Below are 57,671 nucleotides of genomic sequence, written 5' to 3' on the forward strand. Positions count from 1 at the left end.
CGCGTTAACGCTTGACACCTTTACGAATTTACAAGGTTCTCAAACCCTAATGACCGTGGTTTCCATTGGTTCATCGCTTGACACCTTTACGAATTTACAAGGTTCTCAAACCGGAAGGAGATTGTCGCCGCACAGTCTGAGCTTGACACCTTTACGAATTTACAAGGTTCTCAAACAATGCCAGAATCGACATAATCTCTTTATCTGCTTGACACCTTTACGAATTTACAAGGTTCTCAAACGGGTGATGACATGACGGAAGAATGGAAAGGCTTGACACCTTTACGAATTTACAAGGTTCTCAAACGTTGCCACCGCAATACGGAGCGCGTTAACGCTTGACACCTTTACGAATTTACAAGGTTCTCAAACCCTAATGACCGTGGTTTCCATTGGTTCATCGCTTGACACCTTTACGAATTTACAAGGTTCTCAAACGAGGATATCTCTACTAAGATCGAACATTAGCTTGACACCTTTACGAATTTACAAGGTTCTCAAACCATCAGCAGGAACAATGTCCCTTTTCTTTGCTTGACACCTTTACGAATTTACAAGGTTCTCAAACTCAGATGGGACAGAGATCCCATTGATTATCGCTTGACACCTTTACGAATTTACAAGGTTCTCAAACTTAGATGATAGCGAGATCGCTACAATATGCGCTTGACACCTTTACGAATTTACAAGGTTCTCAAACCTCAAATGGTCTTCACCGAACCTCCTCTGCCTGGTTTGCAGCATAAATTCAAAGGTTTTTCTGAATCAAGCACATGTCCTTATCAATAATATAGCGCTTATCACCTGTTCTGTCCATAGGTTCCGTTCCCTCAATAAGAAGCAGATATACCTTATGATTTACACAGCTTTCCACTAATTCACAGTATTCATCATTCGAAAGAAAACTTCCTAAATTCATAAAAACCATTACCGGAAGAAAAAGTAAATCTGAGCAGACCCTCACTTCCATCAAAAGTTTCTCTATGAGAGAAAGTCCCTCTTCCTCTATTCTTAAATCAAACAACTTGTATAAATCTTCGTCTTTAAAGTCAATATCATAGATTAGTCCATCAAACCGTACAGCTCCTAGAATTCTATCAAAATATTGAATTACCGCTGTTAACAACTCGCTCCGTTCTTGAGGTAACTCCATTGCTGCACAGCTTATTGTTTTATATAGTTTCCCGATAATTTTCCGATTATTCAGAATATCCTCGAAAGGATTCAGCTGTAAAAATATATTTTTTTCCAATGACAGCAGTTGATTCCCTTCAGATAAAATCACATCATCTCCTTCCGAATTCATCTGGCTCAGAATCGCCGATATCATTTTTTGAAGATGCTGAGGATTCTCAATAACAAGTGTAACCGGTCGCAATTCATCTAACTGCAAATCCACATTACAGGGCGAATAAATCCATCTCATAGAATTATGAGCCTCCTATCATCAGTAATGATTTCCGATGCCGCCTCACCTACTACATATTCCATCTTCGAATACTCTTTTTCCGTGACTCTCAAGACCTGAACCAAGCCACTCTTCGGCTTATTCTTCTTGATATTGGATAGCATGGTTTCAGCCGCTGTTGAATTTTGTGCAAGTTTGCAATAGATACTCTCCTGTAGCATCAAGTATCCATTCTTAACCAGAAATTTACGAAATGCTCTATATTCTTTTCGGTCTTCTGCAGTATCTATCGGAAGATCGAACATTACCAGAACTCTCATATATCTATAGCTCATTTTGATAAAACCGAATTAATGACTCATCTTTATCCTCTAATGCATCGAATACACTATGTGTATAAATTTTAACAGCATTTCCAATATATTCTTTCCTACCATTGATTGAAACTTCCTGCTCTAAAAGAGCTAACATCTGATGTTTCTCATCTGTTTCAAATTTGTCCGGCTGATGAGTGATGACACATTCATCAACCAAAGGTCGGAATGGTTCCATTAAATCCGATGCCAAATTAAATGGATTAAACATATTATCATGAAAGAGCCCTAATTGCGTAAGATAACCATTGGCGACAATCTCCCGGGTAAAAAGAGACAAGATAAGGCTATATCCATAATTCAAAGCTGCATTAATTGGTGAGTCCTGAGCTCGAGTGAATTTTTTCCCAAACAGTGCATTGAAATACACTTTAGCTGCATGTCCCTCGCGATTTGTAGTATCACCCAAAGTCATCTCAGCCAGATATCCTTGCAATTTATCTCCTTCCGACAATTTATGACGTAGTAAAACTTCAGATTGCTTGCGAATCTTTTCCGAAACAATTTCTGTCCAGACGGCACTCTTAATATCCTCAGACCATTGGATCTGACTACGAACTTTTGCACTGGTATCATGGCTTCCGTAATATGGCATCAACTCCGCACAGGGATTCCTTCTTTGATCGCAGAACACAACTTTCACCTTGTTTCGGACCAGTTCTGCTAAAAGATAGCCTGTCATAGCAACCGCTGTGTTCTCAATCATAAGAAGCTCTATTTCATTAATAAAGATTCTCTTGGTCTCTTCACCCCGGACTACGAGATATCCATTCTCGTAGTCCAGTTTTGCATTGTGTGAGACCACAACAGTCCGCCAACTCATAGCGTAAGCAGATCTGTTTTCTGCTCAAAAAGACCTGTCACGGATTGAGAAATTAATTCACAGCTTTTTAACCCTGTAAGCTTCTTGTTAATCAAAGATTTTCCGGAATGCTTTGATTCACCAATCATAGTTAAATCTGCTTCATTGACTCTACCTGATAATTTCATGATTTCCTGAAGAACGCTTACTTGCTGATCTAACGAAAGGTTTTCAAAAGCAGGCTGACTTTTCTGCAATTTTTCACCAACCGGGTTAGGTCTTTTACAAAAAATTCCGGTCGTATGCTTTTGCTTTAAGAACTCATAGAACCTGATATTATCTTCCCTAGTAATACCAATTTCATCTCCTTCGATCTTTTTAGCAATTCTGGCAGCATCCAATCGAATCTGTTCATCTGTCAGGTTCATATCAGCTACCTTTTTCATTTTCTTTGCGTATCGAGCCAACTTATTCCCAAGTTTCAATTCTTCCGCATTTACCATAACAAGCCGATTCCCTGATTTTCCACTCAGATAACAGTCGAAGCCATTAATCCGTAGTTTGGAGTAGATTTTAATCCTGTTCAAACAGATTCTTGGTTTTACTAAGCCAAGACTATTTTCTGCGTATGTTAATAAGTCCTTATCATCTTTGATTTTCGGAGCAATATAAACCGGCATTGCTTCAATGGTACGAATTCGCTTTTTTCTTGCTTCATGCTCTACAAGGAAAAAGTAGGACGTAGCGATATTCGTGACTCCACCATACCGGTCAACATCTGAAAGCCTCTGATCCCCTGTCTTTATCGGCAGATAGGCTCCATCTGCCTTGCTCTTTTTAGCCATTTCCGCAGAATCAATCGTCTGGTGAGCAATGCCGCCTTTCGCACAATAATTCATATAGGTCACAAGCGGGGTCTGCTTCTCCATCACTGCTTTTACGGTTGCAATAGATTGATTTTTCCCCACATCCCATGCAAGAATTCCATTTCTTTCTACCGTATGCTCGAAGATCTTACCTGCTCCAAGGTTATAGCTGTATTTCTTAGCGTTCTGCCTCCATTCCTTCACAAAACTTGCTGGTGAAGATGTAAATTTCGTGTGATAAACATTTCCTACGACAATATTCAGATAGGCATCACCAGCATGATGAAAGTCATTGACTTCCCGGCACTTATACAAGGAGAACTTATTCCGAAAATCCGATACATTTCCAGCTTTGGAATAGATTACCCTTGTTTCATCAGAAGGCATTAATTCCTCAAGAAGATGCGTAATCGTCTTTACAGCCTGACTGGTTTCTACAATCTGCCTGTTGATAAACTCCGCACGCTCTGCATCTGTAAAGTCCGTAGATCTTGTAAGCCTCTGGAATTTTGTCTGAGTGATCAATCCTTTATCCAAAAGCATTTTCCAGTATGAGATCTGCCTCTCGCGGATACTGTTCTCAATCGGGTAATGATCTTTCTTATGAGTATTCTCTGTTTTCTCCACAAGAACAAGATTATTGTCCAGGCTGTCATCTTTTACAAAATGGCGAGGATAAATATGATCCAGATCGTATTTCGTATTATTCGTCAGAAGCTCATGGAGGTCGATCGGTTTTCCTGTATACATACTCCTTCCCATCTGCGTAAAGTACAGATATAACTTCTTGTTTCTAAAATCAGCCTCCGAGAACTTCTCCAACTCTTCACTCCATTCAAAGTTTTCATCTTGAATTTTCTTGTAAAGATCGGAAAACTTCTTCTTTCTGCTGGTCGTACGTTTCTTCTCACCATCACCTCGTGTCATCTCCACAAATACTCTCGAAGGAGCATGTCCCATGACCTTTATGATTTCTCTAAGGATTAAAATTGTTTGCCAAACCATCCGTTTGACCGGTGCCGAGAGATATCTTCCCTCCAGATCCTCCAGCTCGATTGACATCAGATCTTTTTGAATATCGTTATCAAGAGACTCTAATTCTTTAAGGAAAGTAAAATCCGATGATAGTAACTCCATCAGATTATAGGAATCTTCTTCCATCCAGCGAAGAATGGATTTTACCTCTCCGGTATGAGTATTTGCACCTTCCATATGCAGAAAAGCTGATGATAGCCGTCCCCATCCAGAAAATTTCATTCCAAGCACACGATTCAATGCTTCTTCCGATAACTGCTCTGTTGAATAATACTCACGGATCTTTTCGCGCAGGAAGTTCTTAGAATCAGCATATACCGTAGACCAACGGATAATGTCCTCTGCCATCTGTTCCTGTGAATAAGTCAGCTTATCCGTTTTCAATACCTCGCAAAAATGATGATATGTAGCTAACGAATTTTGAAATTTTTCATCCGCCATGCCAGAGATAACAACATCATCCGCTTTTGTTTTCCCATTTGACAGGTTATGGGACACAAGGAAGCTTTGAAGTCCTTTCTTCGTTACTCTTCTTCCCTTCGCAAATAGTTCATCAAAGATGATCTTCTTTGCCTTTGCATCAGGTTTTCTTCCATCAATTCGTATATTGTTAAACTCATTCAATAATGCAAACCGTGCATACATTAAAGACTGGCGTGGTAACACCTGTTCCCCACGAAGATAGGTGCAATGACCAATCAGATGATTCATAAATTCTTCAGATGACTTCTTCTTGTCAATCTTCTGGTCAAAATTCCATGGATAAACACGACCGGGTTCTTTTCTTACAGACCATGCATGATTCTTTCCATCATTGTAAACAGGGCCAACATAATAAGGTATCCGAAAAGAAAAAGTCATCATTATTTTTTCTTCCGGTGAAAATCCACTTTCATCTTTCACTGACAGAAATGGAAATTTGCTTTCCGCATTTTTCAGTATTGCCTTTAATTCAGCCTCATACACCTGATAAGGAATTACTCCATTATCGTTTGTTCTGATCTTGGGCAGAAAGGTTCCCTTCTCCATATCATCGAAAACCAAGCTGACTTCCGGGATATTTTTTACCGAATCAAGATCATTTTGTATGGTTTTATAAAGTTCTCCAATACTACTCTTCCCCTTTCTTCTTATCGCAGAACCATTCTTCGGTGTCTTATATTTGACAGACCCTACATACGCACTATAGTTTTTCAGCTTATCTTCCATCTTCCGGAACATGGTATGGTATTTTTCCGGTGCGTATTCCTTATAAATCTTTTTCAGCGTTTTCAAATCTTCCTGGTGCTTATTGTAGATATCTACTCTCGCCTCAGAAATGTATCGATAACCTTTCATGATATCGGAAAGCAGTCCAAAATCATGGATTTTCTTTATTGCCAATAAAACCTCATATTCTTCCGGGAACAGAATTTCTTCGGCTTTTTGCATGGATTCTTCCAAATTTCCATCCTGGAAAGAGAAAGAGAGCTTTCCCTCTTCTTCATCATATTCCCTTGGAAATGCAGCGCTTACTTTTCCTTTTCTTCCACACATCCACTTCAAAAATTCTTGCTGAGGTTTTTGCTTTTTGGTAATATCAAGCAGCTCTGAGAGCTTTTCACTCTTTTCCATCATGGAATACGATTTGGATGACAGGATCTCCATCAAGTTCGACGACAGATCCTCTTTCCACTCCGGTATCGAGATGTCGATCTGGCTGTCATCCTGACGAGCGTCTTTAGCCTCTTCGATGGCTTCCCATAAATCACGGTACAAAGGACCGAATTCTTGCATAGAGTCTACATTCAGATTTGGATTCAAAAAATTGCCACGGTATTTATAGATGCTGTGAAGCCCCAGATATAGCAGTCGTATATCGTAAACATCTAATGTTTCGATCAGATATTTTCTTAGATGATATACGGTTGGAAAGTGTGCATAATACTCTCTGTCTGTATAATGATCATCTGCAAATAATGCATATGGCTGATGCTCTGTTTTATCTTCCTCAAAGAATTTACTATCCGCCAGGCGCTGTAAGAAACCCGGATCGACTTTGTTCAGCTCATCAGAAAAGATCTCATTCAAGATCCCGATTCTTAGTTTACGTCTTTGCAAACGTCTCCTGGCAGTTCGATGACTTCTCCGATCTGCTGCCGTCTGCGCTTCCGGAAAGAGACGAACACCCCACAGATCTTTTCCTTTCGCCCGGAGCAAATGATAACTTGGGTCTGTTACTGCAAACCCAACAGAGTTGGTTCCCATATCAAGTCCTACATAGTAATCTCCAGAATACATTTTGTCCCCTTCCTATTCATCTAACCTACTTTTCCCTACAATTGCTTGTTATGGCAGAAAGCAATATGACACCCATACAAAAATCATAATTTGACAATCCATCAGATCCGTGCTATCTTTTAACCGAGTTTACAAGGTGAGTTCAAATAAGGAATCATCCGAAATCACCAATGGTCCGCATCGAGCGGGTGGAAGGGTCGAACTTAAGTTTGACCCTTCTTTTTTTACAGTAAAAAGTGGCAGGCACCAGCACCATATCTTGCCTGACGCCGACATTTGTTAAGGTTTCAAAGCCGTGATGGGGACCACATACACTCCATCTGTTCTCCTGTATGCAGCGTTTGTCAGGTCACAAAGAACGCATAAGATTTTTGCAGGTTTTCCATCTTTTTCAGAAATGATTTCGCTTTGTATTTTCAAAAGGCCTTCCGCCGCTGCATCGATCTGATTTGCACCTAGTAGATCGTAAATTAATTAGCTACACCAACTGACGGCTCAAAATCTTCCATCTTGTACTTCCAATGGTAGACAACGGGTGTCTCGTTGACTTCTTTGAAATATTTGTAGATGCGATCAATCAGTTCCTGCTTTGTTGCAACCCGGATGCCGCGCAACATTTGCCGTGTCATCTTACCGAAAAAGCCCTCAATCATATTCAACCAAGAGCCGTGTTTTGGTGTGAAGATGAAACGGAATCTACCTGGCATAGTTTCAAGATATTGCTTTACCTTTTTGCTGGTATGAACTGTGTGATTATCCAGTATCACCTGGATCGTATCGCCTTGAGGATATTTTTCATCAAGTATCTTTAGGAAATCGATGAAATCTTCACTTTTGTGCGTGTCTCTGACTAAGGGAATTGCTTCCCCTGTAAGAAGGTCTATTGCTGCCAGAAGTGATACTGTCCCTAACCGTTTATACTCGTAATCCCTCTTAACAGTGCCATTCTCCACTGTGGGTGGAAGATCGGGGGCTGTAGTGGCAATGGCCTGAATACCAGGTTTTTCGTGATAAGATACGGTATGGATTTCCTGCTCACCAGCGGGTATATAAAGTTTTCCGTTTTCATCAAAGAGCATCTCTATTTGCTTATATACCAACAACACCTGGTGCATCTTTGCATCGAAATCGGGATCACGGTTTTCGCAATAATACTGAATCCGGAATGGTTTGATATTGGCCGCATCCAGAATGTTTTTTACGCTTGTTTTGGTGAGTGTGGAAAGCCTTGTGTAACCGGCACTTTCAGCAGTCTTATTGATATGTGCCGTCAGTTTTGCATAGGTCCACGTTTCAGCGGAGTAACCAAACTCAGCTGGTCTTTGACAGGCAATATTTATAATCCAGGCTTTTTCGTCGTCCGTGATTTCAGCATTGCGGCCTCTTCCGGGGGCATCATATATGGCATTCTCAATACCGCCTTGTTTGTATTTTCTCAAACATAGCAAAACGCTGTTGCGATTCAGGCCAACTTTATCAGCAATCTTGTCAACGGAATCTCCGCCCTCTTTGAGGAGAAGAATCCTCGCACGGGTAACAACCTGAGCCTGTAGAGTACGTGCCTTGACGATAGACTCCAACCGGTCATGATCTTCAATGGAAAGCGTTAATGGTATTGATTTTGCCATCTCTGAATACCTCCGTAAACTTGGATGTATTCAGTATAACACGGAGCAACTATTTGGTATAGTTATTTTCATTATAATCTAGTAGTTGTGGTTCATTGCCGGAAATTCCGGTAACTAAAAATCGGAAGCACAATTTGCACTGGCTTCCAGCTGGTAATTACTGTTCATTTATTCAGGCACATACAAACTGAAAGTTATCTATGTCTTCCAAGATCATCAAAATTTCTTTTTAATGTTGCTTCAGTAAACGGGATAGCGCAGATCATGACAACCATCTGTGCAATGACGATAATCAATCCAGCAATGCCTGTCATGTCTACACTCTTTCCGTAGACAAATAACATCACCACAATGGAAATCGGCAGTAAAGCCAGTCCACTGCTGAGCCATATTTTACCGCTGTATTGATGAGCAAACCTCCAGGTTTCCTGATTTTTCATAGATCTCGTTGTACGATATCCGAAGGTACCATTAACCTGTTTGGGTCCGCCTTTCATGAAATATTTTTCAAATCCAATCATAATAACTGGTGTCAAAAGACACATGATCAACATAAAAACCCAGAATCCTGTCATAGCTATTCTCCTAACAAGTTCAGATTTACAACCGGTTCAGTATATCCTGTATTGTTTGCTCATCCTGAATCTGTGAGATTCCGAAACACTTTTTCCCAGCATCTTTTAGTGAGGCACCGACATGGTAACCGACTGTATCATCCAGAATCAGGAAGCGATCATGAAAAGCAGTCATGTGCTTTACCGTAAGCTTTGGATATTGCGAATTAAACGTGTTGATATCTCTATTGCTTAGCCGCGTATTATTGAAGGTATAGATTATCACATCAACACTGGGATTCTTCTTTGCCAGAATATTAAGCGTCCCAATATCCACATATCCATCTATCAGAACAATTTTCTTAGCTGCCTTCTGCACCAGCGAGATCAGAAGCTCAAATGCATCATAAATCTGCCCATCAAAGAATATTTTCTGCTCTGATTCAGCATGATCATCAATATAATCAAAGACCTTATCGAACTTCTCATCAGTCTGTTTCTGATACTCAAGTTGTTTTAACTCAACAGCACTGATTCTTTCGAACAGAGCGGCATTACTGGCAATAAAGCGGCGCATCTCGACAAATGCATTGATGATCTGAATACTGACTTGAATGGCGGTATCGCTCCTTAGAACCGCAGACAGCATCGCTACTCCCTGCTCCGTAAAGACATATGGCATATATCGCCTTCCGCCTCTCCCCTTCTTTGAGGTCACAATTTGTGACCTCAAAGAATCATATTCTTCCTGCGTTAATTGGAACCGGAATTCCGCAGGAAATCTTTCTAAATTTCTCTTGACCGCTTGGTTAAAAACTTTCGTATCCACTTTATATAAAGTAGCCAAATCACTATCCAGCAGAACCTGTTGCCCACGGACAATATAGATGAGATCCCTTATTGGCCTTGTATCAGTCTGTATTTCTGCCGATTCAACTGTTTTGATTTCATTATCCATAACGTTCCTCATGCATCTTGAGATGCCAAGTTGGCATCTCAAGTTCTGTCATTAATTGTGTAAGCATGTTTTGCACAAATTCCGATTTATCTTTCTCTTCCATGTCTTTCGATCAGTAAAAGGATAAACATGCCTGACCATATGACCCATGCGATCAATGTTCCCTTTATAGGAAAAATGAAGTCAATAGCAGCTCCAATGAAAAAGGGAATCGACCATAGCATCATATGCTTTCCGTAATCCTTACACATTTTCTTCTCATCATATTTTTTGCGTTCTTCAGCGGACTTCATATTAAAGCCTGTTAAGAAGTTCACTGCTTTCCCGTTTGATCTGTAAAACAAGAACCCAATCAAAAAGAAAATGGCAGCCATTGCCAGGTCCAGGATTATGCATGATTCCTTTAACGACATATTCATTTACCCCCTGATTCTCTATTCACTTACACTGACTATGTATCATGTACCACGCTCGTGATTACTGCTCTTGCAATCTCTCAAAACTTGAGGTCGCAATTTGCGGCCTCAAGTGACTGCGCCTACAAGTCGAACATACCATAAAGTGCCCAGGAGGACAATGAATACTTCTCACTTTGCCTTTTCTCAAAGAGAAGGATCTTCTGCTTTCAAGGCTTTTCCTGCTGTTTGCACGAAAAAAAGCACTCCCTCTCAGATTGATTCTGAAAAGGAGTGCCTTGAAGGTTTTTTGCCTATGATTTTCCCCGGATCAATACAGCTTTGCGCCGGCCGGGATATGATTGTCAACCATCAGAAGATGAAGTTCTTCGTCTTCACTGTCCTTCTTGTTGTTCACAGCGGAGAGAAGCATTCCGCAGGAGTCGATGCCCATCATCTTTCTCGGCGGAAGATTGGTGATGGCGATCAGGGTCTTTCCGACCAGCTCTTCCGGCTCATAATAAGCATGAATTCCAGAAAGAATGATGCGGTCAGTGCCGGTTCCATCGTCCAAGACGAACTTCAGAAGCTTCTTGGACTTCGGAACAGCTGAGCATTCTTTTACCTTTACCGCCCGGAAATCGGACTTGCTGAAGGTGTCGAAATCGACCTGTTCCTCAAAGAGCGGCTCAATCTTCACGTTTGAGAAATCGATGCTGTCGTTCGGTGTGAAGAATCCGCTCCTGTCGTCAGAAGCGGCCTTCTCTCCGGCTGCTTCTCCATCGGCACCTTCTCCGCTCTCTGCCTTCGCAGATGAAGAAGCTCCGTTTTCAGCCGAAGCCGCTGAGGTTCCGCTGCGGAGTGTCGGGAAGAGCAGGACGTCTCGAATGGATGCACTGTTTGTCAGAAGCATGCAGAGACGGTCGATGCCGTATCCGATGCCTCCTGTCGGCGGCATGCCGATCTCCATCGCGTGAAGGAAATCCTCATCTGTGTGCTGTGCTTCCTCATCACCCTGTGCGGAGAGGGCATCCTGAGCAGCAAAACGTTCTCTCTGATCGATCGGGTCGTTCAGCTCGGAGTAAGCGTTGCACATCTCCCATCCGTTGATGTAAAGCTCAAAACGCTCTACTTTTCTCGGATCGGACGGTTTCTTCTTTGTCAGAGGGCTGATCTCGAGCGGGTGATCCATGATGAAGGTCGGCTGGATCATCTTGTCCTCGCAGTACTCATCGAAGAACAGGTTGATGATGTCTCCTCTCTTGTGACGGTCCTCGAACTCGATGTTGTGCTCCTTCGCGAGAGCCTTTGCCTCTTCGTCCGTGTTGATCGTCTCAAAATCGATTCCGGTCTGCTCCTTGATCGCGTCTTCCATCGTCAGACGGCGGAACGGTTTTCCGAGGTCAATGATCTTGCCTGTGCCGTCCTCTTTATTTCCATAATAGATGCTTGTGCTTCCGCAGACTTTTTCCGCAAGATAACGGAACATGCTCTCGGTCAGCTCCATCATGCCGTTGTAATCGGTATATGCCTGATAAAGCTCCATAAGCGTGAATTCCGGGTTATGCTTCTGATCGAGTCCCTCGTTCCGGAATACACGTCCGATCTCATAGACTCTCTCAAGTCCGCCGACGATCAGACGCTTCAGATACAGCTCCAGAGAAATCCGCAGCTTCTTGTACTCGCCGAGCGCATTATAATAGGTGACAAAGGGACGTGCGGAAGCTCCGCCGGCATTGTCTACCAGCATGGGGGTCTCCACCTCCATGAAGTCACGCTCACCGAGGAAATTACGGATCTCGCGGATAATCTGGGATCTTTTAATAAATGTCTTCTTGACATCCTCATTCATGATCAGATCCACATATCTCTGACGATACCGTGTGTCGGTATCCTGAAGTCCGTGGAACTTCTCCGGGAGAGGCTGAAGGGATTTTGACAGAAGAATGACTTCCTTTGCGTGCACACTGATCTCTCCGGTCTGTGTCCGGAATACATAGCCCTTGATGCCGACGATATCGCCGATATCGAGATGCTTGAACTCCTTGTAGGGCTCATCTCCCAGAGAATCGCGCTGCACATAGCACTGAATCTGTCCCAGCTTATCCTGAATATGGCAGAAGGAAGCCTTACCCATGACACGCTTGCTCATGATACGTCCCGCGATGGATACGTCCTTCCCGTCGAGTTCCTCAAAGTGGTCTTTGATTTCCTGGCTGTGATGGGTCTGGTCGTAGGTTGTGATCTTGAACGGATCTTTGCCTGCATCCTGCAGCTCTTTCAGCTTGTCGCGACGTACCTTCAGGATCTGGTTCATATCCTGTACCGGTTTCTGCTTCCCGTTTTTATTCTGGTTCTGCTCTGCCATCTCTTCCTCCTGCTTCCTTATGTTCCAAAAAAAATTCTATCAGATGTTTCTCTCGATTCCGAGGATCTTGTACTGCTCATCGCCGTCCGGCGTCTCGATGGAAACCACTTCGCCTACCTCGTGTCCCAGAAGAGCCTTTCCGACCGGAGACTCATTGGAGATTTTCCCCTTCAGGCTGTTTGCCTCCGTTGAACCGACGATCTGGAACTCAAGCTCCTCGTCGTAGGTCATGTCCTGAACCTTGACCTTGCAGCCGATATTTACCTTGTTTGCGTCCGCCTCGGACTCAACGACTACCTCTACATTCTTCAGCAGAGCCTCGATTTCCTCGATTCTTGCCTCGATCTGGGCCTGCTCGTCCTTTGCGGCATCATACTCCGCGTTCTCGGAGAGGTCGCCCTGCGCCCGGGCTTCTTTCAGCTTCTCTGCAATCTCTTTACGCTTTGTAACCTTAAGATCCTGCAGCTCGTCCTCGAGTGCCTTCAGGCCTGCATATGTAACTACTGTCTTATTTGCCATGATTTCACCTCATGAATAAAAGAAATTACCGTCATTTGCGCGCATATTCGCAATTTCCATATTTTAAACTGTCCACCAGGCGATGTCAAGTAAAGTTCGGCGCGGAAGGCAGGTAAAAATCCGTAAAAATTGCCCCCGGCGAGCGGGTATCTTCCGATGCCGGATCCGGGAATTACATCGCTCCGCAAGGCCATAGTTTCCAGATGCCCAACCCGGTGGATACATCGTCCTGGAAAACAAGTATTCTTCGCCGAAAATCAGATATAGTTCGCTGCAGCACTCAGCCTTAACCGCTTCGTCTGACAGTGCAAAATACGTTCAAAAATTGACATTGATACAAGGCAATGCTAGAATTTTCTTATCTTATCCGGCTTTATCTCCTATATAAATGTAAATAGCGATAAACAGCGCCGTACCTTCACCTGCTTCCAGTGGTTGGTATCCGCTGGACTGGAAATACTCAATGGCTTATATTTCAGATTATTACCAAGGGGGCTCATTCACATGGACAACATTCTACCGTTTCTGATCAAGTGGTCCGGCGTCATCTTAAGTGTGCTGATACTTCTGATATCGATCATCAGCACGGCAACTGCCGGCGTGACCCGATATGAAAAGCAGATGTCGAAGGACAAGGATCCGTCTCATTATATTATGCGTAATCCGCTGAGCGGTGTATTTATCGGCTTCAGTATATTGCTATTGGGCTGTGTCATAGAGATTTTTATCGGATGGCTGGCACTGAAGGGTGATTCTCAGAGACAGATAATTGCCATCGCAGTGGAGCTTGTCTGTGCCTTTGTCACCGGACTGATTTTTTTCCTGATGCAGAGAAAGGCCCTCTGTGAAAGGGTTTTCGTCGAGGGCAATACCATCCGCTACCAGGGATCTTTCGGAAAACCGGAAATCACTGCTTTTGATCAAATCCGCACCGTGAAGAAGGAGAATGCTGAAGACGCGATGCACGCGAAAAGCCTGACCATCCGCCCGAACAATGGCGGCCGTTTCAAGGTGAGAAACACCATGTCCAATTACATGAAGTTTGCCGAGCAGATTGAGCGCGATGTCAAGCTTCCGGATCTGACAAAGAAGAGGCGCCGCGATACACCGGAAGATGCGGACACTGAGGAATAATCTCACAATTCCTCTGCCGGGAATCATCAGAAAGCATACATGGCAGTCCCTCGTTCAGGGAAGCATCCGATAGCGTACGCGGCAGTTCCAAGGATCGAAATGGCTAGGAAATACCCACAGGTACATCTGCGAACAGACATTCTGAGGGAACAGGCAGTGTTTCTGCCTACAACAGCGAAAGGTTTTTATTTTATGAACAACAGAGACGATGAATATCTCAGTGGGGCGACGCGGGAAATCCATGTTCCGGAATATGATACGGCATTCACCGATTCTTCCTCTGATTCTTTTCAGAGCAGTCCCGGACAGTCCGGAGCAGAGCACAATCTGAACTATTATCAGCGCATGCGCAATGCGGGCAGCTTCGATGATATCGGGCGCCAGAACAGCTTCCGTGACAGCTATGAAAGCGGACAGGATGCCGGGAGGTTCAGCGGCTATCGCGGCAACGGCGACCAGGCTGCGAGTTTCAGCGGCTATCGCGGCAACGATTACAACGATGCTCCCTATGATGATGAATACCAGGACGATCCTTCTGATGATACCTATGATATCGGTGATGATTATGATTTCGGATTCAAGCCGAAGAAGCGCAAGCCCCCCCGACCGGACAGATATGACGATAACGATTCCTATGGAAACCATTCCGGCAGAGGCGGCCGTCCGACGAACGATTATGACGATGATTACGGCAGGCGTCCACGGAGGAAGCGCAGACATCCGGTCCGCCGTTTCTTCCTGACGCTTCTGGGTATTATTCTTGTCCTCATTGTCCTTGTGGCTGTTTTTCTCCATATTGCATTCAGCAGGATGAACCGCGTGGAACCCGTAGCGGATACGACCGCGGATAAAGCAACGGAGGCTGCCGGCGTAGATGCCTATGAGGAGCGCGGCGTCATGAATATTCTCCTCGTCGGAGAGGATGCCAGGGAGGGAGAAACCCAGACCCGTTCAGATACCATGATCATCTGCAGCCTTAATGCAAAAACGCGGCAGATCACTCTGGTCTCTCTGATGCGTGACACCTATGTGCCCATTGCCGGCACAGATTATTCCGCAAAGCTGAATGCCGCCTATGCCGCAGGAGGGCTGGAAACTCTCGATGAGACAGTTCAGGAGAACTTCGGCATTGACATCGACGGAAACGCGGTTGTAGATCTCGACGGCTTCCTGGAGGCCATAACCTCTGTGGGAAATCTGGACATAGACCTGACCTACGACGAGGCGACCTACATGAACGCGAATGAGGGCCTAGGCTCCAGTGTGGACAACGCCCAGGTGGACGAACCCTGGGGGCTCGTAGAGGGAGTCAATTCTCTGACCCCGGAGCAGGCACTCTGCTACGCCAGGATGAGATATGTCGGCAATTCCGACTGGGACCGCGTAAATCGTCAGAAGAAAATCATCCAGGCAGCATTTGCGAAGATGAAGTCCAATCCATTCCGTATGCTGAAGGTAATGAATCAGGCTGCACCGAGCATCACAACAGATATGACAGACCTCTATCTGACAAGAGCGTGTATTTTTGCTTTTCTGTGCGGATCTGACATGAATGCGGCTACTCTTCCGGGCGACGGCATGTATTATTCGGATACCATCGATGGTCAGTCTGTTCTTGTCCCGGATCTGAATGCCTGCCATAAAGCTTTGATCAGCTACCTTTACGGTTCTTCCGCGGATGACAGTATCTTCAAATCCACCCCGTCAGCCACACCGACACCCGCGCCGAAGGCCTCATCAGACACCGGAAGTACGGACGCTTCCGATAATTATGACCAGACCTGGACGGAGCCCGTCTATACCGTACCGGACAACTCTGGTCAGCAGGCTGCTCCGGATACCGATATCGCAGATATTCCAGCGAATGGAGATGACGGCAGTTCCGGCACCGGCACTACAGACGGAACATATGATAACGGAACGACCGGCACGGATAATTCCGGATACGATAACTCCGGGACCGGCAATGGTGATTATGACAACTCCGGCTACGATAACACGGGAACCGATAATTCCGGGTACGACGGAACGGGAACGGATAATTCCGGGTACAATGACAGCGGCACCGATAATTCCGGATACGACAGCTCCGGAACCGGAAATGGCGGATATGACAACTCCGGTTACGACAATAGCGGCACGGATACTTCCGGTTATGACAATGCCGGAGGTGCCGCACAGAACGCAAATGCCGGGTAATTACTGGAACGTGTGCCCGCTTGGCGCACCGTAAAAAAAAGGATGCAGCTGATCGGCTGCATCCTTTTTCGTCCACGTTGATCCGGCTCTTAACGGTCTGATTTATCTATGTATGCCCTATAGTGGTTTGGACTTATCATAATATAGTTTGGACTTATAATAGTTTGCCCTTATAATGGTTTTGCCTTATGCATGCTTCCGGAAACGAAGGGTTATGGTCGTGCCCTTGTCCAGCTTGCTGCTCACCTTAATCTGGGCATTGTGCAGCTGCGCCCCGTGCTTTACGATGGACAGGCCGAGTCCCGTTCCGCCGACCGCCTTGGAGTGGCTCTTATCTACCCGGTAGAACCGCTCGAAGATGCGGCTCTGGTCCGCTTCCGGTATACCGATTCCGGTATCCTGCACACTCACGATCACATGGTTGGTGGTCGTCGCGATATTCACATCTATGCTCCCATGTTCCCGGTTATACTTGACCGCATTGTCACAGAGATTGTAGATCATTTCCGATACAATTCGCCGGACACCGGTAATGTTGCCGTGAACGCCGGAAAGCTTGATCTTTACATCCTTCTTGTCCGCGGCTGCCTGTACGTGCCTGATCTCCTCAGACGCAATCTGGTAGAGATCGAGCATCTCCCAGTCGAACTCCATATTTTCGTCGTCCAGCGAACTCAGATTGATGATGTCGTTCACCAGGGAAATCAGACGGCTTGCCTCGTCATAAATTGATTTGGAGAAATCCATGACGGTTTCCTCCGGCATACCTCCTCCCATCATCAGCTCGGCAAAGCCTGAAATGGAGGTAAGCGGTGTCTTCAGCTCGTGTGACACATTTGCAGTGAATTCTCTTCGGAAGTTTTCCCGCTTGATGCTTTCCGTCTCATCGAGGATCACAAAAACCGCACCTATTACTTCCTCCTGATTGTCATCATAGGCAGGGTTTGCGATCAGCTTGTAGGTCCGGTTCTCTCTCTGCAGGGTCAGTTCTTCTTTCTTCCCGCTCAATACCTTGAAGATCGTCTCGCGAAAATCTCTGGTGCGGTTCAGCCGAAGGACGCTTCCTGAGGGCTCATCGGTCATGCCGAGAAGCCGCAGCGCCGAAGGATTCCAGGACAGGATATCCGTATTCTTGTCGATGACCAGAAAGCCCTCGGACATATTCTCTGTGATAAGATTAAATTCTTCCTGTCTCTGCTTTGCCGAATTCAGCTGCTTCCGGATCGTTTCCTGCTGCGTCTGCAGCCGGTTCAGCAGCGGTGCGAGCTCATCGTACACCACATCATTGTTGTCGAGATGATCCAGATCCAGCCGGTTCAGCGGACTTAAAATATTCTTCGTCACCATGTTGGATAAAAACAGGGACAGCAGCACGGTCGCCATGAACAGAATGACGGCGGGCCGGATCAGCTTCGCAAGGATCGCCCAGATGGAGTCCTGCGTGACCGCGACACGAAGAATTGTACCGTCATCCAGCTTCTGCGCAAAATAGATCGTCTCGCGCGTCATCGTCTCGGACTTCCGAATGCTGTGACCGCTTCCGCTCTTCACCGCTTCTTCTACTTCCTCCCGGTTGCTGTGATTTTCCATCGTCGAGGGATCTGCCTCATTGTCGTACAGCACCGTTCCGTCGCGCCGGATCAGCGTGACCCTTCGATCTGTATTTATCCGGTTCAGGTATTCCTGGCCCTGTGCCTCAATTCCATAGGACAGTATATTTGCTTCCTCTCTCAGTTCATCCAGCGTTCTGCTTTCCAGAAAACTGAACAGCAGCGCCGCTGTGACTCCCATGGTCAGAACAAATATCACAATGGAAACCCAGAAGGTTGATTTGAATATTTTATGACTCATATGTATTCACCAAGCGTCAGCACGCTTCAATCTTGTAACCGATTCCTTTCACCGTCTGGATGTATTTACCCGCCTCATCGCCGAGCTTTACTCTCAGCTTACGGATATGTACATCCAGGGTTCTCGATTCTCCGTAAAATTCACCCCAAACCTTTGTAAGGAGTTCTTCTCTATGTACAACATTCCCCTTTGCCTCAAGAAGTGCCATCAGGAGACAATATTCCTTATAGGACAGAGAGATATCCTCATTGTCTACCTGGATGACATGCTTATCCGGATTGACATAGAGTTTCCCGACATGATATTCGTCCTCCGGCTCCTTTTTGGCCCGGCCGGATCTTCGCAGCACAGCTCGCACCCTTGAGGTCAGCTCGACGATGCCAAACGGCTTTGCGATATAGTCGTCCGCGCCGAGATCCAGTCCGTTCGCCTTATCGTACTCACTGCTCTTTGCTGTCAGCATGATGACCGGAACATCCTCGGTACGGATATTCTTTCTGATTTTCTTCAGGATGCTCAGTCCGTCCTCACCGGGAAGCATGATGTCCAGAAGAATCAGTTCCGGCAGCGCTTCGTCCATTCCGTGATAGAATGATTTCGGTTCTGAAAATCCCCTTACCTCATAGCCTTCTCTGGAAAGCGCATAACTGACCAGCTTTCTGATATTGTCGTCATCTTCCAGTATATATATCATGATCGGTCTTCTCCTCGTCCCACGGATGTCTGATACCGGAATAATCACCGGGATCATTCTCTTGTGTTTTTGCCATCTGATATAGTTTACATTGTATAAAAAGTAATGTAAACTCCGCTAGGTTTTTTATGTTAATTGTATCTTAAGTGTTAACCCTTTTATCTCGTAAAAACGCCGGGAGTCGCCTCCCGGCTTTACTTCCGCTCTGATTTTTGTGAAAAAACCCGAAGCTTTGTTAACATTGCCAGCTCAACAGATTTATTCATAGAACTGGAACTGCTGGCTTTCCTTCTGATAACGGTCCGTATATTTCATATGAAGCTTTCCCTTGACAATAAATGATACCCAGGAAGCGATGTTCTCTGAGTGATCTGCCATCCGTTCGATATATTTGGCGATCATCAGATAGTTCACATACTGCTCCGTATTCTCCGGTTTTTCCTTGATCCTCAAAATTATTTTTTCCATAATATCATCGAGCCCTTTATCGACGATATTGTCCTGTGTGGAGATATCCTTCGCCAGTTCAATATTCCCGGTGAAAAAGCTTTCGATTGTATTTCCGACCATCTCCCTCATTGTAAGGAACATCCGGTGAAATTCTTCCGGTGCCTCAACCTCCGGCATCTTTGAAAGCTTCACAATGTAAATGCTGATATCACTGCTGTTGTCCGCGATTCTCTCCAGATCACTGATCATTCGCATGTAGGAGGCAATTTTTCTCCAATCCGATGCAAGCGGCGCCTGTTTCACCACGATGCCGATGCATCTCTCCTCAATGTCCGTCTCCATCTTGTCAATGATATCATCATGCTCCATGACCTCTGCAGCCAGCTTCGCGTCTCTCTCCGAAAAAGCGTGGATGATCCGGTCTATAGATCTCTTTACTTCTTTTCCCATCTCGTGAACCAGTACATTGATTTCACGAAGTTCGTCATCGTATTCTTTTCTATTTGCCATTTTATTCGTATTCCTTTTTCTCCATCCCCTGAACCAGATTGTGCGACCCGCCATCCGCGCCGGAAAAATATCAGGCTCCGGCCGGACTCATCCGGATCATCAGCCGAATCTTCCTGTGATGTACTCCTCTGTCTTCTTGTTCTTCGGATTCAGGAAGATATTCTGGGTCTCTCCGGATTCGATCAGTTCTCCGAGAAGGAAGAACGCCGTAATATCAGAGATACGGTTTGCCTGCTGCATGTTGTGGGTAACCATTACAATTGTGTATTTCTTCTTCAGCTCCAGACAGAGCTCCTCGATTTTACCCGTTGAGATCGGGTCCAGCGCACTGGTGGACTCATCCATCAGAAGAACCTCCGGCTCGACCGCAATCGCTCTGGCGATGCAGAGTCTCTGCTGCTGTCCGCCGCTCATTCCGAGGGCATTTTTCTTGAGCCTGTCTTTGGTCTCATCCCAGATTGCCGCCTGCTTGAGGGAACGCTCAACGATCTCATCGAGTGCCGCCTTGCTGTGTACGCCATGAAGTCTCGGGCCGTAGGCTACGTTGTCATAAATGGACATCGGGAACGGGTTTGCCTTCTGGAATACCATTCCTACCTTTTTCCGGAGGATATTTACGTCCATGTCCTTGTAGATGTCGACACCGTTCAGTCTGACGTCTCCTTCAATCCGGCATCCCTCCACCAGATCGTTCATCCGGTTTAATGTCTTCATGAATGTGGACTTGCCGCATCCGGAGGGGCCAATCAGGGCTGTGATCTTATGTTCCTGAATGTCCATGTTGATATTTTTTAATGCCTGATGATCTCCATACCAGAGATTCAGATTATGTGCTTCGATAATATTCGCCATTTTTTATACCTGCATAGATCTCCTGAAATATCCGAATCCGAAGCCGACTACCCTTTTGCCGGCCTTCCGCGTCTTGACGCACGGTTTCATTCCGTACCTTTTCGGATAAAAATTTACAGTCACATATAGACTTTCCGGAAGAATACGGCTGCTGCCGTGATGCTCTCCGTCAGTCTACCTTAACTTTAAGTTTTTTTGCCACCAGTTTTGCGGAAAGATTGATAATCAGGGTGAGGATCAGCAGAATTGCCGCGATGGCAAAGGCCACGCCGAACTCTCCTCTTTCCTTCGCATACATGTAAAGAGCTACGGTAAGTGTGGAGCCCGCGTTTCCGGGTGTTACCGCGTCCTTGATCGAAAGGATGTTGTTCGCCATTCCGGCAGTGAACAGAAGCGCGGCACTCTCTCCGACGATACGCCCGATGGCCAGAATGCAGCCTGTCACAATACCGTCTATCGAGGACGGCAGGACTACGGTGCGGATCATGTGCCATTTTCCGGAGCCGAGTGCAAGACTGCCTTCGCGGTAGCTGTCCGGAACTGTCTTCAGACTTTCCTGTGTTGTTCTGACAATTGTAGGAAGTGTCATGATTACCAGGGTCAGAGATCCGGCGAGAAGGCTCGTTCCGATGGAGCAGAACTGTACGAAAATCAGCATGCCGGCAAGTCCGTAGATGATTGACGGGATTCCCGCAAGGGTCTCCGATGCAAATTCAATCACACCGACAAGTTTGCGGTTGATCGCGTACTCGTTCAGGTATACCGCCGTTCCGACTCCGAGAGGCAGTACAATGACGAGAGTGATCAGTACAATGTATACCGTATTCAGAATGTTCGGGAGAATTCCAATGACTCCCTTCAGAAGGCTTGGCTTGGAACTCAGAAATTTCCAGCTGATGTTCGGAATGCCGCGGTAGCAGATATATCCGATCAGCCCCGCTACCAGCGCCAGGATCAGGATGAAGGAAATGTACATCAGGATGTTGACAACTTTAATTTTTATTCTTCTGGATAATGATATTTTCTCGTGCATAGCCTTACCTTCTGTCACTCTTTTTTGCTCTTGAATACAAAGTTCAGAAGCAGTGTAATGATCATAATGAATATAAACAGTACCAGTGCGATGGAGAACAGTGCCTGTCTCTGAAGTCCTGAAGAGTAGGACATCTCACTCGCGATTGCCGTTGTCAGGAACCGGACGCTCTTGAACAGTCCCGGCATATTCGCAACATTACCGGATACCATCATAACCGCCATTGCCTCTCCGATCGCACGGCCGACACCGAGAACGACTGCGGAAGCGATTCCACTTGAGGCTGCCGGAACTGATACCTTGAATACGGTTTCTGTCCATGTCGCACCGAGAGCAAGACTTGCTTCCTCATATTCCTTCGGAACAGCCAGGAGTGCGGTTTCCGACACACTGATGACGTTCGGCAGTACCATGACAGACAGAACAATAATTGCCGACAGAAGGTTCGCGCCGTCCGAGAGATGAAACGCGTTACGGATCATCGGCACAATTACGATCATACCTACCAGACCATAGACAACGGATGGAATTCCGGCGAGAAGCTCAACAGCTGCCCGGATCAGCTCCGCGATCTTGCTGCTGGCCATCTTTGCAAGAAAAATGGAACACAGCAGGCCGATCGGAACGGCAATCACTATTGCTCCGAGAGTTCCGTATACGGATGTCAGAATAAAGGGAAGGATTCCGAACTTCGGGTCAGCGGCCGTGGATGCCCATACTGAGCCGAACAGAAAGTCCGTGATTCCGATCTTTCCGATTGCCGGAACACCGGATGTGACCAGAAAGATTGTAATGAACAGAACGAATGCGATGGCAATCATTCCGCATACAAAGAAGATGCCGCTCATCACTCTTTCCGCCGCGTTCTTTTTCTTCTGACGCTTTTCGGACAGTGATGGACCTGTGACGCTGTAAAATGTAGCTTTTCCGTTTCCGGACGCATCTCCGTTTCCGGATTGCTTATTCTTATTGGATTCTTTTGCTGATGATATCTGCATATTGCCTTTCCCTGATCCTTACGACCATTCTGAATTCTGTTAAATCTGTAAAAAATTATCGCTGTGCCGTGCATAAATAATTCGCATTCGGCTGCGGCTCACTGTTCGCGTAAATAAATTCTTACAAGCCCGCGCTTCCCGTGTCGGACCTGTAAGAATTCTGCTTCTGTCACTTCATATTCCGTCGCTGTTCTGTTCTATATTTCCGGGTTTATTCTGATCTTACTTGTTCGCCTTGGAAACCGGAACAGCTCCTGCTTTTTCAATCAAGTCAGCTGCCTGATCACTTGTGATGTAATCGAAGAACGCCTGTGCCTGCGGGCTCAGCTTCTTGCTGTCGTTTGTAATTACATTGAAGTTACGCTGAATCTTGTAGCTTCCATCGAGAATGGTGTCCTCGGTGCACGCAACTCCGCCGACGGTAAGAGTCTTAACGGTATCGTTCAGATCTGCCATTGAAGCATATCCGATTGCATTCGGGTTTCCTGCTACGGTCTGGATGACATCACCTGTGGAAGTCAGCTCCTGAGAAAGCTTGCACTGATCTTTGGTGTCTGTGATGGTTTCGAATCCGTCTCTTGTACCGGAACCTGCCTCACGTCCGATGCAGACGATCTCAGCGTCATCGCCGCCGACATCCTTCCAGTTTGTGATCTGTCCTGTGTAGATCTGCTTGATCTGATCAATCGAAAGATCGGAGACCTTGTTGTCCGGGTTTACGATCAGGGCAATTCCATCAATCGCGATGGTTGTCTGTGTAAGTCCGTCCTTCTCCTCGTCCTTCAGGTCACGGCTTGCAAGTCCGAGATCGGTGCTTCCCTCGGTCGCTGCCTGAATACCGGAGCTGGAACCGGTCGGATTGTAGGTAACCTCAACGTTCGGGTACTCTTCCATGAAGGACTCGCTCAGGTAGCTGATAACCTTCTCCATAGAGGTGGATCCGTCTGTTCCAACTGTTCCGGAAAGATCAGATGATGCTGCAGCAGATGCCTCATCTCCGGAGGATGCTGCAACTGTGCTTTCTGCAGATTCTTCTGAGGATGCTGCCTCCGTGGTCTCGGCTGAGGATGCTGCAGCAGAAGTATCTGCGCTGCTCTGCTCCGATGATGCCGATGTGCTTCCGCAGCCTGCTGCTAACAGAGATGCACCGAGAATTCCGGCAAGAACAAATGTCATTGTTTTACGTTTCATTGTCATTCTCCTTCTTCCTTCATGGATGTTTTCTACTTTCCGGATACGAATCTCTTCTGGATTTCTGGTTTTCTGGTTTTCTAATCCTGTTCCTGGGATCTTCTGCTCCGAAAAATCGTGTTCTTTCTCGTATTGAATGATGGAATCGCATCACTCAATGCAGTTCTAATCATGCCATGTGGTATGTAAACAGCGTAACCGGTCATACGTTAACAATAAATAAATTCATTGTGTGCAATGTTAACACCCTCTGCCCGATAAAGGTAAATATGCGCCGAGAATGGCATATTACGCATAAATATAAGAGCACTTCTGAAACGAGATAAAACACGCTGCGCGAGTTTTATCTCGTTATCGCGACGCTCGCCGCACACGAATACTTCGCATTCGGCTGCGGCTCACTGTTCGCGTAAAAAATAGAAGGGCGGCGAAGCCGCTCCGGACAGTCCCGGAGCAGCTTTGCCGCCCTTCTGGCATGATAACCAGTTGCATAAAAAATGTATTTAATTATCGAATCGCTTTTCTGAGCCGATTCCACATCACGGTTTGTTAACTTTCGTGATGCCTGTTATCCATGCCGGATACCGAGATACATTGAAAGATCCTCACGATTTGTTAACTTTCGTAATGTCTGTTACCTCGAGAACATCTTCCCGAACCTTGAAACCGATCTCATAGCCCGCATATTCCATTCCATATCTTCTCTCCGGATCGGCCTGATAAGACGGACGCGGATCCTGAGCTAGTACCTGGCGCAGCGATCCGGCCTTTTCCAGCGGAAATCCGCTGTCCGCAAGAAGCTCTTCCCCAAGTCTTACCTCCAGACGGTAGTCTCTTGTATCGCCGGTGAAGCCTTCCAATGCGTCTTCGTGAATGTCGGCATATGGAATATATGGCTTGATATCATATATCGGCGTTCCGTCCATCAGATCCGCTCCGCTGACATGAAGAACGGGCCCGATTCCCTCCCGCTCTTCAATCGACTCCAGTTTCACGGACGACAGGCCGAGCGCGTTTGGCCGGAACGGGGAACGGGTGGCAAAAACTCCCACCCTTGTATTTCCTCCCAGCCTTGGCGGACGCACCGTCGCATGCCAGCCGCTGTCTCTGTTCTCCGAGAACTGCCAGATCAGCCACAGGTAATTGAACCTTTCCAGGCCGCGCACCGCTTCCGGCGAGGCATACTCCGGCTCAAAAATAATCTCCGCCTTTGTGTCTGCCAGTCCGCTCTGTCTGGGGATTCCGAACTTACTCGGAAATTCCGAGGATATTGCAGCGATTCTCCGAATCGTGTATTCCTTCATTCCGACTACCGCTTTCTTCCTTCTTCTCTGCCGGCTCGCTTACTTCTTCTCCGCCGGCTCGTTTTCTTCGTCGCCCTTCATTTTCTCAAAGAGGTTGTGTGCCGGCTTCGGAAGCTCGATTCCGATTGCCTCGCGAATCGCCTGACGGACATTTTCCACCGGTACGATGGTCAGATGATCTCTGACCTCCTTCGGTACATCCTCGAGATCTCTCTCATTGTCCTTCGGGATCAGCACCTTTTTCACGCCGGCTCTCTGCGCAGCCATGAGCTTCTCCGGAAGCCCGCCGATCGGAAGTACCTGGCCTCTCAGGGAAATCTCACCGGTCATCGCGAGATCGGAAGGCACCGGTTTGTTATTGACCAGCGATGTCAATGCGGTGAACATGGTAATGCCTGCAGACGGTCCATCCTTCGGAACCGCTCCCTCCGGAACATGGATATGAATATCTCTCTCCCTGAAATTCAGATCGCTGTTGATGTAGTAGGACTTCAGAAGGCTGGCCGCAATGGAGGCCGACTCCTTCATGACATCGCCCAGCTGACCGGTAAGCTTGATCTGTCCGCTACCCCGCATCGCGGTTGTCTCAATAAACAGAATCTCGCCGCCTGCCTGCGTCCACGCAAGTCCGGTCACGATACCGGCCGGATTGTGCTTCTGCACGCGATCGTGAAGAATTCCCTTGTTGCCGAGATATTCCGGCACATCCTTTTCCTTCACAGTGATCTTCTTTGATTTTTCTTTTTTCTCCGTCTTTTCCGTTTCAGCATCCGCCTTTTCAGACGCCGCCGTCTTTTCAGAAGTATTCTCTGCTCCAGCCGCAGTTTCGCATTTTTCCTCTGTTTCAGAGGATGCTCCGGATTCTTCTTCCATCCGCTTCTCTACAAGCTTTGCAGCAACTACTCTGCAGAGCTTGTCCAGCTGCTTTTTCAATCCGCGGACTCCCGCCTCGCTGGTGTATTCCGAGACAATTCTGCGGATTGCGCCGTCCGTTACACTGAGATCCTTCCGTGTAAGACCGGTATCCTCCATCGCTCTCGGCAGGAGATGTTTCTTTGCGATCTGCTCCTTTTCGTAAGGAGTGTAGCCTGAAAGCTGGATTACCTCCATACGATCAAGCAGAGGCTGCGGGATCGTATCCCAGCTGTTTGCCGTGCAGATGAAAAATACATTTGACAAATCATACGGAATATTCATGTAGTGATCGACAAAGGTGTTGTTCTGCTCCGGATCCAGCACCTCCAGCAGTGCGCTCGACGGATCTCCGCTGAATCCTCCTTCGGTCAGCTTATCAACCTCATCCAGAACCACAACCGGATTCATGGCGCCGGAGCGCTTGATTCCCTCCATGATACGTCCGGGCATTGCGCCGACATAGGTTCTCCGATGGCCGCGGATCTCAGCCTCATCTCTTACGCCTCCAAGACTGATCCGGACATACTTTCTGCCCAGCGCCTCGGCAATGCTCTTTCCCATACTGGTCTTACCTGTTCCGGGAGCGCCGACAAGCAGCAGAATCGATCCTTCCTGCTTATTCTTCAGTGCCATGACTGCCAGCTGCTGCAGAATTCTTTCCTTTACTTTATCCAGCCCGTAGTGATCCTTGTCCAGAATCCGTCTGGCCTCCTTCAGATCGACCTTCGGGAGTTCATCCGGTTTCCATTTCAGTGAGGTTACAAAATCCAGATAATTCTCGGAGGATGCACGGTCGGGATCGTTCGGCTGCATCTCCATATAGCGCTTCAGAACCCGGTCAACCTCTTTTCTGGCCTCGGCGGGCATTCCCGATTCCTCGATCTTTCTGCGATAATCGTTTTCTTCCTCCGCCGCATCCGGATCCATGTCATCCAGCTCCTTCTGCAGAAGCCCGATCTGCTTCTCGATGGCGGCCTTCTTGTAAAAATTGCCTTCCGTCGCATTGTATCTGTCGTTCAGGGCCTCCTGCATATCAACGGTACCCTTGAACCGCTTCAGTGCCTCCTCGATCAGAAGCCCTCTCTGTTTCATCGAGTCTGTCTCCAGAAGCGCATATTTTTCATCCGGACTCATATCCAGGAACTGGCAGAACATCGCTCCCAGTTCATTGATGCTCTTGCATCTCTCCACATAGCCGGCCGCCATCTGCCCGCCCTGAAAATGGGTGGTGAGCTCGGTGATGTCTTTCTTCAGGGTGTCGAGAAGGTCCTTCTCACCCTTGAGCGTGATATCCAGGACCTCGTCCTTCGGTTCAAAGGTTGCCTCCAGAATGTCACCATTTCCAGTGAGGCTGGTGATCTCCACCTTCTCCCGGGTTCTGGCGTGCACCCGGTATCCAACCTTTGTTGAATTGATGTCCAGTACATCTGCGAGCACGCCCAGACCATAGACATCGCTCATGGTCAGCTCCATCTTGCCCTTTGCTTCTTTCATCGGTACGATCAGTACCTTGTTGTCATCAATCTTGATGCGGCTCTTCTCATCCTCGTTCAGTTCCTCAACGCCAAGCTGATAATCGACGTCAGGGAGTATTACTGTATCATATGAAGGTATAACCAGATAACTTTTCATACTCGTTCCTCTTTTCTGCAATCTCCAGAGAAATCAAGCTCTCTGTTGCCGTAACTGTCCCTGCCCTCTGCAGGTGTGTTAGCACTCATTAATATTGAGTGCTAATTATATGTAGTATAGCATAATTACCGGCGTTGTCAACGATTGTGAACAATTTAATTTCAAAAAACAGGAAAGAGACCTATGTTCTTCAGGCTCCGATATACCTGCACGCTGCAAGTGCCGCAACCGCTCCGTCCGCCGCAGCGGTTGTCAACTGCCGGACTGTCTTGGTGCGGCAGTCTCCCGCGGTGAAGATGCCGGGAGTTCTTGTAGCGCAGTCTTCTCCGGCTTCGATATAGCCGGCCGGAGCAAGGTCTACTTCATCCGCAAATGCCTTGTTGTCCGGCACCTGACCGATCGCGACAAACAGACCGCTCACCGGAAGCTCTTTCTTTTCTCCGGAAATCTTGTCCGTCACCTCGACCGCGGTGAGCTTATCGCTTCCGATCAGCCCGGTCACATTGCTGTTCAGAACAAATTCTACATTGTTTTTCTGCTTCAGCTTCTCCACATCCGCCGCGTCGCCCCGGAACTGATCTCTTCTGTGAATCAGATAAACCCTGTTGCAGATATCTGCCAGATACAGGGCATCTTCAAGTGCCGTATTGCCTCCGCCATTCACAGCAACATCCTGCCCCTTGAAAAAGGAGCCGTCACAGGTAGCGCAGTAGGAAACTCCCTTTCCGGTCAGTTCCTCTTCTCTGTCAATTCCGAGCGTACGGTTTTTCGCTCCGGTTGCCAGAATCACCGCCTTGCAGTGATATTCTCTCTTTCTGGTCTCGACAATCTTCCCGCCATCATCCTGCCGGATGCCGAGGGCTCTTTCGTAGCGGAATCTCGCCCCGAGATCGATCGCCTGCTGATAAAGTCCTGTTGCAAAATCATACCCGCTGACATGCGCAAGTCCGGGATAGTTCTCGATGTCCGGCGTGTTCACGATCTGTCCGCCGTACGCCTTCGCCTCCAGCACAATTACCTGCTTTCCGGCGCGCACCGCATAGATCGCAGCGGTCAGCCCGGCGGTCCCGCCTCCAATGATTACAATATCTGTTGTGACCTGTTTCTTTTCTTCTGTCATATCAAATAGCCCGCCTTTCTGTATATTTTTCAAATTTCTGTCTTCATCTGCCAAGCTTCTTATATTGTACATGACCCGTTATTGCGTATGACCTGTTATTGCGCATGACCTGTACAGGATTAATATCTGTTCCTTTGTCAGAATTCATGCCGTAATTGCATCCCAGATTTACTTCTTAACCTTGTTCATGAATTCTTGCTGTACTCTCATTAGAAGACAGCAGAAATGAAATTATATTGTGTGCAATTAATTATGAGATCATAATACTAACCCTGCCAGCATTTGTCAAGCACCCGTTTCCCCCTCTGCCATCGATTGTATAAGTCCAGTCGCAATGTTCTTGGACCACGGAGACTTACTGTATAAGCTCTTCGAAAGCGCATACAGGCCGCCTGTCGCGAAGCGTGTGTAAGAAACTGAATGCGATTTTGAAGGCTGCAGATATGAGATGGAGTATTAAAAAAGCGGAAATCCTTCGCTTCTTGTCCGGAGTCCCGCTTCCATTAATATTATTCTGCTTTTATATCTGCTTTTATACAGCCCGCTTTTTACGGCTTGATCACACGTGGACCCCTGAGGCGCAATCGCTTACTCTTTCTGAAAATCACCAATAACGACGATGCGCCGATCACTCCTGCACAGATGATACCCATTATGAGATAGAGCCAGACAGGTATCCCATACACCTGTTGTTCTTCTGACCGATACGAGTTACCCGCCATGTCGGTCAGTACAATCTGCACTTTATGTTTCCGAAGTCCGGTCAGTCTGACGGTTCCCTGATAGTTCGTCACATCCGGAATCTCCGAGATCTCCTGGTGCAGCTTTCCGTCCACAAGAACCCTGATATTCTTCAGGCGAATCGCATCGAATGCCTGATATCGGAGAATATTTTCTGCATGGACCTTCATGGACCGTTCCGCCTGCCGGATAAAATTCACCTCTGGATTTGTGGAATCCACCCGGAAAAAGATCGGTTTCTGATAATAATCCATGCTGTCCGGCTTATTTCCTGCTTCATCTGCGGAAGAAACCGATACCTGATAGATCCCGTCCTTCTCAAAATTCTTTCGGCTGATGATGTAATCATAGCGATACCACCCCTTACGGTCTTCCTGCTTATGTTTTTCCTTCTCACGATCTTCCTGTTTATCATCTTCACCACTGTGCACTTCACATAACACCTGCTCCAGTGGTTCTCCATCCCTGATTATCTCAACTTTCAGTGATTTTGCGACGAGCCTGTCCGGATTATATTCGGAAATAACCAGATCCTCTTCTACACTCCGGACGTAAGAATCCTGAAGATCCTTGCAGCTCTGACTGTAAACATAGACGGAGCCAAAGCGATTCACCTTAAATGGAATATACCGGGAAGCGGTATTTCCCTCTTCATCCTCATAAGTCACAGCTATTCTATAATATCCATCATTATCCGGAATTTCCTGCAGGATCTTGCCTGTATCTTCTCTGGAAAGAATTTCCATCTCCCATGGTTCTTCCGTTGCCCGATTACCTTCCCCCGCAGCTTCCGTTGTTCCCGACACGCGGTTTGGTACAATCTCCCGAGTCACCAGAACCTCATTCTCCTGACCACCCGCATTCCCTGTGGCTGTTCCGTTCTCCCGGATCAATTGTATCTTCACTTTAACCGGCTTTGCCGCCTCCAATGCAGTTCCTTCCAGCCTGAGAACCATCTTGTTTTTTCCATCGCTGTCCTTATTCTCACTGATTCCTATTCTGGCTGAATCCAGCATGTTCTTCAATTTCTCTGTATTCAGAACCTGCTGTACTTTCTTCTGTTCTTCAGCCCCGACCGCTGTTTCTTCCACCTTTACTGCCGTGGTCTGTTCCCCTGTCTCACCTGACTTTTCTTCCTTTTTATCTGTGTTTATCTGTTCATAGGTTTCCGGTACCGTAACTTCCGGCTGTTCCTCAGCTGGTTTCTCCTTCCGTTCTCCTGACGGTTTTTCTTTCTGCTCTGCACCCCGCTCCTTCGTCTGTTCCGCTGCCGGTTGTTCTTTCTGCTCTGTTACCCTTTCCTTCGTCTGTTCCGCTGCCGGCTTCTCTTTCTGCTCAGCTGTCGGCGGCTCCTTCTCCTCTCCTGCAGGCTGCTCCTTCTGCTTCGCTGCCGACTGCTCCTCTGTCGAAGATTCTCTCTCCTTTCGTTTCAGCTCCTCCTGGCTGCGGACACTTTGAATCATATCATCCTTTTCTTTTGATTTTTCCGGATCTGCGCTGTTCATCTCTCCAGTTTCCGGTTTGGTGCTTGTTAACTCACCGATCTTCGTTTCATCACTTTTTGACTCTGTGCTCTGTGGTTCGTTTTTTTCTGATTCTGTGATATTTGATTCCGCTTTGTTTCCAACCGGTCTTTCTTCCTTTGCTTCTTCCGGCTTTTTGTCACTATCTCCTTCTTCCAGACTTTGTGAAGGCAGTTCTGATTTCGTATTTTTTTCTTTCCTATCCGAATCGTTTTTCTCTATCTCTACATCTTCTCCTGCAGCATGATCGATATTCTGATCTGCATCTTCGTCTTTTGTATCCGTATCTTTTTTCTGTTCTTCTACTTCCTCTGCCGCAGCATGATCCATCTCCTGGTCCTCGGTGTCTTCTGTTCCAATGTTTTCTCCAACATCATTTCTGTTCTCCGCTTTCTCTATGCTCACTTTCTTTTCTGAATCTGCAGAAGAAGGTTTTTTCAGGTCCTTCTCCCTCTTTTCGTTTTCCGATGAAAAATCTTCTTCCATCATGGGCGGGGACTCCTGAACCGGATTCTCGCCTGTTTCCGTATCCACGATTTCTTCCTGAACCGGATCCATATTTGTTTCCGTATTTATGATTTTTTCCGGATTCAAGTTTCCCGCTAAACCGGTGCTGTCTGTTTCTTCTTTTACACTATCTTCTGCCGCCTCCACAGTTGTTTCTGTGTCTGTCTGCACCCCCGAACCGTTCATGATCAAAGCGCCTGCCAATAGCAATAACACAAACCTTTGTTTCATCTTCCTTCACCTGCCTTCCGTCTTCCAACTATAGCTGAGCGCCACGGTCTCGCTCTCGCTCTCTGCATCTGCCCCGAGGGCTTCCGTCACATTGTCTCCAGTGCTATCGAAAACCTCAGCCAATATTTTTTCTTCTGTCGCTCTGTCGGATACCAGATCCGCTGTATTTTCTTCATCCCTGCACGGAGATGCTTCTTCCGCATCATCAATGTCCTGATATTTTTCTTTGGCAAAGAGCTTCCATCGTCTTTTCTTTACCGGATTCACCTGTCCCATAACTGCATTTTCCTCGCGGTCTGTCCGGATCTGCTGCCAGATCCGGAAACGGATTCCCAGAAAAACTGTAAATGCAATTCCCGCCCCGGAAAAACCAAACAGGATCTCCGAAATCATGTATAATTGCTGCGTACCTGCCCTCACACTTTCCTCCCCTTTGTATTCCTATATATATAAGATGCGAATCCGTCACTCTTTTCCGTTTTGTTCCTGTTTTTTCTGCTCCGCTTCTCTCGCTCTCCTCTGCTCTTCCTGCTCTGCTTTTCTTCTCTGCTCGGTATTTTCCCAGGTTCTGTCCAGATTCTCATGATATTCAGAAAAACACTCCAGGAGTTTCTCCTGCAGCTGAACGGATTTCTGCTGCGTTACGGGCAGTGCGCGGACTTTTTCCATCAATTGATCCAGGAGATCCAGAACCTCCTCCCTTTTGATTCCGCAGGACGCCATTCCTTTCCGGTAAGCATTGATCAGATTTCCGAATTCCTCATACATGATCATCCGAACATAGTCGGCATCCTCTGTCTGGTAATCCTCAAGCTGAAGAATATTCATTCTGACCGACTCCAGCAGCTTCTGGTAATCTTCCAGAGAAGGTTCCCGAACACTGGTATTGTCAAATGCGAATCGTATACAGAAGGTACAGAAGGATGCATAATATCCGGCTCTGACGGAAACCTCCCCGTTTTCCTTCTCCTCTGCAGCCTCCTGGAAAAACGGCTGTGCCTTCAGCACTCTGTTTCGAAAGGAATCATCCCCGCCGGAGTATAAATACAAATACAGAATTCCTGCCTCTAAGGACAGTTTCTGATAAGCTCCCGACTTGCTGTTCTTTTTCAAAGCCGCCTCGTTGGTACTCCATGCTTCCAGAAAAATCCGGCTTTCCGCCTCTCCGAAGACCCCTTTTTCACGATATACCTCTAACAGCTTCTGATAGGCCCGGACATCTCCTCCATCTATCTCAATCGCATCCAGGTAACTTCTGATCCTGTCCTCCGCAGGCAGAGCCTGTGAGATACTAATCCTTCTCTCATAATTTCTCTCGTTCAGCTGTACAGCAGCTACATTGCAGGCCAGACCGCCCAGGCAGCATCCGGCAGCCATGACCGCTGAAAGATAAAATAAAGCAGTCCGTCTTTTCTGTTTTCTGCGCACACTGGAAATTGTTCGCTCCGGATGCCTGAGATCAAAGATCAGTGCGCGGCAGTCCGGATACCGCTGATCCGGTGCAAACGCCAGACAGCGGTTTAGTATGGTTTCTGTGCTTTCCGAAATCTCCGGACGGATCTTCCGGATCGGATGGTATTGGTATTGATAGGGATCTTTTCCCGGAGATATTCCGGTCAGAAGTTCAAAGATGGTAATTCCAAGAGAATAAATGTCCGAGCGGGGATCTGTCTGCGCATGGCCGTACTGCTCCGGAGCGGCATATCCATTCGTTCCGAGCGCAATTGTATCTGTCTGATTCTTGTATTTGTATTCCCTCGCAATCCCGAAATCGATAAGTTTGAGAAATCCCTCCGGTGTCTGCATGATATTGCCGGGCTTCATATCCCGATAGATAATCGGAGGATTCTGACGATGTAAATATTCCAGCACCTCAGCCAGCTGAAGAAACCAGTTCATGACCTGGTCTTCCGGAAAGGATTTCTGCCGTTTCAGCAGACGGTCCAGAGATTCCCCGGTCACATAGTCCAGAACAATGCAAACCGACTCATCCCTGTCAATAATGTCCACAATTCTCGGCAATGCGGGGTGATCAAGCTTCTTCATCATCTCTGCTTCCGCCAGGAGTGAGCTCACCGCCACCTTGTGTTCACCGTCCTGCCCGTCCTTCCGGATTTCCTTCACAGCCCAGCTCTTATGGAGTCTGACATCCATCGCCAGATACACTCTGGCCATCCCGCCTCGTCCGATTTCCTTCAGGATCTCATAACGTCCGTCCAGAATCTGTCCTGTAAACATTCTGCGCCCCTTCACACATCTCATATACCGCATCAAGCAGCATATGCAGGTTCTCAGCCGCCTCTCCTGCGTAAATCCTGCCATGCTCTCTGCAGAAATCCGCATTGTCTCCCATCCAGCATCCGGCAGAGTTGTCCAGGATCTCGGCCATTCTCTTAATCAGATCCTGCATCTCAAGCGTATAGTGCTCCACCGTCCGGAGACGTCCTGCCCTTTCGTCTGGAAAAAACATTTTTCACACCCCTCCCTGAAAAACTCTTCGCAAAAACTCACGTGATGCCAAGGTCAAAAGAAAGCCGTGTTTATCGCAATTCATCCCTTCACCTATAGTGATGAGGGATTTCTTGCTCACGACATGTTAAACTGCCTGAGACATATGCTGCAGCATTCCGTACAGCAGTACCTTCATGCGCACCGTGTTGCGGCGCAGCTCAGCAAGCTCCTCCTCCATACGAAGAGAACAGGAAGCCACATCTTCTTCGTCAGATGGGTACATTGCTTCCAGAGATCGGATTTCTTCCCTCAGCTTTTTCATACAATTTTCTGTCTGCTCAAATAGCAACAACAACTCTTTCATAACATCCCCCTCTCTTTGCATTCCTGCGCCTGTCTGCCTGTGCAGATACACGCATGCGCAGCGTTTGTCCAAAATCTGATTTACTGCTGTTTATATACGGTTCTGTGCCGATAATATATATAGTCAGGTATTACGAGTTCCACTTCACGTTAGAAATCACGTACTGCCAGTTCCATTTCGTGGGATCACATCCGCCAGAACAGCTGATGTCAAAAAGAATAAGAAAAAAGAATGCTTCCCGTGTACTTCGGGAATTACTTTAAGTATAGCATGCTGCGTCCCGTTGAAAAGTATCTCTGAATGACCAAATCATACAAAAATATCACCGAATCCTTGTGCAAAAAGCCGTCGCAAATTCTAATTTCAAATGTGAAAAAAACGCTATTGATTCCAAATCCAGCAATCGAATAATCGAATAATCGAATTTAAACTCAAACAGACGCATTGGTTGCTATTTTTTTACTGGAAGGATATAATACAAGATCACGGAAATATGTAATAAAGAAAGGCAGAAAATGAGTATACAGACAGTTACTCCCGCAGAACTTGAGACCTGGGCTGCGGAAGATTATATAATCATTGACGTGCGTGACGAAAGTGCATACCAGCTCGGCAATATTCCGGGCTCTGTGCGCATTTCCAGACAGGACCTCCTGAACGGCAGCTTTCAGCTGCCGAAGAACAAAAAACTGGTCCTCTATTGTATGTTCGGCGTACTGAGCAGGGACCCCGCCGAGAAGCTTCTGGCCGAAGGCTATGACGCCTACCATCTGGACGGCGGCTACGGAAACTGGCTTGTGCGCGTCATGAAGTCCGAATCCGGGAATGAACAGCGCCGCACTGAGATTGAGAAAAGTCTCCGTAAGCGCTTCAAGCATGACATTATGGGCCGCTTCGTCAAAGCAATCATCGACTATGACCTCATCCGCCCGAACGACAAGATCGCGGTCTGCATCTCAGGCGGCAAGGACTCCATGCTCATGGCGATGCTTTTCAAGGAGCTGAAGAGGCGGAACAAGATTCCCTTTGAAGTGGTATATCTGTGCATGGACCCGGGCTACAGCGAGACAACGCTCGGCATGATTCAGGGAAACGCCGGTCTTCTCGGAATTCCCCTCACCATGTTCCAGACCCGGATCTTTGACGCGGTTGATAATATCCCGAAATCTCCCTGTTACATCTGCGCCAGAATGCGCCGGGGCTATCTGTACCGACAGGCAAAGGATCTCGGCTGCAATAAGATTGCGCTCGGACATCATTACGACGATGTAATCGAAACAACCCTGATGAGTATTCTCTACAGCGGTCAGACGCAGACCATGATGCCCAAGCTTCACAGCACAAATTTCGAGGGAATGGAGCTGATTCGTCCTCTTTATCTGATCCGTGAAGATGACATCAAGGCATGGAGAGACACGAACGGTCTCCAGTTCATCCGGTGCGCCTGCCATTTCACCGACACCTGCTCTGTTGACGGACACGGCGGCACCGGATCAAAGCGGCTCGAAGCCAAGCGGCTGATTGCCCAGCTCAAGAAAACGACCCCTTCCGTAGAGGGCAATATCTTCCGCAGTATGGAAAACATCTGTATGAACGCGGTGCTGGGCTACAAGGATCACGAGGGAAAACGTCACAGTTTCCTGGATACCTACGATATGACGGAGCTTCCTGAGATGCCCGGCGCAGAGTCATCTTCCGCTGCAGAAGCCGCTCCTCGCGGAAAGCAGAAGAACTCTCCGTTCTGACATTTATCTGTCTCCACGCAGAATTCTTCCACGCCCGGCAAATAAGCGCACATACGCACGGTCGGCTATCTGTCTCCGCACTCCATGCGGAATTGTTCCGCGCCCGGCACTTGATCGAACATGCGCCCACCCCCAACGAGATAAAACACGCTGCGCGAGTTTTATCTCGCTATCGCGACGCTCGCCGCACACGAATACTTCGCATTCGGCTGCGGCTCACTGTTCGCGTAAAAAAACAGCAGCCCCATGGAAATTTACTTTCCATATGGCTGCTGTTTTTTCTCATAGATCTATTTGCCCTGTAAAAACCGTCTCGGCAGGACCGGTCATGTAGACGCGGTTCTCCTTCTGATCCCATTCGATGGTCAGATCTCCGCCCCGGAGCTTCACGGTAACCGGGACATCATCCCTTACCTTTTTGTTCAGGATCGACGCGACCGCCGCTGCGCACGACCCGGTACCGCAGGCCAGCGTCTCACCGGAGCCTCTCTCCCACACGCGCATCTGTATCGTGTCATCGCTGAGAACCCGGATAAATTCAGTGTTCACCTGCTCGGGGAAGATTGCGTTTTTCTCAAACTTCGGACCGATCTCCTCGATTTTCAGATGATCCACGTCATCCATGAACACCACCGCGTGCGGATTTCCCATAGATACCGCCGTAAAGCGATACTCCTTTCCGTCAATCATAATCGGTTCATCAATTGCCCTCTCCTTGTCCGAAAGCACAGGAACCTTCGCCGCTGTCAGTTCCGCCGGTCCCATATTGACGCGCACCGTCTTCGTCTTTCCATTCTCCACTGTCAGATCCAGAATCTTGATGCCGCTCTGGGTATCAATCTTCATTCTCGTCTTCGGTACGATTCCATTGTCGTATACATATTTCGCCACACAGCGGATTCCGTTTCCGCACATCTTTGCCCGGGAGCCGTCCGCATTGTAGATATCCATTTCACAGTCCGCCTTCTCTGAAGGTTTGATCAGAATCAGACCATCTGATCCGATCCCGAAATGGCGGTCACTCACCCGGATGGCAACCTCCGACGGATTGTCCACCTGTTCCTCAAAACAGTTCACATATACATAATCATTGCCGCAGCCATGCATTTTTGTAAATTTCATGCCTTCATCTCCTTCCGCGTCCGCTCACTCTTTATTCTCCGGGCTCCTTACCGCGTCCGCTCACCCTTTATTCTCCGGGCTCTTCCGCGTCCGCTCACCCTTTATTCTCCGGGCTCCTTTCCGCGTCCGCTTACTTTTCATTTTCCTTCCCGTTCTGATTCTCCCGGATCCGGAAGTAAATCTGCTTCTGTCCGTTCACGTCCTTCCGTTCCTCCCATTCATAGGAGCCCAGCGACTTGATAAAAGCCGTGAATTTGTTGTATCCGAAGTTCCGCACATCAAATTCCGGCATCCGTCTGGACAGCTGATCGCCAAGTTTTCCGGAAAAAATCCAGTTGTCCTCGTCCGAGAATTTCTCGATGATCGTATTGAGCGCATTGCGGACACGGCTGAGGTCCTTCTGCCGCTTCTTCTCCAGCTCCCGTTCTTCCTTTGTCTTCGTCTTTCTGACCGTTTTCTTCTTTGCCGCCGCCTTCGCGGACTTTCGCGCTGCCAGAGATTTCTCCGCAGCCGCGGCAGCCTCTGCCTCCGCCTCAGACTCCGCTTCTGCCTCGGCATCCGCCGCCTCCTGCTGCTTCTGCTCGTAGAGCATATCCAGATACTTGAACTGGTTGCAGGCGGTGATGAACGGCATCGGTGTCTTAGTCTCGCCCATCCCGATCACCTGCTTCCCGGCCTCCCGCAGTCTCGCCACCAGCCGGGTAAAATCGCTGTCCGAAGAGACAATCACAAATCCATCGACGGTATTGGAGTACAGGATATCCATGGCATCGATGATCATCGCCGAATCCGTCGAATTTTTTCCTGTCGTGTAGCTGTACTGCTGGATCGGGATGATGGAATTATTCAGCAGGACCTGCTTCCAGGAATTCATCCGCTGACTTGTCCAGTCACCGTAGATTCTCTTATAGGTCGCAATTCCGTTATTAGAAGTCTCCTCCAGAATAATCTTGATGTACTTCTCCGACACATTGTCCGCGTCAATCAGAACAGCGAACTTCAACTCATTATCCATATTTTTTCCTTTTAATATAAAAAAATCACTCTTAAATTTTCATAGAAATCGCATAAAATAAAAAGACAGAATCAGTATAACATTCTGCGCCCGATTCCGCAAACGATCCGAAAAGTCACAGGTTTCGATTGTTCTTGCCCGGTTCTGCTGATCACTTCTTCCGTCCGGCTTTGCGAATACGGGTAACAGAAAAATCACAAGAAAACATAGGAAAAAGCAAAAGAGAAAGCCTTACAAGGAGGTATTTTGAATGAACAGACACGCTATCGCCTTACAAATCAGACCGGAAAAATTTAACGACTTCCGTTCCGGACTCGGAAGAGTCTGGAACCGTCTCACCCGACTAATGGATGACCTGGAAATCAGCAATTTCAGTCTCTGGAACATCGAGGATCTTGTCTTTGGCTACTACGAGACAGATCCCCTTTCTCCGACTCCTTCCGAACATCAGAAAGCGGAATTCCGCTCCCTCGAAGCCGAAGTGGGAGATTCCTACCGGTGGATCTCCGGACCTGATCAGGAGATGCGCCTGATGTACCATGACTTCGGAATCGTCCGTCCGAATAAGGAGCTGATCCGCCACCGGGTATTTGTGACAAAGCTCAAGGGCGATTTTCAGGAGGAGTACAAGAGACGCCACGACGGTCTGATCGCCGCCCGCCAGGGCAAGGTGGATCCCGGTCCGGACAGCAACTTCTCCATCTGGAATGCGGAGGACTACATCTTTGGCTACGATGAAATCGACACCACCATGGAAACCGCAGAAACGGAAGAAGGACGTCAGGCCACTATTCAATGGGAGACAAAGATGCTCGAAATCATGAGCTGGTACACCGACGATGTGGACTGGATCACGGGAGAACATCACCCGCACATCGTACGGATCGGCTGTCACAACTGAACTTTTTCCGGGACTTTCACCCTCCCTCTGACTTGCGCATACGCACATAACAGAAAGGCTTATTGAATACTGGAGAAAAGTCCGCATGCTCTCCCGCTGCCATGTGTCTGCTCACATGACAGAAAGGATTATTGAATACTGGAGAAAAGTCCGCATGCTTTATAAAAAGTACGGTCAGGAATATAAATCCTGAGAATAGCAATCCTGAACATACCGGATAAAGGCACGAACAGAGTTCGATTCATACCGCTGATTATTCAGAAGAATGTAGAATCTTCTGAAAATCAGCGGCGAATTCATTTTATAGCAGCGAAGATGGAGATTCGCATGCTGAATCAGACGGTCGCTGATGAACGTAGCCGCAAATCCCTGATCCGCGAGATGAAACGCAGTGACCATCTGTGATATTTTCAGTTTAACATGAGGCTCGATTCCGCATTCATGAAAGAGACTTTCAGAACGCTCATACAGATTATTCCCCTCCTTCAACAAAATAAACTCTTCCTCCTGGAACTCCCTCAGCGAAACACAGGGGCAGTCCGGATCCAGATGCTTCCTGTTCATGATGTCTTCTGCTGTCAGACTGCAGTCTGAAAATTTACTGTTGATCATATCCTCCTCAGGAACCGCCATCAGCACAATATCCGAAAAAACCGGATAACCCGCAAAATTCACAAGCACCCTGGGGTCACAGTTGAACGTAAGATCAATCTCTCTTTTTTTCAGCAGCTCGACCATCGCGCTGGAACTGCCTTCGACCAGCTCCAGCTCAATTCCCGGATACTTTTCACTGAATCCTTTCAGAATCGGCGCCAGAATATAAGAATTCATATAATGTGTTGCGCCAATGACAATTTTTCCTTTCTTCAGGTCTCTGATGTCTTCAAACTGCTGTTCCAGATCCTGTTCCAGGTTCTTCATTTTCTCAATGGCATCAATATAAATTCTCCCGGCATGTGTAAGCGTCACCGGACGAGTGCTTCGATCAAATAACGGCATGCCGATTGCGGACTCAGCCTTCGCAACGGCAATACTGAGCGCCGGCTGAGTAATGAACAGTCTCTCGGCAGCCTTGGAAAAGCTGCCTGTACGGTAAATCTCATATACATATCTCATCTCGAGCTCCATTTTTCCTCTCCTTTCCGACGAATACGAGACGAAGCCAGACATATGGATCCATCGTATTCCTCACTCGCTGCCAGGAAGCCCGTAACCTTCACGAACCTCCATTTTTCACCATTCGTTGGTTTTCGTCGCTTCTTATTATAAGTTATAACTTATATATATGTAAATATCATTAATTAGATTTAATCTTGTTTCTGTGATATCTTTTCTATCAGAAAACATTCATATGAAATTTTGTATTGCAGCCTATAACAGCGCCGGATTGCTCTGTGCTCCGCACCTCCCGCAATCCTGCCGAAATTTCTGAAAGGAGTCTGAAATGAACGTAAACGCATTGCTGATGGATGAGAATGACAACGTGGTTACATTGGTGAAAAAGGTTTCAAAGGGTGAGGCCGTGATTTTTCAGCGGGGAAAAGAAGCTGTAACGATCTATGCCGCAGAAGATATCCCCTTTTGCCATAAAATCGCGATAAAGGATCTCAAATCCGGTGACGAGGTTCTGAAATATGGCGAAAGCCTCGGCCGGCTCATTGCTGATGTCTCCGCAGGATGCTGGGTGAATGACCAGAACCTGAAAAGTATACTGAGAGATTATAACAGCGAACTCTGTTCGGACGATTTTGTCATGAGTGCCAGACAGTCTCCCCGGTACCCCGGCCTGGAGCCGTTGAAGTTCTGGGGCTACAGACGCGCAGAAGGCCGTCCCGGTATTCGGAATCATATTCTGATCCTTCCGACCTGTGCATGCGGAAGTGAGACAAGCCGGATTGTAGCAAGTCAGGTTCGCGGAGCCGTAAATATCGTATTTAATACCGGCTGCTCTGATGTCGCCGCAAATACGGAAATGTCCCAGAAGGTACTGACCGGTTTTGCCTGCAATCCGAATGTCTATGGAGTTGTCATCATCGGGCTCGGATGCGAAACCGTCGGACATAAGGCACTTGCGGAAAAAATCCGGAAAATGACCTCTAAACCCATCGCTCACTTCGGAATTCAGGACGAAGGCGGCACTCTGAAAACAATTGAAAAGGCGGTACGTGCCGCGAGAGAAATGGCAATGGAAGCCGGTCTCCAGCAGAAGGAACAATTCGATCTATCAGAACTCTTATTGGGAATAGAGTGCGGCGGATCCGACGCGACCTCCGGCATCGCCAGCAATCCATCCGTCGGCGAGCTTTCGGATGAGCTTGTCGATCTCGGCGCGACCACCATCATGTCCGAGTCCATTGAATGGATCGGCGGTGAGCACGTTCTCGCGAAGCGGGCATCTGATTACAGAATCCACAATGACATCATCAATGTCTGTCAGGCATACGAAGAGCATCTGAAAGCCGCAGGGCAGGACTGCAGGGCAGGTCAGCCTACACCGGGCAATAAAGCCGGTGGTCTTTCCACTCTGGATGAAAAGAGCCTGGGATGCATCCGCAAGGGCGGCACCCGTCCGATCACAGAAGTTCTTCCGCAGGCAGTGGCTCCTTCGCAGAAAGGTGCCGTCGTTATGGATACCGCCGGATATGACATCTCATCCGTCACCTCGATGGTAGCGGCGGGCTGCCAGGCTGTGATCTTTACAACCGGCCGCGGAACCCCGACCGGAAATGCCATTGCTCCGGTACTGAAGGTCACCGCGAATGAACAGACCTACCAAAAGATGGAGGACAATATGGATGTCGATCTGTCCGGAATCATCCGCGGGGAGGTCAGCTATCAGCAGGAGGGACACCGCCTTCTCGAAATCATTCACAACATCTGCAATGGCCAGCTTACGAAAGCAGAAGCTTACGGTTTCTCAGATATCGCAGTCGATCACGTCTGCAGATATGTCTGATCAAATCTTATCAATAGAAGTAAAGGGGGATAAAAAATGTCACAGGCTGCTATTACATTGATCATTCTGGTCGTAGCAATTGTGCTTTTCATTTCAGACACTCTCCCGATGGGACTGATTGCTTTCTGCGTTCCGCTGGCACTCTACTTCACCGGGATTATCACAATTGACGACATTTTTTCCAGCGTCATCAACGAAAATGTTCTTCTGATTCTGGGAATGTGCGTGATCGGCGCTGCATTTTTCAAAACGGGACTTGCTTACTCCACCAGCCAGCTTCTTCTGAAGCGGACAAAAAGCCAGCGTGGACTGATGGTCGTAATATTCCTGCTTTCCGGCATTATGTCCGGTTTTGTCTCCAACAGCGGCACTGTAGCGATTCTGATCCCGATCGTCATGGGAATTGCGGGCGGCTCCGGCATCAAGCCAATCAAGCTGCTGATTCCACTTGTCAGCGGCGCAACCATTGGCGCAGACATCTCAATCATCGGCTCTCCGGGAAACCTCATTGCAAAAAATACAATTGAAGAGTTCAGCCATGGATCAATGTCTGTCGGTTTCTTTGAATATGCAAAGCTTGGAATCCCTATGCTCGCAGCAGTGGCCGTCCTCTTCTACTTCCTGGGGGATAAGCTTATTGCCAACCGGGAAGCGGGGAGAACGATGCAGGCCTCTCAGGATTACAGCTCAATTCCCAGATGGAAACGCACCCTCACTCTGGTCGTGATGATTCTCACTATCATCGGAATGGTGGCAAAGGATTATCTCTCCTTCCTGCCTCCTATCCACGTAACCGCCTGCTGCGGTGCTGTTATCCTTGTCCTCTTCAGAGTACTCACGGAAAAAGAAGCTTTTCAGTCCTTTGAGATCCGAACCGTTTTCATGCTGGCATTCATGATGCCCCTCGGCAATGCAATGAATGAAACGGGCGCAGGAAAAATGATCGCAGATGCCGTAATATCACTGACAGGACATTCCAGTCCCATGATTCTGATGGCTACCATCTGGCTTCTGACCTGGGTGCTCACTCAGGTAATGAGCAATACGGCCGCCTGCACCTTGCTCTGCCCCATCGGATGGAGCATTGCGGAAGCGCTCGGTGCGGATCCCCGGGCAGTTGTCATTGCCGTATTTATCGCGAGCAGCATCGCTGTCTGCACACCGATGGCAATTCCTGCCAATTCCATGATCATCGATCCGGGAAATGTTCAGTTTAGGGATTTCATAAAGCCGGGGCTTGCCGTCAGTCTGGTTTGTTTCGTGATCAGCATGATTCTGCTGCCCATTTTTTATCCATTTTACTAAAAAATACCGTCCAATAATAAATATGGGCAAAACCCATCGCCGTAATCGGTCCCGGATCCTGCTTACAGCTTCCGGGACCGAGTCAAAAAACATCGTTCTTTCGGCAAAAACTCACCAGCAGTGGAATTTATCATGCTAATGCATTAAACTATGTATTGATCTTTCCCTCTTGAAATGTCATAATCAATAAGAATTAATAAACAGCAGGTGACACCATCATCCATGGTCGTTTACCTGCTGTATCACATATGCATTCCGGAATTATGCAAAATGAATACGATAAATACAATGGAAAAGAGGATGATGTCATGTCAAAGTGGGAGAATAATGTACGCAGAGTAGTCCCCTATGTAGCCGGTGAGCAGCCGAAGAACCAGCCGGATATGGTGAAACTGAACACAAACGAGAATCCTTACCCGCCGTCGCCGAAGGTCGCCGAGGCTTTGCAAAAAATCTCCATCGACGACATGCGTCTGTATCCCGACCCGGCGGCGGCAGACCTTGTAAACGCTATCGCAGAACAGTATCAGGTAAAGCCTTCTCAGGTTTTCGTCGGCGTCGGCTCTGATGATGTGCTCGCGATGGCCTTTCAAACATATTTTAACTCTGACAAGCCGATCCTGTTCCCGGACATCACCTATTCCTTCTACGATGTCTGGGCAGACTGTTTCCGCATCCCCTACAAGCAGATCCCGCTGGATGAAAACTTTGCGATCAATCCGGCGGATTACGCGCAGGAAAACGGCGGAATTGTCTTCCCGAACCCGAATGCCCCGACCGGTCTTGCTCTCTCCCTCGATGTAATTGAGGAGATTCTCAGGGCGAATCCCGACGTAGTCGTAATCGTCGATGAAGCCTACGTCGATTTCGGAGCGGAATCTGCTCTTTCCCTTCTCGGCCGTTATGAAAATCTGCTCGTTGTGCAGACCTTCTCCAAGTCCCGCGCACTCGCCGGCATGCGCATCGGCTACGCGATCGGAAATGAAAAACTCATCAGCTACTTGCAGGATGTAAAATACTCCTTCAACTCCTATACGATGAACCGCACCTCTATCGCTCTAGGCGTCGCAGCTATGGAAGACGAGGCATATCATCAGCAGATTGTACAGAAAATAGTGGAAACAAGAGAATGGTCCAAAGAGGAACTGAAAAAGCGCGGTTTCCACTTTGCAGATTCCTCCTCGAACTTTATTTTTGCAAGACATGAAACAATCCCCGCAAAGGAATTGTTCGAAGCGCTTCGCGAAAAGCATATCTATGTAAGATACTTCAATAAACCCAGAATTGACAACTATCTCCGCATCACCATCGGAACCCGGGAACAGATGCAGAAGCTGTTTGATTTTCTTGACCGGTATATCACTGCGAAATCGGTCTGACACACTTAACCGGCACACAGTGACAGATCTGCCTGCTGCTCTTAACCGGCCTGCTGCTCCTGACGGACACGCTTCCGTCAGGAGCATTTTTTCCACGTCTTCGGATAGAACATGATCAGAACCGGAAGAAGCTCCAGACGTCCCGCCAGCATATCAAAGATCAGAATAATCTTCGAGAAGCAGCTGTATCGCGAAAAGTTCCCGGTCGGTCCGACCACGGAGAATCCCGGACCGATATTATTCAGCGTCGCAGCAACAGCTGACATGTTCGTCTCAAAATCGAAACCGTCAACCGAGATCAGCAGGATCGACAGCCCGAAGATCAGAAAATAGGTCGTGAGAAAGATGTACAGAGATCGCAGTGTCCTGCTTCCCACCGGCGCGCCGTCCATACGCACCTTTTTTACACTTCTCGGGTGAACCAGCTGATACAGCTCAAGGAACATGGATTTCACCGCGACAATGAGACGGCTGACCTTGATTCCTCCTCCGGTACTTCCGGCGCAGGCTCCACAGATCATCAGAAGGAACAGAATCGTCTTCGAGAACGACGGCCATTTGTCAAAATCCGCCGTTGCGAATCCTGTGGTCGTGATAATCGTCGCGACCTGAAAAAACGCATGCTTCAGCGCAATCCACACGGAGGAATAAAGATGCGCGATGTTGATCGTAATCGCCGCTCCTGACGCAAGAATAATCGCAAAATATCCCCTCACCTCTTCCATATTCACGGCATCCTTCGGGTGACGAATCAGCATCAGATAATAAAAGGTGAAGTTTACGCCGAACGCCAGCATCGCAATCGTCAGAATCCACTGCTGCAGGGAAGTGTAATCCGCGCAGCTCGAATTCAAAATCGCGAATCCTCCGGTACCGGCTGCTCCGAATGACAGACACACTGCGTCAAACCAGTGCATCCGGGCGATCAGCAGGGCGGCAATTGTGCCCAGCGTCATGAAAAGATAAATCCGGTACAGCGTCCTCGCGTTATTTCGCACCTGCGGAACAAATTTCGAGACCTCATAACCGGGACTCTCCGCCTTCATGAGGTTCATGTGCGAACCTCCGCGGCTCGGAATAAGCATCAGCAGAAATACAAGGACTCCCATACCGCCGATCCAGTGCGTAAAGCTGCGCCAGAACAGCGATGCATGGCAGAGTGCCTCAACATCTGTCAGAATAGAGGAACCGGTAGTCGTAAAACCGGAGACCGTCTCAAATACCGCATCGACATACCCCGGTATCTCACCGGTCAGCACAAAGGGAATGCCGCCGTATGCACTGATCAGAAGCCAGGAAAGTCCGACCGATACATAACCTTCCCTGGTATAGATCTGCATGTTCTTCGGCTTCCGTCTCGAGAAAATCTCACCAACAGCAATGGCGATTCCGGCCAGCATCAGGTAGATTATTCCCTGCTGTTCCTGGTAAATCACAGAGATAACAAAGGGTGCGAGGAGCAGAAAGCCCTCAATCTTCAATACCCACGAAAGCACCCATCCAATTACAGGATAATTCATTTCTATATCCGCCTCATTTATTCACAGGATTACATATTGTTCAGACACCCGCAACGCATCCTCTCGTAACAAATACACCTCCGAAGCGTATTTATCCTACAAATGTCATCCATCCGCAGCGTATTTATCTCATTACAAATGTCGTCCATCCGCAGCGTATTTATCTCATTACAAATGTCATCCATCCGCAGCGTATTTATCTCATTACAAATGTCATCCATCCGCAACGAATTGGTCCACAGCCGGCCTCAGTTCTTTGGACCCGCTTATTTCGCGATAATGTCTGAAATTTCGTCAAAACCACTGTGCGTCGTTACGATAATCACATGATCGTCCGCCTGGAACATGTCCTGTCCGCCCGGAATGATCAGCCGCCCCTTTCGCAGGATGCCTGCGATCAGAACATTTGTCTTCATTGGCATATCGTTGAGCGGAATCCCGACCAGCTTCGAGTTCTGCTGAATCCGGAATCCCATAGCCTCCACTCTTCCGTTCATCAGACGGTACAGCGTCTCCATGTTGCTGTCCAGACTATTGTTCGCCGCACGGACATATTGGATAATCCGCTGCGTAGTCAGAAGCTTCGGGTTCACCACACTGTCCAGCTGAAGGGAATCAATGACCTCATTGAAATCCACATGATTGACTTTCGTGATCACCTTTTTTCTGACTTTCTCCTGTGCAAAGAGTGAAAGAATCGCATTGACCTCATCGATTCCGGTGCAGGCCACAAAGGCATCTGTGTTCTCCAGATTCTCCTCCATGAGAATTTCCTGATCGCTTCCATCTGCACAGTCAATATTTGCCTGCGGGAAGATATCGTTGAGTTCCGAGCACCTCTTTGGATTTTTCTCAATGATCTTGACGTCAATTCCGTTTTTCAGAAGAATCTTCGTCAGATAATAGGAAATCTCGCCTCCTCCGATGATGGTGCAGTTCTTAACCCGGTTCGTAGGAACGCTGATTTTCCGGAAAAAGGCGTTCGCCTCCAGCGGTTCCAGGATTACCGTCAGAACATCTCCGGCTGCCGGTGTAAAATCACCGTTCGGTATCACGATTTCGTTGCCTCTCTGGGCAATGCAGATCAGCATGCTGTAATCAAATCTCTGTGACACTTCCTTCAGCGGAGATCCGATAATGGACGACCCCGCCGGCACCTTAAACCGCATCAGACTGATCCTGTCTCCTGCAAAGCTGTCGATCTCAACGGCGCTCGGGTACTGCATCAGATGTGCCATTTCCCTTGCCGCCTCCAGCTCGGGATTGATCGTCATGGACAGATGCAGTTCGCTTCTCAGGAAGCTGCTCTCCTCGGAGTAAACCGGATTCCGCACTCTCGCAATCGTATAGCAATCAGCCTTCTGCCTTGCGATCACACAGACCAGAAGATTGACCTCGTCACTTTCTGTAACCGCAATCACCATGTCCGTGTGTTCCAGATCCGCCTCGCACAGAACATTGTAGCTCGTTCCGTTACCGGTAATTCCCATGACATCATAGATGGTTGAGACATCCCGCACAACCTGCGCATTTGTATCTACAACTGTTATGTTGTGCCTTTCCTTGGACAGCTGCGCTACCAGCGTCCTTCCAACCTTACCGCAGCCGACAACGATTATCTGCATGCCAACTTCCTCTCTCATCAACGGCTTATTTCAGCCCTTCTCCAGGAAACGTCCGCATGCCCGCTGCCTTACCATCTCCGCAGCACTGCCGGGAATTCAGATTTCGCGATAACACGTTTCCTGTCATATTTCACAGAAAAAACACAATTAGTGATTATAACACGCTGCTCACGTTCTTACAACAGACGTATTTCAGTTCCTGTTTCAGCCGTCTCCGGTGTGCCGCGCTTTCAATTCGCTGTCGTCCGGCTTACCGTCTGTCTCCCGCCTGCCATTTAACCATTTCGCAGTTTTTCTTTCAGCCGTCTCCGGTGTGCCGCGCTTTCATTCTGAAATCCGTCCCTCAACCCGCTCCGGCTCCATCATCCCTTCAGGAAGTCAAACGCGTCACCGGAATCATTATGAATGAAATACATCAGATGATAAGCACAGTTCAGTGCCACACGCTCCTCCTTCAGAATGCGTCTGCATTCTTCCCGGTCCGCAAGAACAACCTCGATCTCCTCACTCTCTTCCATAAAACGGCCGCTGATCTCACCGTCCGCATAGCCGTAGACCGTCGCACAGGCTTCATCTGTCATACCTACCGTTGTGTATCTGGGCTCCTCATACATTCTATCCGCATCTACCGGAGTGAGCGTAAGCCCTGTCTCCTCGTGGAGCTCACGCACAGCAGCCGCGCGAAAGCTCTCCCCCTTCTCGACCAGACCCGCCGGCAGCTCATATACATAATCATCCACCGGATACCGGTACTGGCGGATCAGAACCACCCGATCCTTCTTCTCGCCGTAAAGGCTGTAAATAATCACACCGTCCGCGTTGTTTTTTCTCGTACGGATCTTCAGCTCATCCTCGTTTTTCGCCCGCGATGCAACCATGTAGTGGCTCTCATGTCCCTTTTTGTTGTGTCCGTCCACCTCAAACATGTTCACAAACCGGTTATCTGTCAGCTGCGTAATCTCATCTATTGTCGCCATATCTGAACCCTCCCTGATGCTGTAATTATACCCTTTCCCCTTCTGTTTTCCAATACATCAGTTGAAGCCGCCGCACCTGCCATATACAGCAGACGGGGCCGCCGCACCTGCCATACGGCATGTGCAGCGGCCCCGTCTGTCACGCGGTCAATAATCGAAAATCCAATCAGTTTCTTCCCTTAAGAAGCGGAGACAGGCGCTTGTAGATCAGGAAGGTGATCACCACATCGATCATTCCCTTTATAAAGGTGAACGGCATGTTGAATACCACAAGGCTCTGGAAGATACTCTTCACACCCGGGAAAATCGCCTGATACGCAGCCAGGATGGTCTCTTCCGGCATGAAATTGTAATATACCGGGTAGACAACCGCGAAGTTGAAGGGAACGGAAACCACCGCCATAGCGATTGCGCCGATGAACGATGCAAGGATAGCTCCCTTCTTGGTCTTGCTGCGCTTGTAGATAACTCCTGCGACACCGGTGAATACTGCTCCGAGAACGAAGTTGCAGAGCTCACCGACCGCAAACGATCCGGAGAACAGACAGTGGATCAGGTTCTTGATGAGCTCGATCAGAATACCGCATACCGGCCCCATCGCAAAGGCTCCGAGCAGAGCCGGGAGATCAGAGAAATCCAGCTTGACAAAGGACGGCATAAGCGGTGCCGGTATCTCAATCAGCTGAAGAATAAACGCGATTGCGGAAAGGATTCCGGTCACCGCAATGTAGTGCACGGTTACGTTTTGTCTCCTGGTTTCACTTGTTACTGCTGTGTTTGTTGTGTCTGCCATAGCTATCTCCTCTTTTCTGTTTGTGCGTTCCGCATTCTGCGGATCCGCAGACTAGAGAGATCTTCCCTGCGTGCACCGGAACGAAACAGCCGCCCTCTGCACACAACGAGATAAAACACGCTGCGCGAGTTTTATCTCGCTATCGCGACGCTCGCCGCACACGAATACTTCGCATTCGGCTGCGGCTCACTGTTCGCGTAAAAAAAGCCCGTATCCTTAGAGATACGGGCGAATCAGCATCATTATCGATTACTTCTCCTGCAGCTCTGATCCTGCTGCTTCCGAAGTAAGGAATGGTAGCATCTTCTTTCATCCAGACTATACTGTTGGTACCGGAGTTTCACCGGTTCGACTGCAATGGCAGGTCGCGGACTTTACCGCCAGTGGGGATTCTCACCCCGCCCTGAAGATCTCCTGTTTTTATTTACGAAACAATGTTAACGCAAGCCGATCTAAAAATCAATAGCAAAATCACTTTTTCAATCAATTGCAATCCATGTCTGAATGATGCTCAAAATAAACTTTCCAGCTCGATATGAAATCCAATTCTCGTGCAGCAAATCCGTGCAGGACACAAAATTATCACAGAAAGTTCATTTGTATACTAACTATAGTTAATATAGAATATAGGTTGTTGAAAATGACACCTATTCCACATAGACAGACAAGGAGCATTCCTCAGATGGAAAATTTAAAAACAGACAGACAGCAGACAGACAGCCAGGTGAATAATTGCGATTTTAATTTTAAGGGTCTGGGTGAAGCTATCAAAAAGCTGCGAATTGAAAAGGGACTGACACAGAATGAGGTCGCTACAGAACTTCATGTGACCCCCGGCTATATCAGCAATGTAGAGAACAGCCGAACTGCTATGTCGATTAAAGTCCTGTGCTACTTCGCGAACATCTGCGATATCACGGTTGATGAGATTCTCGGACGGACTATTCCCGAGTACCGGGGAACCTCCCTCGACAACAAATTGAACGCAGAGATTCATTCTATGTCAGAAGATGAGAAGGAAAAACTTCTCGCGACAATCGCAATCTGGAAGAAGAAATAAATTTTACAAAGGAGTAAATCCCACTCAGTATTAGCGAGATAAAACACGCTGCGCGAGTTTTATCTCGCTATCGCGACGCTCGCCGCACACGAATACTTCGCATTCGGCTGCGGCTCACTGTTCGCGTAAATAAAAGGAAGCCGACAAATACCGGTTTCTCAGCATTTGTCGACTTTCATCTGCTAATTCAGATAACCGCTCACCTGATCCGCGAGCGGTTTTTTGCTGTTGAAAAACCGGACATAGCCCTCCAGGGAGGATGCCTTCTCCCGCAGGGTTCTGGATTTTTCCCAGATAAAGATACCGGCCTTTCCCTTTCCGTTCTTTGCCTCCTGGATCATGTTCTCACCAGCGGAATTCCCGTCAAAGCCGATCAGAAGCGACGGCCGTCTCTCGAAGATCTCATAGTTAAAGCTCTTATAAATGCCCATGCTCTCGCTTTCCGTCGACACGCGAATGCGGACTCCCGCCTCCTCGAGCTGCCGGCACTCCCCACGGGTAACCAGCGACGGAACGAACGAATAAATCAGAAATCCCTTCTCGTTGTGTTCCAGAAGATATTTCTCATATCCCCGGAGACGGTTGCCGATGACAAAAAATACCTCCTCCGGATTCAAGCTCTCAAGCAGCGCGTCCAGCTGTCTGCATCCCTCTTCTGTGATCCTGGTCGCGCGCTTTTCGGAATTGAAGCTTCCGCCCATCAGAATGATCGGAAGTCTGTCCCAGGGAAGCTCACGGATGCTGTCTTTCAGTTCCGTATTCGCGTCCACCCTGTGATTCCGGCGAAGCCTGAGTCCTCCGCTCCCTGCCTCGGCCTCTTCCATTTTTTCCAGAAGCACATCCTCCAGATCTCTGCCCGCCAGAATCTGATGAAGCTCGATTTTTTTCCTGGAATAGGATTCCTGTCCCTCCCGGATGATCTCGGTCTCGGTCTGCTTCATGCTCATCATCTCGTCCGGCGTCAGCTCCAGCAGTTTTTCAAGGGAGAGCTGCTCATCAATCGAGTTCGTTCCATAGAGCGCGGCGCCGTCCGTACCCTGTACGCAGCGGATGCCGGCCGCCAGATACTGACGGAGCGGATGGTTCTCCAGAGCGTTCAGGTTGTTCAGCCGCACATTGGACGTTAGCTGGAATTCGAGAACAATGTTGTTCTCGATCAGAGCCTTCATGACCTCCCTGCCCTTTTTCGTCTTCAGACTGTACGTATAAAGGCCGTGACCCAGCCGGACCCTTGGCATCTTCTGCCCGGGCTCCAGAGAATCCTTCACGCATTCGATGCTGTGCGCGATATTATCCTTCTGGCTGTCGTTTTCGCCCGCATGGATCCGGATCACAAAATCCGGGACCTTCTTCGTGATCTTGACAATCTCCCGGAACATCGGTTTCAGCGTGATAATGTCATTAATCTCCTCTCCGACAAAATCACAGCCCGCCACGTAGGGATCAAGCGCAACTGCCTGAAGCACATTCAGATTCCGGATGAGGTAATCCTCCGGCGTCACCTGGTCCTTGACGATGGTCAGCGGGATTCTCCGTATCGCGGCGAGGAACCGGATCATGACCCCGGTCTCCCGGTAAATCTTCGGCATGATCTCATGCACTTCCTGCAGCATCTCCAGGGACTCGTATTTTTTTACCAGTGTGGTGTCACTGATCTCCGCGTAGCAGATTCCCTGCCTGCGATAGCTTCTGGCAATCCACAGGAGGTCATCCTGAAAGACTGTATTCCGGTGATAGTCCGGATTTTCTCCGTCCTTCCTCATCTGAATCAGCGCAGCCAGCACGTCCTTGTCCGGGATCTGATGAACGCCGGAGAGCTCCATCTTCTCCTCGCTCTCCTTCCCCTTGGTAAAAATATAACGGTACAGATATACTTTTTCCAGATTGGTGAAGACCGCCTGTCCGTCCTTCAGAATCGCGAGGGACGTCCGGATCTTCACAATATTCTGCTCCGCGTGATCCAGATTGTTCAGAATCAGGTCCGCGAAATTGATCACCGTATTGTCGTTGATCTTCCGGTCAAGGTATTTGCCCTTCAGATCCGAGCTGGAAAACTGCCTTGCGACCTTCGCCCGCTGTGCCGACAGTCTCTCTTCCTGCTCCTGTGTCAGCTCGAGATTCAGCTTCCGGATGTAGTAAAGCGGATACTGGATCTGGTGGTAGATACCGAGGGCAATCAGAATGTCCGGCGACAGATTTCCGTTCATATGCGTGTGAAGATCCGCACGGAATTTATATTCCCTGCGGATGTAGGTCTTGAAAATCGTTTTTGAGATGTCGAAGCGGTAATCCCGGGTCTGACTCATCAGCGTCTTGGCGATGGAAGGAATGGAAGCCTTCATCTCAACTCTTCCGTCCGGATAGATATTCGCGACCTTGGTGTTCCCGAGGCGGAAAATATAGACCTCCTCATTCGCCGCATCAATGTAGCACGGAACCTCACCGCGAATGACCAGAAGTCCCCGTTCATTCTCGCAGAGCGGAAGCTCACAGAGCTTTGCCAGATTCCGTATAAGGTTTCCGGAATGATGATTCGGCGTCTCCAGTTCATAGCAGAGTCTTCCCAGGTCGCGATAAAGATTTACAATGATATCCTTCTCATTGTCCAGAAAAAAGCAGGTGAAATATGTCATAGGTTCTTCCTTATTTACAGATCATCAGCCGGCTGCGCCATTTCCGTAATATGATGCATCGGAATATCCGGAACCATCATCCGCGCTGTAGTTCGTCCCGTAGCCGGTTCCGCTTTCGTCCTGCCCGGAAGTTCCGGAATTATTCGTATTGTATGTATTATCGCCGTATGTGTTGTATGTATTATCGCCGTATGTGGCATCTCCGTATGTCACAGATCCGTTTGTACTGTCGGTTCCGTTATTATAGGTACCGCTGCCACTGTAGTCCCCGCCGTACCCCGAATCGGTATAACCATTGCTTCCATCGCTCTCCGAAGCATAACCGTCATCAGTGCTGTAAGCCGAACTGTCGCTGGAGACGTCCGTGTCAGAATAAGCAGACGAGGAGGCGACCTCCTCCAGCTTCTCATCCAGATCGTCCGGTAATGCCTTTCCGTAGAGATAGTTCTGGAGATAAGCGCTGTTCAGATACAGATTGGGAACAAGCACAGACATCCCTTCGATCTGTCCCTCGGTGTAGGTCCCGTCCACCGGAATACGGTATGTCTCGATTGTGGTGATATGATTCACTGACAGAGTCTTCACGTAGCTCAGCAACTCGCTGTTCTTCAGATCCGTTGTGATGCATGGAAAAATCTTGGACGCGAGAGACAGGAGCTTCGTGGCACTGAGATTCTGCACCTTCTTATAAGCTGCCATGATCACCTTTTTCTGTCTCTCGGTTCTGTCCCAGTCGGAATTTCCAACATAACGCATTCTGGCATAGCAGAGAACCTGCTTTGGCTTCAGCGTGTTGACGCCTTCCTTCAGTCCCCACGCCTCGTTTACCTCCGCATTGTCATCCGCGGATCCGAGCCCTTCATTCGCATTCATATATGTAGCTTCGTCGTAGGTCAGCTCGATATCCAGATCACCGACCTCCGTGAGCGCCTCGAGGAAGCCGTCAAAATCGACCTCTACGTTTCCATCGATATCCACGCCGAAATTCTGTTCTATGGTCTTGTCCAGGAGCTCCATTCCTCCCAGCGCGTAGGCCGCATTCAGTTTATTCGCCTGATATCCGGGAATCTGTACATACATATCCCTCATCAGAGTAACCAGCTTGATTTTCTTCTCCTTTGTGTTGATGCTGCAAAGGATCATGGAATCGGAACGCTGCCCGCTCTCTCCGGATCTCGCGTCCTGTCCGATCAGCAGGAGGTTTTTGACGTCATTATCCTTCATGACGTCAATATCGCTGGTATCGCCCCAGTCGATGTCACTTGCTGTCAGGGTGTCGTTTGCCTTGTCTCCGTCAGCATCGAAGGTCTCCACAGCACCTGCGGAATTCATCGAAGCGGATACATGGTTGATCTTGCCCAGCAGTCCCTGCAGATACACCGCCGTCATCAGGCCTCCGGCGATGACAAGCGCCATCACAAAGGTGAGAACCGTAACCACACGCTTCTTTTTTCTGCGCTTTCCGGCTCCCTGTGTTCTCCTCCGGGCTGTATTCTCCCACAGGTCACTTTCCGGGTCTTCTCTCCGGCCGGAACTTTTCGTGACCTTGTTCTGGCGGGAGTTATGATCCGCGCGTCCCGAGGTCTTTTTTCTGTCCTTCTTCCCTGTACGGCTGCCGGAGTAAGATCTCGCGTACCGGTCCAGGTCCAGATCCAGATAAGACTCCGCATCATCGTCCGGAGCTTCCTCTCCATATTCGTCGTACTCATCCGGATATCCGGGGGTGTATCTCGTCTCCCAACCGGAATCATAATTACGCTCCGGCCGCCCGGAATCATGGTTTTCTCCCGAATGCCTGCGTGAATATCCGCCGGAATTCTCATTTGAATGCTTAGAAGCCATAATCATCACCTTTAACAAACTGTATCGATAAGTGTATATAACCTTTAAATAGTACCACAAAAATGTTAAAAACCAAATAAAATTTATCTAAAACCGGCAGACATGCGTCCCTTTCCCCTGTCTCCGCCCCGAAAAGCCCCGGAAGAATTGTCGTTAATGTGCAGAAAATACAAGTATTTATTCATTTTCGTTCTTTTCAGAATGAGAAAATGCAATTTATCTTTCGTTTTTAAGTTCTGATGTTCTTTCCATTGTAGTGTAAGCCGCTTTAATCTGTTTTATTCCGCTTCATAAGCAGCCTGCATCCATTTTATTCCACTTTATAAGCGGACTGCATCTGTTTTATTTCACTTCATAAGCGGACTGCATCCGTTTTTATTCCACCCACCACGATATCCGGATTCATCTTGTATTCACTCTTTTCGTGACTTATAATGCATGGTATAAGTCCGGCTGCGATATTTCTGATCCGCGGAGAGTCAACACAACGAGATCCAATAAACCAATATCATTTGTGGAGCAGCGTATTGCATGACGGTAACTTACTTCAATTGTGACAGATAACCTTACCTGCATAATTTATCTGCATAACAAAGGAGAGAACACTATGAAGACAATCGCAACATCCAATGCACCCGCTGCAATCGGTCCATACTCTCAGGCGATTGAGAGCAATGGTTTCATCTTCTGTTCCGGACAGATTCCGGTAGATCCCGCCACTGGCAATATTCCGGAAGGCATCGAAGCTCAGGCGGAGCAGAGCTGCAAAAACGTCGAGGCAATCCTTCAGGCAGCCGGATCCGGCGCGGACAAGGTAGTCAAAACCACCTGTTTCCTCGCTGATATCGCTGATTTTGCCCGCTTCAATGAGGTTTACGCGAAGCACTTCATCTCCAAGCCGGCCCGCAGCTGTACTGCCGTAAAGGATCTCCCGAAGGGAGTGCTCTGTGAGATTGAGGCTATCGCAGAGCGCTGATCAACGTGAAAAATGCTTAGTATCTCCCATAATCAAAGCATCGCTCCCTGCGGTGCCTTGCATTGAAAAGAAAGCCCACGGTTCAGGTTTAGAACCGTGGGCTTCCTTTATATTTGTGCAAACCGTGAATCGCTTCCGCGAACTCTGAAGCATTTACACGAATCACAGAACTGCTTCCAGACGAAAACGCACAGACGCAGCAAGTGCTGTTTTCATTTCGCGGCTTTGGCTTTGTCCTCAAAACGACTTGTCTTGAAGATAACCTCTTTATATCTCTTCAGAATCGAATACAGCAGAACACCGAATACGCCGCATCCAACCACCTCTCCGATTCCGACCGTCAGCATCATGAACGAAATCGGAAGATTCACGCCATAGGCAAACCGAAGCACAAACGGCACGATGATCGTATTCGCCACAATCGGCGGAAGGGTGCAGAGCACCGGATTTCTTCTACGAAGAAGCCGCGTTCCAACAGCTCCGATCAGCGTCGCAATGCTTCCAAAGATAATGTCCGGAAGAACAGCGCCTCCGGCAATGTTGCCGATCAGACATCCGACAAACAGTCCAGGTATCGCAGCCGGGGTGAAGACCGGAAGGATCGTCAGTGCCTCCGCGATACGGATCTGCACCTGGCCGAAGGAAAATGCGGAAAAGACATATGTCAGAACAACATATATCGCCGCGATCATCGCCGCCTGTGTCAGGGAAAGAATCCGGTTGTGTTCCATTCTTCCGCTCACCGTGCCATCGTGTGCCGCATGGATCTGACCTGTGCGGACATTTCCTGCTTGCGTCTGACCCGCGCATTCCTGTCCCGAATGGACATTTCCTGCTTGCGTCCCGTCCGCAGCGGCCTGTGCCGCTTCTCTGAATCCTGCCCTACTGAACTTCGTCTCGTTTTCTTTCATTATTATATTCTCCTTTAGTTTTGT

44 protein-coding genes, 1 CRISPR repeat array and 1 riboswitch are annotated in these 57,671 nt (G+C 48.1%); of the genes, 9 read left to right on the forward strand and 35 right to left on the reverse strand.

What is annotated here, in order from left to right; translation table 11 throughout:
* Window positions 1–9 precede the first annotated feature (9 nt).
* A CRISPR array of direct repeats spans window positions 10–700; the repeat unit is 36 nt; unit sequence GCTTGACACCTTTACGAATTTACAAGGTTCTCAAAC.
* A 48-nt stretch (window positions 701–748) separates the two neighbouring features.
* The 10 genes from csn2 to greA form a co-directional block, all read right to left on the reverse strand.
* Window positions 749–1,426, reverse strand: coding sequence for a type II-A CRISPR-associated protein Csn2 (csn2, locus tag ACTQ3A_RS06025; protein WP_441101489.1), 678 nt, complete (start codon window positions 1,424–1,426; stop codon window positions 749–751).
* Window positions 1,423–1,728 carry a CRISPR-associated endonuclease Cas2 gene (gene cas2 / locus ACTQ3A_RS06030; RefSeq protein WP_441101488.1) on the reverse strand — a complete coding sequence of 102 codons (306 nt, stop codon included), beginning with the start codon at window positions 1,726–1,728 and terminating at the stop codon, window positions 1,423–1,425. The genes csn2 and cas2 overlap by 4 nt, the downstream gene beginning before the upstream one ends.
* A 4-nt stretch (window positions 1,729–1,732) precedes the next feature.
* The gene (gene cas1, locus ACTQ3A_RS06035; protein WP_441101487.1) at window positions 1,733–2,605 is read right to left on the reverse strand and encodes a type II CRISPR-associated endonuclease Cas1; all 873 of its coding nucleotides are present in this window, start codon (window positions 2,603–2,605) and stop codon (window positions 1,733–1,735) included.
* Window positions 2,602–6,765: a type II CRISPR RNA-guided endonuclease Cas9 gene (gene cas9, locus ACTQ3A_RS06040; RefSeq protein WP_441101486.1), complete on the reverse strand. Its 4,164-nt coding sequence runs from the start codon at window positions 6,763–6,765 to the stop codon at window positions 2,602–2,604. The genes cas1 and cas9 overlap by 4 nt, the downstream gene beginning before the upstream one ends.
* Window positions 6,766–7,235: 470 nt before the next feature.
* Entirely contained in the window at window positions 7,236–8,393 is a 1,158-nt protein-coding gene (locus ACTQ3A_RS06045; RefSeq protein WP_441099758.1) for an IS630 family transposase, read from the reverse strand.
* Window positions 8,394–8,587: 194 nt separating this feature from the next.
* A complete protein-coding gene (locus ACTQ3A_RS06050) occupies window positions 8,588–8,968 on the reverse strand; it encodes an SdpI family protein (RefSeq protein ID WP_441099757.1) in 381 nt (126 codons plus the stop codon).
* Window positions 8,969–8,993: 25 nt separating this feature from the next.
* A complete protein-coding gene (locus ACTQ3A_RS06055; RefSeq protein WP_441099756.1) occupies window positions 8,994–9,905 on the reverse strand; it encodes an ORF6N domain-containing protein in 912 nt (303 codons plus the stop codon).
* An 86-nt stretch (window positions 9,906–9,991) separates the two neighbouring features.
* On the reverse strand, window positions 9,992–10,318 hold the full coding sequence (locus tag ACTQ3A_RS06060; RefSeq protein ID WP_441099755.1) for a DUF3784 domain-containing protein: 327 nt from the start codon (window positions 10,316–10,318) through the stop codon (window positions 9,992–9,994).
* A gap of 313 nt (window positions 10,319–10,631) precedes the next feature.
* Entirely contained in the window at window positions 10,632–12,668 is a 2,037-nt protein-coding gene (lysS, locus tag ACTQ3A_RS06065; RefSeq protein WP_441099754.1) for a lysine--tRNA ligase, read from the reverse strand.
* A gap of 39 nt (window positions 12,669–12,707) precedes the next feature.
* Window positions 12,708–13,187, reverse strand: a complete 480-nt coding sequence (gene greA / locus ACTQ3A_RS06070; protein WP_441099753.1) for a transcription elongation factor GreA — start codon at window positions 13,185–13,187, stop codon at window positions 12,708–12,710.
* Between the two features lie 504 nt (window positions 13,188–13,691).
* On the opposite strand from greA, the gene ACTQ3A_RS06075 reads away from it, so the two are divergent.
* Together ACTQ3A_RS06075 and ACTQ3A_RS06080 are read left to right on the forward strand one after the other, a co-directional pair.
* Entirely contained in the window at window positions 13,692–14,321 is a 630-nt protein-coding gene (locus tag ACTQ3A_RS06075) for a hypothetical protein (protein ID WP_441494417.1), read from the forward strand.
* 192 nt (window positions 14,322–14,513) lie between these two features.
* Entirely contained in the window at window positions 14,514–16,520 is a 2,007-nt protein-coding gene (locus ACTQ3A_RS06080; RefSeq protein WP_441494418.1) for an LCP family glycopolymer transferase, read from the forward strand.
* Window positions 16,521–16,706: 186 nt separating this feature from the next.
* Here ACTQ3A_RS06080 and ACTQ3A_RS06085 read toward each other — a convergent pair whose 3' ends face one another.
* From ACTQ3A_RS06085 to ACTQ3A_RS06155, 15 genes are all read right to left on the reverse strand, one after another.
* Window positions 16,707–18,371, reverse strand: coding sequence for an ATP-binding protein (locus tag ACTQ3A_RS06085; protein WP_441494419.1), 1,665 nt, complete (start codon window positions 18,369–18,371; stop codon window positions 16,707–16,709).
* Window positions 18,372–18,387: 16 nt separating this feature from the next.
* Window positions 18,388–19,065, reverse strand: coding sequence for a response regulator transcription factor (locus ACTQ3A_RS06090; protein WP_441494420.1), 678 nt, complete (start codon window positions 19,063–19,065; stop codon window positions 18,388–18,390).
* A gap of 258 nt (window positions 19,066–19,323) precedes the next feature.
* Complete coding sequence (phoU, locus tag ACTQ3A_RS06095; RefSeq protein ID WP_441099748.1) at window positions 19,324–20,025, reverse strand: phosphate signaling complex protein PhoU; 702 nt, start codon at window positions 20,023–20,025, stop codon at window positions 19,324–19,326.
* 99 nt (window positions 20,026–20,124) lie between these two features.
* The gene (gene pstB, locus ACTQ3A_RS06100) at window positions 20,125–20,877 is read right to left on the reverse strand and encodes a phosphate ABC transporter ATP-binding protein PstB (RefSeq protein WP_441099747.1); all 753 of its coding nucleotides are present in this window, start codon (window positions 20,875–20,877) and stop codon (window positions 20,125–20,127) included.
* Window positions 20,878–21,046: 169 nt separating this feature from the next.
* Window positions 21,047–21,910, reverse strand: coding sequence for a phosphate ABC transporter permease PstA (pstA, locus tag ACTQ3A_RS06105; RefSeq protein WP_441494421.1), 864 nt, complete (start codon window positions 21,908–21,910; stop codon window positions 21,047–21,049).
* A 14-nt stretch (window positions 21,911–21,924) separates the two neighbouring features.
* Complete coding sequence (gene pstC / locus ACTQ3A_RS06110) at window positions 21,925–22,758, reverse strand: phosphate ABC transporter permease subunit PstC (protein ID WP_441494446.1); 834 nt, start codon at window positions 22,756–22,758, stop codon at window positions 21,925–21,927.
* A 372-nt stretch (window positions 22,759–23,130) separates the two neighbouring features.
* Window positions 23,131–24,099: a phosphate ABC transporter substrate-binding protein gene (locus ACTQ3A_RS06115; RefSeq protein WP_441494422.1), complete on the reverse strand. Its 969-nt coding sequence runs from the start codon at window positions 24,097–24,099 to the stop codon at window positions 23,131–23,133.
* A 605-nt stretch (window positions 24,100–24,704) separates the two neighbouring features.
* Window positions 24,705–25,403 (reverse strand): tRNA (N6-threonylcarbamoyladenosine(37)-N6)-methyltransferase TrmO, encoded by a 699-nt coding sequence (gene tsaA / locus ACTQ3A_RS06120; RefSeq protein ID WP_441494423.1) that lies wholly within the window; start codon window positions 25,401–25,403, stop codon window positions 24,705–24,707.
* A gap of 39 nt (window positions 25,404–25,442) precedes the next feature.
* Window positions 25,443–27,950 (reverse strand): endopeptidase La, encoded by a 2,508-nt coding sequence (gene lon, locus ACTQ3A_RS06125; RefSeq protein ID WP_441494424.1) that lies wholly within the window; start codon window positions 27,948–27,950, stop codon window positions 25,443–25,445.
* A gap of 190 nt (window positions 27,951–28,140) precedes the next feature.
* Window positions 28,141–29,070 (reverse strand): NAD(P)/FAD-dependent oxidoreductase, encoded by a 930-nt coding sequence (locus ACTQ3A_RS06130; RefSeq protein ID WP_441494425.1) that lies wholly within the window; start codon window positions 29,068–29,070, stop codon window positions 28,141–28,143.
* Between the two features lie 548 nt (window positions 29,071–29,618).
* Window positions 29,619–32,033 carry a hypothetical protein gene (locus tag ACTQ3A_RS06135; RefSeq protein ID WP_441495264.1) on the reverse strand — a complete coding sequence of 805 codons (2,415 nt, stop codon included), beginning with the start codon at window positions 32,031–32,033 and terminating at the stop codon, window positions 29,619–29,621.
* Between the two features lie 45 nt (window positions 32,034–32,078).
* Window positions 32,079–32,492, reverse strand: coding sequence for a hypothetical protein (locus ACTQ3A_RS06140; RefSeq protein WP_441494427.1), 414 nt, complete (start codon window positions 32,490–32,492; stop codon window positions 32,079–32,081).
* 45 nt (window positions 32,493–32,537) lie between these two features.
* The gene (locus ACTQ3A_RS06145) at window positions 32,538–34,310 is read right to left on the reverse strand and encodes a serine/threonine protein kinase (RefSeq protein ID WP_441494428.1); all 1,773 of its coding nucleotides are present in this window, start codon (window positions 34,308–34,310) and stop codon (window positions 32,538–32,540) included.
* The gene (locus ACTQ3A_RS06150; protein WP_441494429.1) at window positions 34,276–34,542 is read right to left on the reverse strand and encodes a hypothetical protein; all 267 of its coding nucleotides are present in this window, start codon (window positions 34,540–34,542) and stop codon (window positions 34,276–34,278) included. The genes ACTQ3A_RS06145 and ACTQ3A_RS06150 overlap by 35 nt, the downstream gene beginning before the upstream one ends.
* 126 nt (window positions 34,543–34,668) lie before the next feature.
* Window positions 34,669–34,845: a hypothetical protein gene (locus tag ACTQ3A_RS06155; RefSeq protein WP_441495265.1), complete on the reverse strand. Its 177-nt coding sequence runs from the start codon at window positions 34,843–34,845 to the stop codon at window positions 34,669–34,671.
* Between the two features lie 557 nt (window positions 34,846–35,402).
* Here ACTQ3A_RS06155 and ACTQ3A_RS06160 point away from each other — a divergent pair.
* Window positions 35,403–36,632 (forward strand): ATP-binding protein, encoded by a 1,230-nt coding sequence (locus ACTQ3A_RS06160; RefSeq protein ID WP_441494430.1) that lies wholly within the window; start codon window positions 35,403–35,405, stop codon window positions 36,630–36,632.
* A 282-nt stretch (window positions 36,633–36,914) separates the two neighbouring features.
* On the opposite strand, the gene dapF is transcribed toward ACTQ3A_RS06160, so the two are convergent.
* Both dapF and ACTQ3A_RS06170 read right to left on the reverse strand, forming a co-directional pair.
* On the reverse strand, window positions 36,915–37,754 hold the full coding sequence (gene dapF / locus ACTQ3A_RS06165) for a diaminopimelate epimerase (RefSeq protein WP_441494431.1): 840 nt from the start codon (window positions 37,752–37,754) through the stop codon (window positions 36,915–36,917).
* Window positions 37,755–37,884: 130 nt separating this feature from the next.
* Complete coding sequence (locus tag ACTQ3A_RS06170; RefSeq protein ID WP_441099734.1) at window positions 37,885–38,769, reverse strand: NYN domain-containing protein; 885 nt, start codon at window positions 38,767–38,769, stop codon at window positions 37,885–37,887.
* Window positions 38,770–39,019: 250 nt separating this feature from the next.
* On the opposite strand from ACTQ3A_RS06170, the gene ACTQ3A_RS06175 reads away from it, so the two are divergent.
* Window positions 39,020–39,670, forward strand: a complete 651-nt coding sequence (locus ACTQ3A_RS06175) for an L-rhamnose mutarotase (RefSeq protein ID WP_441474223.1) — start codon at window positions 39,020–39,022, stop codon at window positions 39,668–39,670.
* A gap of 174 nt (window positions 39,671–39,844) precedes the next feature.
* On the opposite strand, the gene ACTQ3A_RS06180 is transcribed toward ACTQ3A_RS06175, so the two are convergent.
* Window positions 39,845–40,798 carry a LysR family transcriptional regulator gene (locus ACTQ3A_RS06180; protein WP_441474224.1) on the reverse strand — a complete coding sequence of 318 codons (954 nt, stop codon included), beginning with the start codon at window positions 40,796–40,798 and terminating at the stop codon, window positions 39,845–39,847.
* A 316-nt stretch (window positions 40,799–41,114) separates the two neighbouring features.
* On the opposite strand from ACTQ3A_RS06180, the gene ACTQ3A_RS06185 reads away from it, so the two are divergent.
* From ACTQ3A_RS06185 to hisC, 3 genes are all read left to right on the forward strand, one after another.
* Complete coding sequence (locus tag ACTQ3A_RS06185; protein ID WP_441494432.1) at window positions 41,115–42,626, forward strand: UxaA family hydrolase; 1,512 nt, start codon at window positions 41,115–41,117, stop codon at window positions 42,624–42,626.
* 36 nt (window positions 42,627–42,662) lie between these two features.
* The gene (locus ACTQ3A_RS06190; RefSeq protein ID WP_441494433.1) at window positions 42,663–43,931 is read left to right on the forward strand and encodes an SLC13 family permease; all 1,269 of its coding nucleotides are present in this window, start codon (window positions 42,663–42,665) and stop codon (window positions 43,929–43,931) included.
* Window positions 43,932–44,239: 308 nt separating this feature from the next.
* Window positions 44,240–45,310 carry a histidinol-phosphate transaminase gene (hisC, locus tag ACTQ3A_RS06195; protein WP_441494434.1) on the forward strand — a complete coding sequence of 357 codons (1,071 nt, stop codon included), beginning with the start codon at window positions 44,240–44,242 and terminating at the stop codon, window positions 45,308–45,310.
* Between the two features lie 77 nt (window positions 45,311–45,387).
* Here the strand turns inward: hisC and ACTQ3A_RS06200 are convergent, their stop codons facing one another.
* The 4 genes from ACTQ3A_RS06200 to ACTQ3A_RS06215 all read right to left on the reverse strand — a co-directional run bounded on the left by ACTQ3A_RS06200 (window position 45,388) and on the right by ACTQ3A_RS06215 (window position 50,225).
* Window positions 45,388–46,830: a TrkH family potassium uptake protein gene (locus ACTQ3A_RS06200; RefSeq protein ID WP_441474228.1), complete on the reverse strand. Its 1,443-nt coding sequence runs from the start codon at window positions 46,828–46,830 to the stop codon at window positions 45,388–45,390.
* 266 nt (window positions 46,831–47,096) lie between these two features.
* Window positions 47,097–48,473 carry a Trk system potassium transporter TrkA gene (gene trkA, locus ACTQ3A_RS06205; protein WP_441495266.1) on the reverse strand — a complete coding sequence of 459 codons (1,377 nt, stop codon included), beginning with the start codon at window positions 48,471–48,473 and terminating at the stop codon, window positions 47,097–47,099.
* Window positions 48,474–48,817: 344 nt separating this feature from the next.
* On the reverse strand, window positions 48,818–49,432 hold the full coding sequence (locus ACTQ3A_RS06210; protein ID WP_441494435.1) for an NUDIX hydrolase: 615 nt from the start codon (window positions 49,430–49,432) through the stop codon (window positions 48,818–48,820).
* Between the two features lie 166 nt (window positions 49,433–49,598).
* Entirely contained in the window at window positions 49,599–50,225 is a 627-nt protein-coding gene (locus ACTQ3A_RS06215) for an ECF transporter S component (RefSeq protein ID WP_441474231.1), read from the reverse strand.
* 297 nt (window positions 50,226–50,522) lie between these two features.
* A riboswitch (FMN riboswitch) is annotated at window positions 50,523–50,640 on the reverse strand.
* Window positions 50,641–50,907: 267 nt separating this feature from the next.
* On the opposite strand from ACTQ3A_RS06215, the gene ACTQ3A_RS06220 reads away from it, so the two are divergent.
* Window positions 50,908–51,285, forward strand: a complete 378-nt coding sequence (locus ACTQ3A_RS06220) for a helix-turn-helix domain-containing protein (protein ID WP_441474232.1) — start codon at window positions 50,908–50,910, stop codon at window positions 51,283–51,285.
* Window positions 51,286–51,467: 182 nt separating this feature from the next.
* Here ACTQ3A_RS06220 and ACTQ3A_RS06225 read toward each other — a convergent pair whose 3' ends face one another.
* The gene (locus tag ACTQ3A_RS06225) at window positions 51,468–53,918 is read right to left on the reverse strand and encodes an adenosine deaminase (RefSeq protein WP_441474233.1); all 2,451 of its coding nucleotides are present in this window, start codon (window positions 53,916–53,918) and stop codon (window positions 51,468–51,470) included.
* A 24-nt stretch (window positions 53,919–53,942) separates the two neighbouring features.
* Window positions 53,943–55,760: an LCP family protein gene (locus tag ACTQ3A_RS06230; protein ID WP_441494436.1), complete on the reverse strand. Its 1,818-nt coding sequence runs from the start codon at window positions 55,758–55,760 to the stop codon at window positions 53,943–53,945.
* Between the two features lie 607 nt (window positions 55,761–56,367).
* Between ACTQ3A_RS06230 and ACTQ3A_RS06235 the strand changes: the two genes are divergently transcribed.
* Entirely contained in the window at window positions 56,368–56,736 is a 369-nt protein-coding gene (locus tag ACTQ3A_RS06235) for a RidA family protein (protein WP_441099722.1), read from the forward strand.
* Window positions 56,737–56,948: 212 nt separating this feature from the next.
* Here the strand turns inward: ACTQ3A_RS06235 and ACTQ3A_RS06240 are convergent, their stop codons facing one another.
* Entirely contained in the window at window positions 56,949–57,467 is a 519-nt protein-coding gene (locus ACTQ3A_RS06240; protein ID WP_441474316.1) for a QueT transporter family protein, read from the reverse strand.
* Between the last annotated feature and the right edge of the window lie 204 nt (window positions 57,468–57,671).

This window comes from Bilifractor sp. LCP21S3_F8 (assembly GCF_052117805.1).
Taxonomy (GTDB): domain Bacteria; phylum Bacillota; class Clostridia; order Lachnospirales; family Lachnospiraceae; genus Bilifractor.

Bases quoted from the DNA above. Each gene is read 5' to 3' on its own strand.
- ACTQ3A_RS06080 (WP_441494418.1), top strand. From the start codon at position 14,514: ATGAACAACAGAGACGATGAATATCTCAGTGGGGCGACGCGGGAAATC.
- trkA (WP_441495266.1), bottom strand. From the start codon at position 48,473: ATGAGAGAGGAAGTTGGCATGCAGATAATCGTTGTCGGCTGCGGTAAG.
- ACTQ3A_RS06180 (WP_441474224.1), bottom strand. From the start codon at position 40,798: ATGGAGCTCGAGATGAGATATGTATATGAGATTTACCGTACAGGCAGC.
- pstC (WP_441494446.1), bottom strand. From the start codon at position 22,758: ATGAGCGGCATCTTCTTTGTATGCGGAATGATTGCCATCGCATTCGTT.
- lysS (WP_441099754.1), bottom strand. From the start codon at position 12,668: ATGGCAGAGCAGAACCAGAATAAAAACGGGAAGCAGAAACCGGTACAG.
- ACTQ3A_RS06235 (WP_441099722.1), top strand. From the start codon at position 56,368: ATGAAGACAATCGCAACATCCAATGCACCCGCTGCAATCGGTCCATAC.
- greA (WP_441099753.1), bottom strand. From the start codon at position 13,187: ATGGCAAATAAGACAGTAGTTACATATGCAGGCCTGAAGGCACTCGAG.
- pstA (WP_441494421.1), bottom strand. From the start codon at position 21,910: ATGCACGAGAAAATATCATTATCCAGAAGAATAAAAATTAAAGTTGTC.
- tsaA (WP_441494423.1), bottom strand. From the start codon at position 25,403: ATGAAGGAATACACGATTCGGAGAATCGCTGCAATATCCTCGGAATTT.
- ACTQ3A_RS06050 (WP_441099757.1), bottom strand. From the start codon at position 8,968: ATGACAGGATTCTGGGTTTTTATGTTGATCATGTGTCTTTTGACACCA.
- cas9 (WP_441101486.1), bottom strand. From the start codon at position 6,765: ATGTATTCTGGAGATTACTATGTAGGACTTGATATGGGAACCAACTCT.
- ACTQ3A_RS06190 (WP_441494433.1), top strand. From the start codon at position 42,663: ATGTCACAGGCTGCTATTACATTGATCATTCTGGTCGTAGCAATTGTG.
- ACTQ3A_RS06175 (WP_441474223.1), top strand. From the start codon at position 39,020: ATGAACAGACACGCTATCGCCTTACAAATCAGACCGGAAAAATTTAAC.
- ACTQ3A_RS06055 (WP_441099756.1), bottom strand. From the start codon at position 9,905: ATGGATAATGAAATCAAAACAGTTGAATCGGCAGAAATACAGACTGAT.
- ACTQ3A_RS06240 (WP_441474316.1), bottom strand. From the start codon at position 57,467: ATGGAACACAACCGGATTCTTTCCCTGACACAGGCGGCGATGATCGCG.
- cas2 (WP_441101488.1), bottom strand. From the start codon at position 1,728: ATGAGAGTTCTGGTAATGTTCGATCTTCCGATAGATACTGCAGAAGAC.
- ACTQ3A_RS06090 (WP_441494420.1), bottom strand. From the start codon at position 19,065: ATGATATATATACTGGAAGATGACGACAATATCAGAAAGCTGGTCAGT.
- ACTQ3A_RS06160 (WP_441494430.1), top strand. From the start codon at position 35,403: ATGAGTATACAGACAGTTACTCCCGCAGAACTTGAGACCTGGGCTGCG.
- cas1 (WP_441101487.1), bottom strand. From the start codon at position 2,605: ATGAGTTGGCGGACTGTTGTGGTCTCACACAATGCAAAACTGGACTAC.
- ACTQ3A_RS06145 (WP_441494428.1), bottom strand. From the start codon at position 34,310: ATGTTTACAGGACAGATTCTGGACGGACGTTATGAGATCCTGAAGGAA.
- ACTQ3A_RS06085 (WP_441494419.1), bottom strand. From the start codon at position 18,371: ATGAGTCATAAAATATTCAAATCAACCTTCTGGGTTTCCATTGTGATA.
- pstB (WP_441099747.1), bottom strand. From the start codon at position 20,877: ATGGCGAATATTATCGAAGCACATAATCTGAATCTCTGGTATGGAGAT.
- ACTQ3A_RS06225 (WP_441474233.1), bottom strand. From the start codon at position 53,918: ATGACATATTTCACCTGCTTTTTTCTGGACAATGAGAAGGATATCATT.
- ACTQ3A_RS06130 (WP_441494425.1), bottom strand. From the start codon at position 29,070: ATGACAGAAGAAAAGAAACAGGTCACAACAGATATTGTAATCATTGGA.
- ACTQ3A_RS06220 (WP_441474232.1), top strand. From the start codon at position 50,908: ATGGAAAATTTAAAAACAGACAGACAGCAGACAGACAGCCAGGTGAAT.
- ACTQ3A_RS06045 (WP_441099758.1), bottom strand. From the start codon at position 8,393: ATGGCAAAATCAATACCATTAACGCTTTCCATTGAAGATCATGACCGG.
- ACTQ3A_RS06155 (WP_441495265.1), bottom strand. From the start codon at position 34,845: ATGAAAAAGCTGAGGGAAGAAATCCGATCTCTGGAAGCAATGTACCCA.
- ACTQ3A_RS06200 (WP_441474228.1), bottom strand. From the start codon at position 46,830: ATGAATTATCCTGTAATTGGATGGGTGCTTTCGTGGGTATTGAAGATT.
- ACTQ3A_RS06075 (WP_441494417.1), top strand. From the start codon at position 13,692: ATGGACAACATTCTACCGTTTCTGATCAAGTGGTCCGGCGTCATCTTA.
- ACTQ3A_RS06185 (WP_441494432.1), top strand. From the start codon at position 41,115: ATGAACGTAAACGCATTGCTGATGGATGAGAATGACAACGTGGTTACA.
- dapF (WP_441494431.1), bottom strand. From the start codon at position 37,754: ATGAAATTTACAAAAATGCATGGCTGCGGCAATGATTATGTATATGTG.
- ACTQ3A_RS06215 (WP_441474231.1), bottom strand. From the start codon at position 50,225: ATGGCAGACACAACAAACACAGCAGTAACAAGTGAAACCAGGAGACAA.
- ACTQ3A_RS06210 (WP_441494435.1), bottom strand. From the start codon at position 49,432: ATGGCGACAATAGATGAGATTACGCAGCTGACAGATAACCGGTTTGTG.
- ACTQ3A_RS06115 (WP_441494422.1), bottom strand. From the start codon at position 24,099: ATGAAACGTAAAACAATGACATTTGTTCTTGCCGGAATTCTCGGTGCA.
- ACTQ3A_RS06230 (WP_441494436.1), bottom strand. From the start codon at position 55,760: ATGGCTTCTAAGCATTCAAATGAGAATTCCGGCGGATATTCACGCAGG.
- csn2 (WP_441101489.1), bottom strand. From the start codon at position 1,426: ATGAGATGGATTTATTCGCCCTGTAATGTGGATTTGCAGTTAGATGAA.
- ACTQ3A_RS06060 (WP_441099755.1), bottom strand. From the start codon at position 10,318: ATGTCGTTAAAGGAATCATGCATAATCCTGGACCTGGCAATGGCTGCC.
- hisC (WP_441494434.1), top strand. From the start codon at position 44,240: ATGTCAAAGTGGGAGAATAATGTACGCAGAGTAGTCCCCTATGTAGCC.
- lon (WP_441494424.1), bottom strand. From the start codon at position 27,950: ATGAAAAGTTATCTGGTTATACCTTCATATGATACAGTAATACTCCCT.
- ACTQ3A_RS06150 (WP_441494429.1), bottom strand. From the start codon at position 34,542: ATGTTTTTTCCAGACGAAAGGGCAGGACGTCTCCGGACGGTGGAGCAC.
- phoU (WP_441099748.1), bottom strand. From the start codon at position 20,025: ATGGCAAATAGAAAAGAATACGATGACGAACTTCGTGAAATCAATGTA.
- ACTQ3A_RS06170 (WP_441099734.1), bottom strand. From the start codon at position 38,769: ATGGATAATGAGTTGAAGTTCGCTGTTCTGATTGACGCGGACAATGTG.